The sequence below is a fragment of the Leeia speluncae genome (genome assembly GCF_020564625.1).
Lineage (GTDB): Bacteria > Pseudomonadota > Gammaproteobacteria > Burkholderiales > Leeiaceae > Leeia > Leeia speluncae.
Genome location: NZ_JAJBZT010000001.1, coordinates 402,505 through 458,294 on the forward strand (window position 1 = coordinate 402,505; position 55,790 = coordinate 458,294).

Annotated in this window: 65 protein-coding genes, 1 other RNA gene and 2 pseudogenes (2 of these 68 only partly in view); 18 read left to right on the plus strand and 50 right to left on the minus strand. The window is 47.4% G+C overall.

Annotation, left to right across the window (positions count from 1 at the left end; genetic code table 11):
• From LIN78_RS01900 to LIN78_RS02020, 25 genes are all read right to left on the minus strand, one after another.
• Positions 1–1,091: the 5' portion of a phage baseplate assembly protein gene (locus LIN78_RS01900; RefSeq protein ID WP_227177911.1), read on the minus strand. The gene continues 55 nt to the left of window position 1, outside the view; 1,091 of the gene's 1,146 nt are visible here — the first part of the coding sequence; its start codon is at positions 1,089–1,091; its stop codon lies off the left edge, out of view.
• The gene (locus LIN78_RS01905; RefSeq protein ID WP_227177912.1) at positions 1,075–2,259 is read right to left on the minus strand and encodes a DNA circularization protein; all 1,185 of its coding nucleotides are present in this window, start codon (positions 2,257–2,259) and stop codon (positions 1,075–1,077) included. The genes LIN78_RS01900 and LIN78_RS01905 overlap by 17 nt, the downstream gene beginning before the upstream one ends.
• Before the next feature lies 1 nt (position 2,260).
• On the minus strand, positions 2,261–4,219 hold the full coding sequence (locus tag LIN78_RS01910; RefSeq protein WP_227177913.1) for a phage tail tape measure protein: 1,959 nt from the start codon (positions 4,217–4,219) through the stop codon (positions 2,261–2,263).
• A 163-nt stretch (positions 4,220–4,382) separates the two neighbouring features.
• On the minus strand, positions 4,383–4,709 hold the full coding sequence (locus LIN78_RS01915; RefSeq protein ID WP_227177914.1) for a hypothetical protein: 327 nt from the start codon (positions 4,707–4,709) through the stop codon (positions 4,383–4,385).
• Positions 4,706–5,080, minus strand: a complete 375-nt coding sequence (locus tag LIN78_RS01920; protein WP_227177915.1) for a phage tail protein — start codon at positions 5,078–5,080, stop codon at positions 4,706–4,708. The genes LIN78_RS01915 and LIN78_RS01920 overlap by 4 nt, the downstream gene beginning before the upstream one ends.
• Positions 5,081–5,132: 52 nt before the next feature.
• On the minus strand, positions 5,133–6,554 hold the full coding sequence (locus LIN78_RS01925) for a phage tail sheath C-terminal domain-containing protein (RefSeq protein ID WP_227177916.1): 1,422 nt from the start codon (positions 6,552–6,554) through the stop codon (positions 5,133–5,135).
• Positions 6,554–6,733, minus strand: a complete 180-nt coding sequence (locus LIN78_RS01930) for a DUF2635 domain-containing protein (RefSeq protein WP_227177917.1) — start codon at positions 6,731–6,733, stop codon at positions 6,554–6,556. Before LIN78_RS01930 ends, LIN78_RS01925 begins: the two co-directional genes overlap by 1 nt.
• 13 nt (positions 6,734–6,746) lie before the next feature.
• Positions 6,747–7,334: a phage protein Gp37 gene (locus LIN78_RS01935; protein WP_227177919.1), complete on the minus strand. Its 588-nt coding sequence runs from the start codon at positions 7,332–7,334 to the stop codon at positions 6,747–6,749.
• Complete coding sequence (locus LIN78_RS01940; protein ID WP_227177921.1) at positions 7,334–7,756, minus strand: gp436 family protein; 423 nt, start codon at positions 7,754–7,756, stop codon at positions 7,334–7,336. The genes LIN78_RS01935 and LIN78_RS01940 overlap by 1 nt, the downstream gene beginning before the upstream one ends.
• Complete coding sequence (locus tag LIN78_RS01945) at positions 7,756–8,130, minus strand: hypothetical protein (protein WP_227177923.1); 375 nt, start codon at positions 8,128–8,130, stop codon at positions 7,756–7,758. Before LIN78_RS01945 ends, LIN78_RS01940 begins: the two co-directional genes overlap by 1 nt.
• 37 nt (positions 8,131–8,167) lie before the next feature.
• Entirely contained in the window at positions 8,168–9,094 is a 927-nt protein-coding gene (locus LIN78_RS01950; protein ID WP_227177925.1) for a major capsid protein, read from the minus strand.
• 28 nt (positions 9,095–9,122) lie between these two features.
• Entirely contained in the window at positions 9,123–9,539 is a 417-nt protein-coding gene (locus tag LIN78_RS01955) for a hypothetical protein (RefSeq protein WP_227177927.1), read from the minus strand.
• Positions 9,536–10,633: a phage protease gene (locus LIN78_RS01960; RefSeq protein ID WP_227177929.1), complete on the minus strand. Its 1,098-nt coding sequence runs from the start codon at positions 10,631–10,633 to the stop codon at positions 9,536–9,538. The genes LIN78_RS01955 and LIN78_RS01960 overlap by 4 nt, the downstream gene beginning before the upstream one ends.
• Before the next feature lie 46 nt (positions 10,634–10,679).
• Positions 10,680–11,972, minus strand: a complete 1,293-nt coding sequence (locus tag LIN78_RS01965; protein ID WP_227177931.1) for a hypothetical protein — start codon at positions 11,970–11,972, stop codon at positions 10,680–10,682.
• A 162-nt stretch (positions 11,973–12,134) separates the two neighbouring features.
• The gene (locus tag LIN78_RS01970) at positions 12,135–12,635 is read right to left on the minus strand and encodes a phage virion morphogenesis protein (protein ID WP_227177932.1); all 501 of its coding nucleotides are present in this window, start codon (positions 12,633–12,635) and stop codon (positions 12,135–12,137) included.
• Positions 12,636–12,740: 105 nt separating this feature from the next.
• Positions 12,741–14,084 (minus strand): PBECR2 nuclease fold domain-containing protein, encoded by a 1,344-nt coding sequence (locus LIN78_RS01975; protein WP_227177934.1) that lies wholly within the window; start codon positions 14,082–14,084, stop codon positions 12,741–12,743.
• Complete coding sequence (locus tag LIN78_RS01980) at positions 14,077–15,483, minus strand: DUF935 domain-containing protein (RefSeq protein WP_227177936.1); 1,407 nt, start codon at positions 15,481–15,483, stop codon at positions 14,077–14,079. The genes LIN78_RS01975 and LIN78_RS01980 overlap by 8 nt, the downstream gene beginning before the upstream one ends.
• 83 nt (positions 15,484–15,566) lie before the next feature.
• Complete coding sequence (gene terL / locus LIN78_RS01985) at positions 15,567–17,228, minus strand: phage terminase large subunit (protein WP_227177938.1); 1,662 nt, start codon at positions 17,226–17,228, stop codon at positions 15,567–15,569.
• 141 nt (positions 17,229–17,369) lie between these two features.
• Positions 17,370–17,870 (minus strand): DUF1804 family protein, encoded by a 501-nt coding sequence (locus LIN78_RS01990; protein WP_227177940.1) that lies wholly within the window; start codon positions 17,868–17,870, stop codon positions 17,370–17,372.
• 2 nt (positions 17,871–17,872) lie between these two features.
• Positions 17,873–18,082, minus strand: coding sequence for a hypothetical protein (locus LIN78_RS01995; RefSeq protein WP_227177942.1), 210 nt, complete (start codon positions 18,080–18,082; stop codon positions 17,873–17,875).
• Positions 18,079–18,381 (minus strand): hypothetical protein, encoded by a 303-nt coding sequence (locus LIN78_RS02000; RefSeq protein ID WP_227177944.1) that lies wholly within the window; start codon positions 18,379–18,381, stop codon positions 18,079–18,081. The genes LIN78_RS01995 and LIN78_RS02000 overlap by 4 nt, the downstream gene beginning before the upstream one ends.
• On the minus strand, positions 18,374–18,589 hold the full coding sequence (locus LIN78_RS02005; protein ID WP_227177946.1) for a TraR/DksA family transcriptional regulator: 216 nt from the start codon (positions 18,587–18,589) through the stop codon (positions 18,374–18,376). The genes LIN78_RS02000 and LIN78_RS02005 overlap by 8 nt, the downstream gene beginning before the upstream one ends.
• The gene (locus LIN78_RS02010) at positions 18,582–19,214 is read right to left on the minus strand and encodes a hypothetical protein (RefSeq protein WP_227177947.1); all 633 of its coding nucleotides are present in this window, start codon (positions 19,212–19,214) and stop codon (positions 18,582–18,584) included. The genes LIN78_RS02005 and LIN78_RS02010 overlap by 8 nt, the downstream gene beginning before the upstream one ends.
• Positions 19,207–19,830 carry a transglycosylase SLT domain-containing protein gene (locus LIN78_RS02015; RefSeq protein ID WP_227177949.1) on the minus strand — a complete coding sequence of 208 codons (624 nt, stop codon included), beginning with the start codon at positions 19,828–19,830 and terminating at the stop codon, positions 19,207–19,209. The genes LIN78_RS02010 and LIN78_RS02015 overlap by 8 nt, the downstream gene beginning before the upstream one ends.
• Positions 19,830–20,192, minus strand: a complete 363-nt coding sequence (locus tag LIN78_RS02020; RefSeq protein WP_227177951.1) for a putative holin — start codon at positions 20,190–20,192, stop codon at positions 19,830–19,832. The genes LIN78_RS02015 and LIN78_RS02020 overlap by 1 nt, the downstream gene beginning before the upstream one ends.
• Positions 20,193–20,516: 324 nt before the next feature.
• On the opposite strand from LIN78_RS02020, the gene LIN78_RS02025 reads away from it, so the two are divergent.
• Positions 20,517–20,978 (plus strand): hypothetical protein, encoded by a 462-nt coding sequence (locus LIN78_RS02025; RefSeq protein WP_227177953.1) that lies wholly within the window; start codon positions 20,517–20,519, stop codon positions 20,976–20,978.
• Positions 20,979–21,005: 27 nt separating this feature from the next.
• Here the strand turns inward: LIN78_RS02025 and LIN78_RS02030 are convergent, their stop codons facing one another.
• From LIN78_RS02030 to LIN78_RS02115, 18 genes are all read right to left on the minus strand, one after another.
• Complete coding sequence (locus LIN78_RS02030) at positions 21,006–21,461, minus strand: Mor transcription activator family protein (RefSeq protein ID WP_227177955.1); 456 nt, start codon at positions 21,459–21,461, stop codon at positions 21,006–21,008.
• Positions 21,458–21,856 carry a gp16 family protein gene (locus LIN78_RS02035; RefSeq protein WP_227177957.1) on the minus strand — a complete coding sequence of 133 codons (399 nt, stop codon included), beginning with the start codon at positions 21,854–21,856 and terminating at the stop codon, positions 21,458–21,460. The genes LIN78_RS02030 and LIN78_RS02035 overlap by 4 nt, the downstream gene beginning before the upstream one ends.
• A gap of 68 nt (positions 21,857–21,924) precedes the next feature.
• Positions 21,925–22,233, minus strand: coding sequence for a hypothetical protein (locus LIN78_RS02040; protein WP_227177958.1), 309 nt, complete (start codon positions 22,231–22,233; stop codon positions 21,925–21,927).
• A complete protein-coding gene (locus LIN78_RS02045) occupies positions 22,233–22,841 on the minus strand; it encodes a hypothetical protein (protein ID WP_227177960.1) in 609 nt (202 codons plus the stop codon). Before LIN78_RS02045 ends, LIN78_RS02040 begins: the two co-directional genes overlap by 1 nt.
• 33 nt (positions 22,842–22,874) lie before the next feature.
• Positions 22,875–23,315, minus strand: coding sequence for a hypothetical protein (locus LIN78_RS02050; protein ID WP_227177962.1), 441 nt, complete (start codon positions 23,313–23,315; stop codon positions 22,875–22,877).
• 6 nt (positions 23,316–23,321) lie between these two features.
• Positions 23,322–23,384, minus strand: an RNA gene (locus LIN78_RS02055) — hammerhead ribozyme type II.
• Between the two features lie 3 nt (positions 23,385–23,387).
• Positions 23,388–23,774, minus strand: a complete 387-nt coding sequence (locus LIN78_RS02060) for an HU family DNA-binding protein (RefSeq protein WP_227177964.1) — start codon at positions 23,772–23,774, stop codon at positions 23,388–23,390.
• The gene (locus tag LIN78_RS02065; RefSeq protein ID WP_227177966.1) at positions 23,746–23,985 is read right to left on the minus strand and encodes a hypothetical protein; all 240 of its coding nucleotides are present in this window, start codon (positions 23,983–23,985) and stop codon (positions 23,746–23,748) included. The genes LIN78_RS02060 and LIN78_RS02065 overlap by 29 nt, the downstream gene beginning before the upstream one ends.
• Position 23,986: 1 nt before the next feature.
• On the minus strand, positions 23,987–24,613 hold the full coding sequence (locus tag LIN78_RS02070) for a DUF3164 family protein (protein WP_227177968.1): 627 nt from the start codon (positions 24,611–24,613) through the stop codon (positions 23,987–23,989).
• Positions 24,591–24,905 carry a hypothetical protein gene (locus LIN78_RS02075; protein ID WP_227177970.1) on the minus strand — a complete coding sequence of 105 codons (315 nt, stop codon included), beginning with the start codon at positions 24,903–24,905 and terminating at the stop codon, positions 24,591–24,593. The genes LIN78_RS02070 and LIN78_RS02075 overlap by 23 nt, the downstream gene beginning before the upstream one ends.
• Complete coding sequence (locus LIN78_RS02080; RefSeq protein ID WP_227177971.1) at positions 24,895–25,158, minus strand: hypothetical protein; 264 nt, start codon at positions 25,156–25,158, stop codon at positions 24,895–24,897. Before LIN78_RS02080 ends, LIN78_RS02075 begins: the two co-directional genes overlap by 11 nt.
• Entirely contained in the window at positions 25,155–25,571 is a 417-nt protein-coding gene (locus LIN78_RS02085; protein WP_227177973.1) for a hypothetical protein, read from the minus strand. The genes LIN78_RS02080 and LIN78_RS02085 overlap by 4 nt, the downstream gene beginning before the upstream one ends.
• Before the next feature lie 2 nt (positions 25,572–25,573).
• Positions 25,574–25,876, minus strand: coding sequence for a helix-turn-helix domain-containing protein (locus LIN78_RS02090; protein ID WP_227177976.1), 303 nt, complete (start codon positions 25,874–25,876; stop codon positions 25,574–25,576).
• Entirely contained in the window at positions 25,869–26,501 is a 633-nt protein-coding gene (locus LIN78_RS02095; RefSeq protein WP_227177978.1) for a hypothetical protein, read from the minus strand. Before LIN78_RS02095 ends, LIN78_RS02090 begins: the two co-directional genes overlap by 8 nt.
• Positions 26,501–27,325: an AAA family ATPase gene (locus tag LIN78_RS02100; protein ID WP_227177980.1), complete on the minus strand. Its 825-nt coding sequence runs from the start codon at positions 27,323–27,325 to the stop codon at positions 26,501–26,503. Before LIN78_RS02100 ends, LIN78_RS02095 begins: the two co-directional genes overlap by 1 nt.
• The gene (locus LIN78_RS02105) at positions 27,268–29,490 is read right to left on the minus strand and encodes a Mu transposase C-terminal domain-containing protein (RefSeq protein WP_227177982.1); all 2,223 of its coding nucleotides are present in this window, start codon (positions 29,488–29,490) and stop codon (positions 27,268–27,270) included. Before LIN78_RS02105 ends, LIN78_RS02100 begins: the two co-directional genes overlap by 58 nt.
• Positions 29,487–29,954 (minus strand): hypothetical protein, encoded by a 468-nt coding sequence (locus LIN78_RS02110; RefSeq protein ID WP_227177984.1) that lies wholly within the window; start codon positions 29,952–29,954, stop codon positions 29,487–29,489. The genes LIN78_RS02105 and LIN78_RS02110 overlap by 4 nt, the downstream gene beginning before the upstream one ends.
• Before the next feature lie 114 nt (positions 29,955–30,068).
• Complete coding sequence (locus LIN78_RS02115) at positions 30,069–30,326, minus strand: helix-turn-helix domain-containing protein (RefSeq protein WP_227177986.1); 258 nt, start codon at positions 30,324–30,326, stop codon at positions 30,069–30,071.
• Positions 30,327–30,483: 157 nt separating this feature from the next.
• Between LIN78_RS02115 and LIN78_RS02120 the strand changes: the two genes are divergently transcribed.
• Complete coding sequence (locus LIN78_RS02120) at positions 30,484–31,242, plus strand: XRE family transcriptional regulator (RefSeq protein WP_227177988.1); 759 nt, start codon at positions 30,484–30,486, stop codon at positions 31,240–31,242.
• Between the two features lie 364 nt (positions 31,243–31,606).
• Here LIN78_RS02120 and LIN78_RS02125 read toward each other — a convergent pair.
• A pseudogene (locus LIN78_RS02125) lies at positions 31,607–31,799 on the minus strand (IS5/IS1182 family transposase); the annotation flags it as partial.
• Positions 31,800–32,343: 544 nt separating this feature from the next.
• On the opposite strand from LIN78_RS02125, the gene LIN78_RS18370 reads away from it, so the two are divergent.
• Positions 32,344–32,538 carry a helix-turn-helix transcriptional regulator gene (locus LIN78_RS18370; RefSeq protein ID WP_227177990.1) on the plus strand — a complete coding sequence of 65 codons (195 nt, stop codon included), beginning with the start codon at positions 32,344–32,346 and terminating at the stop codon, positions 32,536–32,538.
• A gap of 206 nt (positions 32,539–32,744) precedes the next feature.
• Here LIN78_RS18370 and LIN78_RS02135 read toward each other — a convergent pair whose 3' ends face one another.
• Entirely contained in the window at positions 32,745–34,172 is a 1,428-nt protein-coding gene (locus LIN78_RS02135; protein ID WP_227177992.1) for a type II toxin-antitoxin system HipA family toxin, read from the minus strand.
• Positions 34,165–34,572: a DUF6896 domain-containing protein gene (locus LIN78_RS02140; protein ID WP_227177994.1), complete on the minus strand. Its 408-nt coding sequence runs from the start codon at positions 34,570–34,572 to the stop codon at positions 34,165–34,167. The genes LIN78_RS02135 and LIN78_RS02140 overlap by 8 nt, the downstream gene beginning before the upstream one ends.
• A gap of 86 nt (positions 34,573–34,658) precedes the next feature.
• Here LIN78_RS02140 and LIN78_RS02145 point away from each other — a divergent pair, with 86 nt between their 5' ends.
• Positions 34,659–34,976: a helix-turn-helix domain-containing protein gene (locus tag LIN78_RS02145; protein WP_227177996.1), complete on the plus strand. Its 318-nt coding sequence runs from the start codon at positions 34,659–34,661 to the stop codon at positions 34,974–34,976.
• Positions 34,977–35,374: 398 nt separating this feature from the next.
• Here LIN78_RS02145 and LIN78_RS02150 read toward each other — a convergent pair whose 3' ends face one another.
• Positions 35,375–36,025 (minus strand): NAD(P)-dependent oxidoreductase, encoded by a 651-nt coding sequence (locus LIN78_RS02150; protein WP_227177998.1) that lies wholly within the window; start codon positions 36,023–36,025, stop codon positions 35,375–35,377.
• A 76-nt stretch (positions 36,026–36,101) separates the two neighbouring features.
• A complete protein-coding gene (locus tag LIN78_RS02155) occupies positions 36,102–37,211 on the minus strand; it encodes an alkene reductase (RefSeq protein WP_227178000.1) in 1,110 nt (369 codons plus the stop codon).
• Between the two features lie 302 nt (positions 37,212–37,513).
• On the opposite strand from LIN78_RS02155, the gene LIN78_RS02160 reads away from it, so the two are divergent.
• From LIN78_RS02160 to LIN78_RS02190, 7 genes are all read left to right on the plus strand, one after another.
• On the plus strand, positions 37,514–38,131 hold the full coding sequence (locus LIN78_RS02160; protein ID WP_227178002.1) for a TetR/AcrR family transcriptional regulator: 618 nt from the start codon (positions 37,514–37,516) through the stop codon (positions 38,129–38,131).
• 208 nt (positions 38,132–38,339) lie between these two features.
• Positions 38,340–38,909, plus strand: coding sequence for a helix-turn-helix domain-containing protein (locus LIN78_RS18300; RefSeq protein ID WP_227178004.1), 570 nt, complete (start codon positions 38,340–38,342; stop codon positions 38,907–38,909).
• 148 nt (positions 38,910–39,057) lie between these two features.
• Complete coding sequence (purU, locus tag LIN78_RS02170; RefSeq protein ID WP_227178006.1) at positions 39,058–39,933, plus strand: formyltetrahydrofolate deformylase; 876 nt, start codon at positions 39,058–39,060, stop codon at positions 39,931–39,933.
• A gap of 11 nt (positions 39,934–39,944) precedes the next feature.
• Positions 39,945–40,808 (plus strand): tetrahydrofolate dehydrogenase/cyclohydrolase catalytic domain-containing protein, encoded by an 864-nt coding sequence (locus LIN78_RS02175; RefSeq protein WP_227178008.1) that lies wholly within the window; start codon positions 39,945–39,947, stop codon positions 40,806–40,808.
• A gap of 56 nt (positions 40,809–40,864) precedes the next feature.
• Positions 40,865–41,995, plus strand: coding sequence for a branched-chain amino acid ABC transporter substrate-binding protein (locus LIN78_RS02180; RefSeq protein WP_227178010.1), 1,131 nt, complete (start codon positions 40,865–40,867; stop codon positions 41,993–41,995).
• Between the two features lie 101 nt (positions 41,996–42,096).
• Complete coding sequence (locus tag LIN78_RS02185) at positions 42,097–43,131, plus strand: GlxA family transcriptional regulator (RefSeq protein WP_227178012.1); 1,035 nt, start codon at positions 42,097–42,099, stop codon at positions 43,129–43,131.
• Positions 43,128–44,129: a GlxA family transcriptional regulator gene (locus LIN78_RS02190; protein ID WP_227178014.1), complete on the plus strand. Its 1,002-nt coding sequence runs from the start codon at positions 43,128–43,130 to the stop codon at positions 44,127–44,129. The genes LIN78_RS02185 and LIN78_RS02190 overlap by 4 nt, the downstream gene beginning before the upstream one ends.
• 14 nt (positions 44,130–44,143) lie before the next feature.
• Here the strand turns inward: LIN78_RS02190 and LIN78_RS02195 are convergent, their stop codons facing one another.
• Positions 44,144–45,076 carry a LysR family transcriptional regulator gene (locus tag LIN78_RS02195; protein ID WP_227178015.1) on the minus strand — a complete coding sequence of 311 codons (933 nt, stop codon included), beginning with the start codon at positions 45,074–45,076 and terminating at the stop codon, positions 44,144–44,146.
• A 106-nt stretch (positions 45,077–45,182) separates the two neighbouring features.
• On the opposite strand from LIN78_RS02195, the gene LIN78_RS02200 reads away from it, so the two are divergent.
• The 4 genes from LIN78_RS02200 (at position 45,183) to LIN78_RS02215 (ending at position 50,148) form a co-directional block, all read left to right on the plus strand.
• On the plus strand, positions 45,183–45,704 hold the full coding sequence (locus LIN78_RS02200) for an SRPBCC family protein (protein WP_227178017.1): 522 nt from the start codon (positions 45,183–45,185) through the stop codon (positions 45,702–45,704).
• Between the two features lie 71 nt (positions 45,705–45,775).
• On the plus strand, positions 45,776–46,909 hold the full coding sequence (locus tag LIN78_RS02205; protein ID WP_227178019.1) for an NADH:flavin oxidoreductase/NADH oxidase: 1,134 nt from the start codon (positions 45,776–45,778) through the stop codon (positions 46,907–46,909).
• Between the two features lie 60 nt (positions 46,910–46,969).
• Positions 46,970–47,836 carry an NAD(P)-dependent oxidoreductase gene (locus LIN78_RS02210; protein WP_227178021.1) on the plus strand — a complete coding sequence of 289 codons (867 nt, stop codon included), beginning with the start codon at positions 46,970–46,972 and terminating at the stop codon, positions 47,834–47,836.
• 1,493 nt (positions 47,837–49,329) lie between these two features.
• Entirely contained in the window at positions 49,330–50,148 is an 819-nt protein-coding gene (locus LIN78_RS02215) for a hypothetical protein (protein ID WP_227178023.1), read from the plus strand.
• Positions 50,149–50,280: 132 nt separating this feature from the next.
• On the opposite strand, the gene LIN78_RS02220 is transcribed toward LIN78_RS02215, so the two are convergent.
• A complete protein-coding gene (locus LIN78_RS02220) occupies positions 50,281–51,699 on the minus strand; it encodes a tyrosine-type recombinase/integrase (RefSeq protein ID WP_227178025.1) in 1,419 nt (472 codons plus the stop codon).
• Positions 51,700–52,332: 633 nt separating this feature from the next.
• Between LIN78_RS02220 and LIN78_RS02225 the strand changes: the two are divergent.
• The 3 genes and pseudogenes from LIN78_RS02225 to LIN78_RS02235 form a co-directional block, all read left to right on the plus strand.
• Positions 52,333–52,538, plus strand: a pseudogene (locus LIN78_RS02225) (integrase core domain-containing protein); the annotation flags it as partial.
• Between the two features lie 217 nt (positions 52,539–52,755).
• A complete protein-coding gene (gene sbcD, locus LIN78_RS02230; protein ID WP_227178027.1) occupies positions 52,756–53,973 on the plus strand; it encodes an exonuclease subunit SbcD in 1,218 nt (405 codons plus the stop codon).
• Positions 53,970–55,790: the 5' portion of an AAA family ATPase gene (locus LIN78_RS02235; protein WP_227178029.1), read on the plus strand. The gene runs 1,596 nt beyond the window's last position; the window shows 1,821 of its 3,417 coding nt (coding positions 1–1,821); the start codon lies at positions 53,970–53,972; its stop codon lies beyond the right edge, outside the window. Before sbcD ends, LIN78_RS02235 begins: the two co-directional genes overlap by 4 nt.

Below are 55,790 nucleotides of genomic sequence, written 5' to 3' on the forward strand. Positions count from 1 at the left end.
TTGCCTTTTCTGTGTTTGCGCTTATGCGGAAGTGCATCCAGTGTCCACACCGCATCCTCTTTCAAAGTAAGTAGCGTCTTTGGCCCATCATTCCGATTGAGTACAAATCGTCTACCCATCAAAAAGAATACGCCATCGATGCCGTGCGGTTCTGAAATAACCCGGATGCGCTGACCAGGCTTCCATAGCGTACCTGCTTGTGTTCGGTGGCCATATAATTCGGCCTCCAAGGTGTAGCCAGTCAAGCGACTATCCATCAGCAGCTTTCTCGCTCTGGATTGAGCAACCGCCGAGTTGTCTACCTCATGGTCAGTCACGATCTTTGGGCGGTACCAGTTGACCTGGCTATCCTTGGCAACACCGCGTAAGCTATTTTTTCCGGTTTCAGTTTCCGTACCATGTGTCTGGCCAAGTACAGTTACCTCCGAAAATCGACCAGATATAGAGCGATTCTCTGACAATCGGATCAGCGTATTTGACCTGCCATTCCAACGTAGCGCCAGCGTATCAACAGGGGGTGTTGAGTAGTCCGGCCCGCCAATCACCAAGGTGCCATCTGGTTCAAACCATGGCCATAAACCTGCCGCCTCGGCAGCATGTACCAAGGTATCCCACGCAGAATCACCCGGATCGACATTCACCTTTTCAAACTTGGTCGTCTTTTCTGCATGAATAACGACCTTTGTGATACCCAATGGCCGCACAATTTTGGCGACGATTTCTTGCATGGTAGATTGGCGCTGAACAAACACTGGTGCAGAACAATCCAACAGGGCGGCTGCATCGTCCCTACCATTGATAGTAAAGCGGTGCGACCCTTTGACGACTTCATGCTGGCAAGCATCCAGTCGGCCAGATAGCACCGTCTCGCCACCAATCTGGACCTTGATCTTTTCGCCTTCCTTTAAAACGGTTTTAAACGACAGTGCCTGACCATCTTTACTGGTGGGTAAGGCAATCGACATTTGCCAGGCATCTGCAGGCGTGAGCAGATCCGAGTCAATGTCGTATTCCATCCATTGCTGCTGAACATGGCCAGCAATGAGTAAAGAAACAATATGGTCTTTACGCTGATCACTGAGCATAAGCATTAAGCAGGTCTCCCTGCTGGATGAAGTTTGGGTTACGTAAGGAAGGGTTCAGACGAATCAACTCTTCTGCCCTGGTATAGTCGCCATACCAGCGATAAGCAATCTGGTGCAAATTCCCATCAGACTCGACTTGCTTGATCACCAGTGGTGGCTTACTAATAATGATGCTCTTTGCCGTCTGCTGCAGTTTGGCCGCCGTGTCTCGAAGTCCCTCAATGACTGGCCTTGCCGCCACCACATCATAAGTTGTTCGGTAAACCGCAATCGCGGACTGGATAGATTCCCTTGCCGTAATCAGGACAGATTCTAACTGGCTGGGTGTTAAAGACGGACTCTCGATCTCGGCGGCAAACAGAGTGGCTGCTACGGTGGCCACACTCGTTGCCTGCGTCAGACTAAAGGCGGCATCCGTATGAATATTCGAAGGAGCCGTCATGCTAGACAAAGGTGTCGTGATGATCGACACGGCCCTTGTAAACTCATCAAGGGAGACTTCTCCCGAGTCCAGTCTGGGAGTAGCAATGCTATTAAATACGCTTTTGAGATCCGCAATAAAGGATTGCGGGAAGTTCAACACATCCAGTCCGGTATAAATCACCCCATTTACTCGACTGGCCAGCTGCTGGAGTGTGCCAATTACCCGGTCACGCAACTGATTCAGCTTGGTGAATGGCTGCTCCAGTTTCTTCAGTTGATCAATGGCATCGGAGAACACCCCTGCGCCAATATCGCTTACTGAGTCAGCAGCCATACTCGCTGCTTCAGCCTGTTGAGAAGCCAACTCTCGACTGAACAGCTGCTGGCCAACGGTGGACTCCATAAAAGAGAGGGAAACTCGGGCGCTATCCGGACTCTCGGCATCATGGTCGATATTCACCGACAGCAATTGAACGGTCATGCTGCCATAAATCGGATGGATTAATTCACCCGGACCCGGCACCCGCAATACGTCCAGAAAGTCTTTTAATCGCTGATCGTAATCATCACCATAAAAGATGGCTTGCATACTGATATGCCATGGCTTTTCACCCATGTCTTCAGTATCTGCACCATCTTGGTAAGGGTATTCATAGACAGCGACAGCACGCTCCAAATCATCAGAGGTGCTTACACAATCAAAAGCTACCCCACGGAATGACGCATCTAATAAATTATCTGACCAGGACATATCAGTGCCTTGCTGCTTGGGTAGCCATCGCTTTATTCACCTGAGCCACCAAGTTGCCATTGATGACTTCAACCTTTACTTTGATCTCGTTGTCCTTCATGCCTAGCTTGATCAATTCAGCGGTATAACGCTGGATTTCAGCAGCCACTTTTGCCTGATCACCTTTACCTGCTGGCTCAACAGTGGGCATGCCAAGCCAGTTAGTGCCATGAATAGCTCCTCGCTTTGACTCTGCCAACTTTTGAAGGAGATCTGCTTTCTTGCGTTCGGTTTCGGAGAGACTGGCGCGTGCCTCAGCTTTCGCGGCCCAATCTTTCACCCCCTGATTTGTCGATGAACTTCTTTGTAGTGCTCCGGAAGCTAAAACTAGTGCAGCTGGTGATTTAACTGTATTACCTAGCATTGCCCAAAGAGCACCTCCCCAACCAGAGCTAGGCGTACCAGGTACAGAAGATCCACCGGGAACACGAGACATTCCTGGCACTCCTGACTTGCCTCCAAGCAAGTTGCTAAGGATACCTGACGTACCAATCGCTGTAGCCAAAGCTGTTAATACAGTAGTGGCTCCGGCCACCGCTGCAGTTAATGCAGGATATTTCTCTGCATATTCAGCGAGCTTTAACTTTGCATCCCCAAGGACGTCAGCAAATCCTCTCATGGCCTCTGTTTGTGCTTTATCAAGGGCATTATTTCCCTGTTGGTCTTTGAATCCTGCCTGTTCACTGATGAATGCAAAGTTACTGTCGGTAACCCCCCCTGACTTTTTCATAGAGTCGCGGACAGATTTCATGTAATCGCCATTGTTCATATAGGCGATCAATGCCATCAGTGCCTGGCGATCCTGAACCAGCTTTCCAACAGATGATCCCTTGGCAATATCTGCCATCGACTCCAGTGTGGTTTGCTGATCTGCACCTTTGGCCGTTTTAAGCTTGGCTTGTAGTGCCTGGTAACGCTTATCCTTGCTAACCACCTGCTCAACAATGCCAGTAAAGGCATCCAGTGAGTTAATGCCTTTACTCCGAGCCGCCATCAAGGTGCCGGTCAAATTAATGCCGAGCTTTTTGGCATCGTTGGCAGTATCCTGGCTATTGATCTTGGCTAGTAAGTTGACCAGGTTATTACCTGCTTCATCTTTGCTACCCGCAGTAATGGCCGATGCCTGGTTAGCTGCCAAGAGGGTTTGTAAGCCAGACATTCCAGACAGGCCAGCTTGTTTTCCTGCGGCCATTTGCTGCGGTAGCCACTTGGCCATGTCTTTCAGTTCAAACCCACCGGCCTGACCCGCTGCAATCGCCATATTCAGGGCAGAGGGCAATTGTTCGGCTTTAATGCCGAAGTTCTGCATACTCCGGATCGCAATATCCGACAGTTCAGAGGATGATGCCCCACTAGCGGTTGAAGCCTTTTGCAGCACAGGTAGCAATTGCATTGCAGTACTCTGCGGCATGGCTCCTGACGCTAGGAGTTTATCTAATGTCTCTGCAACATCTTCCTTCGTGCCACCATACTTTGTAGCAGCGTAGATAGACTCTTCTAACTTCGCCTTTCCTAAACGTCTCGCTGCCAATGGCTGACCCGCATAGGCTGTATTTGACATCTGAGCCAGCCGCATATCCCAAGCCATCGGCTTTTGAGCTGCCCGATTCAGCATGTAACCAGCCGCCATGACCCCGCCGCCAATAGCCCCTACCTTTTGAATGCCTGCTATTGTTTTTTGCATTAGCGACAGCTTTTGCACTGCATTGGTAGTTTCACGATTCAGGCGGGCCATATCGTTGATCAATGTCGTTGGTCCGCGAACCTTGGACATCTTTTCCATATCACGAGCAGCCTCAGCCGCCGTTTTACCGACGGTTTGAGTTTGCTTCTGCATCGTCTCCAGCACACGTGATGACTCACGTGACAGGCGATCTTTCAGACGCAACAGGACGGCTACTTCGAGATTGCGATCACTCATGGTGTTTGCTTTTTCTTGCGTCGGCTATTGATGATCTTGGTAGTGGGCTTGCCACTGGATTTACCGCTCAGTACTTCAACCAGGGCGGACAAGTGAGACATGAGCGCTTGCTCGGAAAGATCGAGGACGTATCCTTCCGAGAAGCCGTTTTTAACCAGCATGGTCAAAGCGAAGCGTTGCTCTCTGAGTCGCTCTTCAGCGGCTGACGCTTTTTTGCCAGACGGCCTTTTGCCGCCTCCAGTTCTAGCCAGTCTTCTTCATCCAGATCCAGAATCAGATCACTGGTGATCTTGTCTTTCGGGATCTCGCCAAGTGACAGAATCTGACGGGCCAGCACCGCTGCTGAAAGGCGGTTCAAGCTAGCATCACCGCCCAACTCTTCGACGGCTTCCACGTTGTCGCGCATTTTGGCGGGTCGAATGGTAAAAGCAGTATGCGTTTTACCCTCGAACTCGATGCCAATCGGCAGCTTGCCTTCTTCTTTGATCATTCTTCGACTTTCCGTAGTGACATGAGCGTGACATCACGAACTGCCTCATTGTCGACGGTATACTTTTCGCCAACATCTACCGAGAAGCAGTCCATATAACTGATGCGTTTTGCGCCTGCTGCCAGTGGTTCAATAGTCAGCTTGGCACCTTCTACTTCTTCCCAGTTGATCTCACTATCCAGATCAACTGGGACGGTTACCTTCAGCGTGTACTCAGGAATGCCTCTGGCAAACCCTTTTGCACGTCGGGAGCGGTTCATTGTCTTGACCAGCTTTCGGCCCGTGTTGACTTGAGGGTCAACCGACACCACCTCTACCTCTTTGCCATCAACTTCCAGCACAACTGCGCCAGCATATTCTTTTAAAGCCATTATTCACCTCGGCATGTTTAAAAGTCGGGGTGTGTTAAACACCCCAACCGGGTTACAGCAGCAGATCAATCCGGCCAGCAAATACATGCAAGCCATTGACCACATCAGTCGGGATTTTGGCATTTAGCCGATTCGGGTCTTGCGAGTCCCGCTCGCAGATCACGCCATCCTTATTGGCTTCTACCGCCTCGACAATTTCCAGCTCTTCCAGCTTGTACAGCACATCCAGAATCTGCGACCTCACTTTAGGCGGGGTCTTCTCGGACAGCTTTTCGCGAGGGAAGCGCAGGGCGATTCGTTCCCGGATAGACTTACGTACATAATCCAGCGTGCGGATAGTCGTGATATCCAGTAGTGAAATATCCGGGATGCCTTGTGGATCAAGCGTATAGGTCGAGATCGCTCGAACGATCTGGACAATATCTCCCGGACCGACTTCCAGTGGGGTCACACCGTTGTAAAGTGCATTCTCTTGTTCGGTACGAGACAAGCGATTGGCAAATGGGATGACAGCAATCCCAGTCAAGGCCAGTGTGTTCAATGGTCTGGCAGGGTCTTCCTCTGAAGCGATCACAGCTGCATAAGCGGCAGCAACTTCCCACGGCAGGCTTTGCGTACTTGGAGCCAAGCAGCCAGTGATACGACCACTGTTGATTGCGCTGGCCAAGGTTGTAGCGGCAGCTAGTGTTGAAGTTAGTGCATACACACCCACTGCACCACGTTGTTCAATGGAGCCACCTACGGCATCAAGATGAGTCCGCAACTTGGTCAGGTTGGCCGAATCAGTCAACGAACTACAAATGATGGTATGACCAGCGGTATACACTGCTGTTAGGGCGGACTGGATATCTGGATCAGTCGTCCCGCCGCTCATGGCCGCCACCGTGGAGGTGATACCGGCAGCCAACTGTAATACCGTCGACAGCTTGATGCTGTTACCAAGGGTACCTTTGTTTTTAGCGGTCAGTGTGACCACAGCACCCGCTACCCCTGCACTGACAGGCAAATCTGGCTGTTTGGCAAGTTGAGCGTTCAAGGCTGCCGCAACGACAGCGGCGGTATCCCCAGAACTGATCGGAATATCGACTCGGTCATTGCCTACCCAGAGGGTTAATGCACCAGCAGCGGTTGCTGTACCGGCAATGGTGATGGTGCCAGTAGCCGCATTACCTGCTGCGTCATCCAGCGCGATAGCGGAGACCTGTGCATATGGATAAGCCGTAATAGCAGCCTGCGCCATCAAATGCAGGATGGAGCCACGGCCAAAGTAGGTCGCTGCTTCTACATCAGAAAACACATTGGTCAATACACCTGCTGCCAGAGAGCCACTGGTGAGGCGTTGTCCAATCAGCAGAAGCTTTTGTGCATTGGCTGCGAGGGTGCGTACAGCTAGCTTGGTGTTGAATTCAAAATACTTGCCCGGCTTTCGAATGCTCGATGGCAGGGTATCAAAGCTAATATTCGGGCTAGCCATTATTTAGCTCCCTTTACTTTGGCTGGTTCAACAATCAGCAGATCGCCATCAAGTAGACGACGCTGGTAATACACCGAGTCAATGACAGTCACTACCTCGGTGTCGGTGATGTACTCACGTGGCTTATCCTCTTTGGGCACAGACAAGCCAGGTGCTGCTTTTACATTCAGGGTGTCCACGTGACATCCTCCATTAAGGGTTTAGGGTCACCAGATCAGAGGCATCTACCTTGCCGTCATCTGGTTGCAGGAAATAATTGAGCCCAGTACGCAACCAGTCCGGATCAGAAGCATTGGCAGCCGCTTCCGGCATGATTTCAACGTACTTGGTATGGCACTGCAGTGAATACACCGAGATGCCACCATCTTGTTTGCCAACTGAAAGCGCCTTGGTTTTGCCTGGTCTCATCTGGTCAATGGGTAAGCCGAAGTCCTGATTGATCAGGCTGCGGCGGACATCCGACTGCAGCTGGTAACTGCCGAGTTCATTCCTGGTACCGGCCACCAAACCCGTGCGGGCTTCACGTTCGCCCCGCAGGTTTTGAGTGGCGATCAGGATTGACCAGGTCAAAGGGATGAGCCATTTCTGGCGAGAGGTGCCAACGGGTTTTGGCTCACCACCGCCCTCAAAGTAAAGCCAGACTGCAGGTAAGCGGCGAACACCTCGGTCGTCTTCTAGCTGGCCTGCATAACTGTCTACGTCTACCTTATAGCCAGTAGCTTGCAGGGTCGTCCGCAAGCGATTAATCATGGCGTCTTCAATTTGAGCAATCACTGACATCAGTAATCCCTCAGTGTGTCCGCCGTGAAAACCCGTGCAGAACCTACCGCCCGGATACGCTCCGAGGTGGCAGGCTCTTGCTCAATCGGCAGACCAAGGTTGGCGGTGCCATTAGAAATACGTTCCAGCAGGCGAACGGCATCCTTGTAACGGTCACGGATAGCCTCTGTTTCATTGACGGAGGTACCAACCAAACGGTACCGGGCAATGTCACAGCAAATGCCTGTCAAAATGCCTGGTACGCTCGACAGGGGGAGCGGATAGCGGCGAGAAAGATAGGTGTCGATCTCTTGGCTGGCCGTGGTGATGGCCGCAGCCAAAACACCTGCATCAATCAACCCCAGCCGAGCCCGATCCGTGAGCACTACGATTTCATCGCTCCCGAACCGGTTTACCATATCCCCCTGTGTCGCGTAGTCCATCAGGAATTGCTCGCTTTAGGCTTTGCCTTGGTCGTGCCCTTGGCTGTTGATGGTTGCTCTACTACTGCACCTGGTACTGTTGCAGCCTGTTCCTGCGTAACAGCATTTGCAGAAACTTCTGCACTGGCGCTATCGGCAGAAGGCGTTTCCGCAGGTTTATCTGCACCTGGTACAGTTGCAGCCTGTTCCTGCGTAACAGCATTTGCAGAAACTTCTGCACTGATGATCGCTGGACTGACAATGGTTTCTTCTTCCACTAGTCCCAACACCTCGACAGCACCACACTCAACCAGTTCTTTGGCCTGCTTGGCTTCCAACGTGACTACTTCGTGTTCGCCGACCAACTCCCCGCTGTTCAGCAGGGGAGTCAGCACACGGCAAGATACTTTAGCCATATACCAACTCCTTCCCTTACGCCGGGTTCTGGATCAGGTAGCCAGAGGCGATACCAGACAGAACAGGTACACGCTCAAAGCCAACACCGTAGATCCAAGCCTTGTGACTATTTTCGTAGTAGGGCTCTTCCACCAGCGGGTGTCCATTCATGGTGTAGGTGTACCCATAGGATGGTTCTTCAATGGACTGAGAAGCTTGAGGAACATAGGCCAAGACCGCGTTATTACCCCAGATATCTGAAAGCACACCAGCGTCATCTGCTTTTACGCCAGCCCCGACGACGACTTTGTCCAGATCCCACAACTTGGCCAGCATGTCGGTGGTCAAACTGTCACGTCCGGTATACTTCAGACGGTCTTTAATGGTTGGATGTTGCTTCAGCGTCTTCCATGCTTGGGCTGACAGCAGCAACACGTTTGGATACACACCGCAGGATTGACGGACTGCATCCTTGTAGCCTTCCAACTGGCCACCGGGATCGGATGTGGTGTCAGACCATTTAGACGTACCAGTCAAGGCCACTTTGTTACTTGCACCATAAGAGGATGCATTCAGTGCCACAGTAGCCTGATCCATCTCTAGTTGCATCAACAGGTTCTTCATCACCACATTGACCGCACGGCTACCCAAATCAATACCTGGTACAACACTTGCGTCACGTAAATACTCACGTGGAACTGGAGCTTCCAGAGATTGGTTGTTCAGGACAAACGGCTTCCCGAGGTAACCAAACTGGATACGTGCTGTGCGACCACCAGGGGCACGAGCTGCATTGACCTGCAGAAAGTGAGTCTTGTCGAATTCCAGAATCTGACCAGCAGAAACCTCTACTGGAATACGGGGAAACAGTTCGCTCCCGACCAGTCCTTGCTGGCGATAACCTTGCACTACTGTAGATAGAATCGGGTTAATTACCCGCACTTGAGAGCCGGACATTGGCATGATTTATTCTCCTATTGAATGCCGGTGGTTAGCGGGACAGCAGTACTTCGACAAATTGCCCTGCAGCTGTCGATGCTTGGAGTGAATCACCAACAACAAATTGTGGTGGCACACCGCCAGTAAGAATGGCTCCGTTGGCTGCGGTAGAAGTCACCGCAGTTGCTCCTGAAGCAACACTCAATGTAGCGGCAGCAACGACTCGCCCAGTGGCATCCATTACCAACGGAACACCGGCTGCAAAAACACCGCCTGTTTCACAAACAGCGGTACCGTATGCGGCTGCTTCATATGCTTCGCCAGCGGCAGCTGGTCGCTTAGAAATACCCGCTACACGGGCACCGGCAGCAGCGATCTGTGCACCAGCAAAATCCACACCGCGATACTGAGCAACTGCCGAGGGGGCAATAAACGAAAGGCAAAGCAAGTCTCTTGCTTGTTGGCTCATGGTTGTTTCTCCACAATTTTGACGGCAGTCAGATACTCAGTACCCGGATGCTTTTCTTGATATTCAAGGGCACGCTGATGCAGGTTCATTGCATCAGGGTTGACCGTGAAACCACGAGGGGCAGCAAAGTCAGCAGAGCCAGCGCCGAGTTGTTCATTGGCACCATCATGTTCGCCGTAAGACACCTGTTTGGGCACACGAGCCAAGAAGCTCTTGAACCACTCGGTCGCGTCTTTGGCTTCACCAAAGTCGGCGGTTTGCTGGGCATCACCAGCGGCAAAACACAGCAGACCGGTAGCACCTTCTTTATCTGCTGGTAGTAAACGACCTTCTTTGACCAGGCCATCAACGAATTCGCCGAATGAAGCACGGCGGGCAGCACGGTCTACCAGTGCCAACTGGTCTTTCAGGCGCTGGTTTTCGGCTTCCAGCGCGGCTTTCTCTTCTGGGGTCACATGATTCTCCTCACTAGGTTGTGGGTTCGGTTCAGAAAACATCGGATTAACCGGGGCATCTTCATCATCTTGGCGAGCCGACTCTTCAATGCTGCGGATCTGCCAGTCAGGCACGACCTGGTCAGCTTCCTCTCGGCCAAACTTGACTAGTAGCCACTCGCGTAATTTGTTCCATAGTCTTGCATTGACCTCCATTCCCCAGTCAGAAAACTCAATGACCCCCTCAGTGCAGGAGGCAAAGCTGGCGTTTTTGAGACCTTTAATGGCGGGAGCCTGAGCACCAAGGAAGCCCACATGGCGCAGGTAATAAACACCAGGTACGGGGTTGGCAGGACTATCAGGGAGATAGAAGGAGGCAGAGATTTTCTTGTAATAACCTTTGTTGACGATCTCGGCAAATGCCGGATCAACCTGATCGGGCTCAGCAAACATGCCGTCATCAGATACTTGCAGGCTTTTTATCCAGCCATAAGCCGGATCATCGGTGCTGGGATGCCCAACCACGATGGGAGCCTGATGCAATGCAGGGTCATACGCAGCTGCACTGGCCGCCAGATCGGATTCAGAGAATGCCAGCGTGACCCCGCTCATCGCGGTGTGCTTGCCAGCCTTGAAGATGTGTAGAGTTTTGGTATCCATGCCGCTATTGTGCGGCGGCATGGATTATGAGATTAGTTGACGAATGTCAGTTGGTATCTTTGGCGTCGTCTACTGACGAGGAAAATTCTTTTTGTTTTGCATTGTTTGAGTTTGCTTTTGCTTTTGGAAATTTTTCGTTCCATTGCTCAACAAAGCCAGGGATTAACGCAGCAGCCTTTTTAAAGACGGGTAAATCCATGAAGGCATGTATAGGGCTGCCGTAGCTCTGTTTTTCAATCAGACGTAGAGGCTCTTGATCGAAGCGAGTTAGCAGTGAGCCGAACAACTGTCTGGTTAGCTCCTCATCTACATTTTTAGCTTCAGACCGAAATCCTTCATAAGCCATTGCAACAGAGGCTTTAAATGCATAATCTTCTGCCAACCGAAAACGATGGTTGATTTGCAATGTTGCAAGCCAGCTAATCCAAATTGGCCCTCCGATTAGGGCTGCTAGAACAATCAACTGCATTAATAATTGTTGAAGTGTGATACCTGGTGCTGTAATTTTTGTGAGCACATCAATCAAAGTGGAATGGCCATAGTATGCGCTGCCACCAAGCAAAACGATTAAACCACCGGCAATCCACCGAGTGGTTTTTGTTAGTTCCTCCGCGCGATTATTGAATGACGCGGCTAGACCTGAAGTCACTGATGTTCTCAAGGCTTCATTAGCTTTTTCCAAAGCCTCTTTTGCCTCTTTTTGAAGTAGTTTTGTACGATTCTGCATTGACTGAGCATCTTCAAGCAACAAGGCTGCTGTCTTGGCTTGGGTACGTGTTTCAGATAAGAGAGAATTTAAGTCTGCCGACGCTGTATGAAAATCCTCAAGGTCTTGAGGGAGTGACTGGGCCTGATCATGTGCCTTGTTGATTGTATTTAACTTACTCTCTATCTCAGAGTAATTAGATTCAATCTGGTCTATTTTTTTATTTACATTTATAAGTCGAGCTCTCGCTTTTGGTGGCAGAAAATTGGGCTTCAGGTAGACATCGCCTAGCAATGGTGCCAGTTCTTTTTTCCAGCTTGCGATAGTTAGAAGGATTGAGGTACTGGCTTGCTGCGAGTTTCCATTGGTAAAGTATCCTGCATTCTTAAAGTTAAGAAGTGTATTAATTTGGGAGGTAATACTATCAAGTGCTTCTGTACTTACCGTTTGTTCTGTAGGTGCAATGTCCTCTAGTTGATCTGCAATCTCAATTATTAAATTATTTAGCTGACGAATGGATATCGGTGAAGATAATCCATTGGACGAACTGAGCAGCGTTCCATCTCCAATGCTTGCGTAAACAGTTACTAAATTTCGAAGCTCTTTTGTAAGTTGCTCAATCCGAGGATGCATAGTAGATAATCTTCATTCAATTTGAATATTTCAATTCTAAATGGATTAAAGCACTTTGCAACCCAAAATAACCCGTTCAAAGCCCGTTTAAAAACGCAAAACACTACCAACCATATACCAACACCCCAACCACACCGAAAAACACGCCACAGCGCCTGATTTTCATAATCCGATTTTTTGATTCAGAAACGCTTCGATGACATCCAGCACATCGATCTGCGCATCAGGCTGTAGGACACCATTTGCATTGATCGGCAAAAAAGGGCGGGCAGGAATGTTGCTCCCTGGATGATTGACCTGCTTGACGACTCGACCACCAAACGCGAGTGCTTTTTTGTTCTTGGCCCGGATGACATGCGGCTTGGTCTTGCCGCCAAACTGGTGAATGGCTGCATAGACCTTATTACTGCCAATCCATGCCTCGGTCGAGGATGAACCTGCTTGTACGGATGCCGCCAATTGGCCAGTATCCTGCAAGGTAGCTGCTGTGCCATCAATCTTGGCTTTCCAAGTAGGAATACCGCCTGCGGCAAAGTTAGCTTCTGTATGACTTGCTAGCACAGCGGCGATAGATGCCATCACCGGCGAAGAGTCACTCCCCAATCTCGATAGGTGCTCCAGAGCATCTAACAGCGGTTCCTCTTGAATCTCTACTTCAAACATAACCAACCTCTGCTATACTTTAATCACTACACGGTCATGAAATTGCATCCAGAGATATGCGCCCAAAGGAACCGTGGGTAGAAGGCTCGTACTGGCGAGCCTTTTTTATTTTCTGCGGTACATCAACGTTCCATCCCGTTGCTTCTCGATATAGGCCACTCTCGCCTCTGCCGTGGTTGCATCGGTATGGAACACAGTAGACCCTGACCAGCCATCTTCTCCAAACTCGAACACGCCAATCCCGAAGATATCCTGATCGGTCAGCCATGCTTTCAGATAACGGCGTTTCAATAGCCATTTACCAGGCTGCGATCTGGACTCTTCCCAGCGCATCCAAATCTCATCTGGTGATTTGATCGTCTTGGCCAGCGCTGCCAGATAACGCTCTCGACCATTCTTGGTGACTTTCCATTGCCCTTTGCCATCCCTGAACAGATCCGCCGATATCAACAGCCGTTCCTCGGCCACGTCCTTAAATACAGACGGCTGCTCAAGAGAGGCATTGAACTCGCTCAGGAAGGCTTTGATGTAATCCTCATGCGGCAAACCCGTTGGCAGAATCGCTTTTTCTGGCAATGGAGTTGGCGGCACCATTTTGGGCAAGTGCTGACCAGGTAAAAAGGTAGGAGGCAGGTTGTCATCTGGTGGAGGCATGAAGGGCTTAAAGGCAGCCTTGCCGGGGTTATAGTCGAACCCGACATCCGGGCTAAATACAAAGTCCTTACCCTCTATGCCTTTCAAACGAATACCACGCACGTCTATCTGGTGTAGTTCTCCGGTACGCTTATCCAGTCCGGCTTGCTTGGAAACTTTCACCATGTGACCGTCAGATTTGGATACTTTACGGCCTTCACGCTGCACCATCTTGTCGCTTAATGCTCTTACCCGACAACGACAGTTAAACCCGTTTGGCGGATACATCGCATCCCAGACCGGATCATCTGCCGCAAACACCTGACCATTCATGGCACGGTGACTTGGACGGGTACGGCTATCCAGTACTGCCACATACATCCAATAAGGCAATGCGGCCTTGGTAGCTTCCATCTGCTGGTATCGGCCCGCCATGTAGGCCGACTGAAGGTTTGTTTGATAAATCGTCTTTAAACGGCGGGCACTACCTAACTGGATCTGCTCGGCATTCCCTTGGCTGTCTACCACGACTTGTTTGCCCCACCAGCCTTTAGCCTGTAGCAACGGGGTTAGCTCATCTTTGAATTGCTCAACTGTTTTGCCCGTTTTCAGGGCATCTGCCAGCCCTGAGCGGATATCCTGCAAGACATCCAGTCGAACCGCCTTGGCTACGGTAAAGGCACGGGCATGCGCCTCGTTTAACTGATCCTGCCAGTTCCAAGTGATTCGATAGCCCTTTTGCGACAGATATTGCACAGCGGTTGCTGGCTCCATCCCAAAGACGGCTTTTAAATGAACAGGATCAATATTAGGCATCTGTCGCCTCAGACTGAGCAGACAGGCGACCGACCAGATTGGCGATAAACAGAATTCTCCCCAGCTCGGCCTCCAATGCATCGCCATTCATTTTTGGATAGACCTCTGCCAGGAGCCCTAGTAGCTCTGTTTCATCCTTTCCCGCCTTGATGGCAGTAAATACTGGCTTCATCACCTCGGCCATATACTTGCCAAGCTCAGCTGGGTCGGGCGTAGCTAGCAGGTCAATTAGCTGCTGATCGGCAAACTCGGTGGCATCATGCTCTGCAAAGTCGTTGGCCACTGGGGCCGCCAAGCCTTGTGTTTTTCCTGCAGGGGCTGGTTTAGGGATTTCCTCGTAGCCTTCGCCATAGACCTGTTGCACGCTGGCCAGCGTCGGGCGATAGCCGACTTTACCCAGCTTTTCATCGCGATCTGCTCGTTGTTGCAGATCCTCCGGGACCGAACAATCTCGATATACCCTCGGCAGATTTGCACCAGGCACATTAAACGCGACGATCCAGCTCACCAGCTGCTCGGTTAATGTATCAGTCAGCAGGTCAGCATCCGCTTGCACCAGTTCTAGTCGCACTTCATTGTGTGTGCGAGCAGCTGCATAGCTACCCCCTTGTACGCTGGTCGATAACGTTTCCCCCAAGACGGCCTTGCTCATCTCCTCGTCCATGTATCGACAAAGCGATTCATAGGTATTGATTGAGCCACTACGTGCTGCCTCTAGTAGCGTCAACTCCATGCCTTCCGGGATGGCTACCCCTGCGTCATGACTGATGCGCTCCAAGGCATCTAACAATTCTTGCTGCTGATCTTCGGGGGTTCCTTGCGGATATTTTCCTAAAGCAGTAGGTGATCCAAACTTGTCTGCAAACGTAAGCCAGAACTGAATACCTTGACGCTTAAAGAAAACTGGCCAGAACAACCGTGACCCCATACCTAAGCCATAGGGGTTGCCATCCTTTGCCCCATAGCGATGCACGATGAACTTGCCTGGCGGCACTTCTTCTCCCGGCCACATATTGCTCCTGGTGAGCAGTCGAACCTCCTCATTGTCACCAAAGGCAAAACGGCGAGCATCTTTGGCTTTGAACTTGGATACCCATACCTCTGAGCCACGCAACTCCCAGATGATTTCAGCAGCTGCATAACCTTTTAGTACTGCGTCCATCAGATGTTGGCATAGGCGATCAAAGCCAATACTGTTTAATTGCGCCTCAACCAGATCACGGGCTTTCTTATCTAGCCGACTAGGGCTGGCAGCTTCCACGATTATGGGTCTGGCAATCAAAGCCAGCTTTCGCTTCTGTAGTACCGAGAATGCATGACAATCCCGCTCAATCTCATCATAGATTTTTAGACCCTTGCCCCCACCACGAGTCGCCAAGGTGTCGTCCTGTGGACGCATCAGCCCATTAAAGTAAAAGTTGAACGGGTCTTTTGCGGCGGTCGCAATTTCCTGTCTATGTGCAGGCGTCAGTTTCGCGTCCATCAATTTGGCGCTCCATAGTAATCATTCATTTTTTGACCAGCCCTTGCACGGCCCGTCGTTTTGATGCCAGAAGAAGAGAAACCACTGTTGGCAGCTGCCCACAACATCTGCAGGGCATCCGGGCCATCGTCATGGTCGGCTTTAGGGAAGTGTCTTAACTGATCAATCAATGTGGATTGGTCAGGCCCCAGACGAATCAATCCATTGGCCATATGTGGTTGCAGGGTTTCAATACGTAGGATTTTGTCTGCGTTTGGTTGCACTGCTCTGGCCGGTACAGGAATACCTGCTTTGGCTGCACGTTTCACCAGCTCCGTGCGCAGGAACTCCTGAAACTGAATAGTCTCAATCACCCACAAAATGCAGCGGTACTGCTTCTGTAATTCAATGATGTCGCTGATGATGCGGTCTGGCAGGCGTTTGCGGATACCTGCTTCCACTACATCCAGAATGCCGGTCTCTCGGTTAAAACCGCCAACCAGCAGCGCAGACGGGTCACGTGAGTTACCCGCCTTACCCAAGGAGGGGTCACAAGCACCAAAGAAGATCCACTCTCTAAGACGGTTGACCCAGAACTGGATACATTCAGCAAACGGTGCATCATCGCCAGATAACGGATCGTTCTGCTGTTCTGAATCAAAGGCCGCTTTACCATCTCGTGCCCGTTTGATCATTAGCTTGTAGAAGGTGGTACCGCCGGGCCAACAAATCTTGACCCCAGCATCCATCTCCAGCTTGTGGGTTTCGTAGAAAGCTTTGGCGACTTCCTCACCGAGATTGAGTAGCGCCTCTTGCCATTTGTCCCACAGATCCATTCTTTCTGGCCATTGCTCAACCGCTTTAAACTTCTTACCGCTCCACAGCGGGTTTTTTAAGAGCCTTGCCAGTACTGAGTCGTAGTGCAGGATGGTGCCGATAATAAACACGTCTAGGCTGTCATCTGCATAGCCAAGAGATAGCAATGACTTAGTGATCCAAGACATCAACTTGTCGCGTTGCTCCGGGCTACGCACGTTTTCATCGTTCTCTAAGTCATCACCGATTACTAGATCGGGGCGGTAAGCCCCATGGCGTCGACCACGGATTTTTTTACCAGAACCAAACACCTCAACCTTTGCCCCATTAGCCGTTACGATCGTGCCAACCTGCCAGACATTGGTTCGCCCCATCGCCTCCGGATAGTCCAGTTTTAGGCGGGGGTTAAATTCTAACTCTGCCTTGATGGCTTCTAGCATCGGCAATGCCTGGTCAAGCGCATCCATCACAATTAATGGGTATACCTTCCTGCCTGTGACGATGCACCAGATCGTGCCAATCTGCGTAATGATGGTGGACTTGGCATGGCCACGAGGGGCCGCCACCGCATCATGATCACCGATATCGTTGTCGACCACTTCCTGAAAGCGATCAAACAGATACTCATGCACGGTCGCTGGATCATGCTTCACGTAGTGGGGGAAGTAAGTTTGTGCAAATAGCCGGAAGCTGCCATGCGTTGCCTCTCGACGGGCAAGGCTTGCCTTGGGATCTGGATCAAACCCATCACACGAAGTCTCAATCTGCAATTGATACTGTGCAGAAAGTTCCGCCATTTGCTGGAGGAACTCTTTCTTGGTGAGGCGGGTGTTAGTGCGTGTTCTGGTGCTGGCTGACTTGGTCATTTTAGATTTTCCGGGGCGCATCCATACACTTGGTCACCAACATAGAATGCACCAAGCTTGGTGCACTCGGTGCCGACCGCTTGATGGGCAAATATCCATCCCAAGACAAAGCCAATGATCACAAGCCAGACGGGATGCACCTTATCCATAGCTACGCGCCAATTCATCAGCAAACGGTTCCAGAATCTCGGCAAAGGCTTGCACATGCTTGGGATACTTAGTTCGCACGAACTCAGCCAGCTGCTGTACCACTTCCATGGCGGTCGCCAGTTCTGAGGTTTCCGGCATGATCTTCTTACTGGCCGAGATAGTCTTGTTATAGGCATCTGCCAGACTGGACAGCATCTGCACCTTGGTTGCCGAGGGGATAGATGTGTCCAGATTCAGGGTTTCAATGGTGGATTGATACTGCAGCACCATGCCGTTCAGCATCTGACGGGCAATATCCTCAATTGCTCCGCCAGCCATCATCTGTGCGGAACGAAGCTTGTCCCAATCATCGCCAGATTCTTCGGAGTCTGACTTCCAGCGGCGGGCGGTACCATAGGCTACGCCTGCACGTGCTGCAGCTACTTCCAGACTCAATCGATCCCGGATGTAATAGGCACGTACTGCCTCACGTACTTCTTTGCCATGGGCCATACTTACAACCCCAACTTAATTCTGGCCACTAGGATGCCGCAGGCGGCAATAGCCCCTGCGCTAGCTCCAGCGGCTGCACCATAGACCACCGCTTTCTTGACCGCACGGCGTTCAATCTCGGCCATGTCCTGTTGAATCGTGTCCAACTTGCCGTCGATGCGTTTGAGCAGCGCCAGCTCTTGTGATTCTTGGTTGTTTTTATCGCTCATCATGGCCTCTTAGCCAGTTGGTTAGAAATTTCGGTGACCTTGCCATCAATCACCTTCATTTGTTCCAGGATACGGTCTTCACCCACGCGGTAATCATCCTTGCGGACATAGTTACCCATCACCTCAATCTGAAAGTGATGCAACTCCTGTCGTACTGCATGAGCGGATTCCGAAGCGGATTTTGCGGCAGCTTTTGCACCGTCAGAATCTTGTGAAACTCGCCTGATCCAGATCCCGCCAAAGAGTGCGATCAAGGCCAGCGCAATCGGCCATAGCACGACATAGACGCTTGAATTACCCATGACGGCGACGCTCCCAAAGTGATTGGCAATGCACACAGCGTTGGCAGCCTGGTGCGGCTAAACGTCGTTTCATCGGGATAACATCCCCACAGTCATTGCAGTACTCGGCTGATTCGCCATCTGAATGGGTACATTCCCGTACTGCTGCAATGGCGGCATCCCTTTGGGCTTGCTCCAGATCGCTGGCCCGATCAAATACATCAGTCATGCGTAGTCTCCAGTTGGATCAACTGGATCAGTTGCGCCCGCTCTTGCTGGCACTGTGTTCCGGTGTCGATTGCCCAAGAGAGGAGGTCAGCTTGACTGATCCCGCTATCGAGGAGGTCGTCCCCGCATAACCCGGTTTCAGCACTGGTCGTTGCTTCGGTTGCTGGATCATTGCTGCTGGTAGTGGTGCTTGATACACAGGCGGTGCGATCTGCACCGAAGGCGGTGTTGAGCAGCCGGACATAGCCACGAGTAAACACGGCACGAGGGATAGGTACAGCAGTCGCCGCAGGCGAGGTTTTATAAACAGTCGTGACATAAGGCACCTTCTTTTGCAGGAGATTTTGCACATCAGCTAATTGCTGCTGAGTGGTTGCCAGCTCACTGGCCAGTGCATTTCCTCGTTTGATTTCAGCGATTAGCTTGGTTGCAGCAGCATTCACGGCCTTGGCATAGGTTTTGTCGTACTCGCCACGCAGCTGGGCAATCGCGGCATCTCCTTTGGCTTTTGCTTCCCCGTAGCCAGAAGAATGGCCATAGAAATACCCACCCAGCAGGGCCATGAGTGAGATGGCAATAATCACCAAGTTCTCTTTGATCCAGTCCAAAGGGGAGAAACTAAACATGGCATACCCCCTGACCAAACCCAGCCTGGATATACAGTGGCTCAAACTTACCGATAATGACCTGCGGATACCCTCGGTTTTCTTGGAAGGCTGCTGCCGTTCTGCCTGCATTGGATGGGGTAACTTCCGCCGCAATCAGGCGGTTTGCGCCTGCTTTAGTCGCCTTGGCCTGATCGCGATACACCCAGCCAAGTCCGCCGTTATAAGCCCACAGTGCCATCCACATCCGATTGCAACGGTCTTTTGCCTTGATGTGGTCATATAGATGCTTGTCGTAGATCACCAAGGCACGCATTGACCAGGCTGGATTGGTTGCTGTTGCGCCATCACCCCGCAGACTTGGATAGGCATCACGAATCCAACTAGCGGTTGCAGGCATAAACTGAGCGATACCAATTGCCCCGACAGGTGAGGTAGCGTTTTCACGCCAGCGAGACTCCTGGTGGATCTGGGCCGCAAAGGTGGCGACCGGTGCATCCAGCCCCCAAAAGGCATGGGCTTCCCGAGTCAGTTGGGCGCGGTGCCTAAGCGCATTGGCTGGCACCTCGGCAAATGCCTGGTGAACAGCCAGCAGGCCGAACACCAGATAGAGTAGTAGGTAACGAACCGGCATCATTACAGCCCCAAACCTACACCCAGCACGATGGCTGCAATGATGATGGCGCGACGAAGCATGGCGAGGGAGTAGACCAACTCATAACCCTCGGCAATTTGGATATCAGCCCCCTGTGCATTCTTACCAAAGAATTGCAGGTGGTATTTCCAGTCAGGGGTCTCGAGATAACTATCCGGGCGGGCATACGGGAACACTGCACGGTCAATCCAATAGCCAATTACTGCTGCTGCTGTGACCAGGGATAACTTGTAGACAAAGGTGATGGTCTGCTCTGGATGGATCAGATAAACCAGCCCGATCAACAGCAGTGCAAAAAGAATCGTGAAAGTAAGGCGGGGTAAACGATAGGCTGAATCATTCATGCAGCGGGCTCCTTGGGAGAGGTTGATGTGAATTTACTAGGGGTAAAAGCACATGCCGCACTGCGTGAACGGGCAATCCATTCTGGATCAAACCGACATTGACCGTATCCAGCCAGATCGGCTAGTCGCGTCTTGGGTTTTTTGAAGTGGTTACAGCGACCACAAACAGAAAGGGCACATGATTTTTGCATGTGCCCATCATAAAATGATGCTAACTATCGACCCACGGGAAGGGTGTCAGTGGGTATCCTTACTGCATATTATCTTTGGATGAATGTGAATCATGCAGTAAGATTAATTATCTAACTGACATTTAGAAATGCAATGAACATTAAACAACGCCTTCCGATCATTGGTGGCATCACTGTTGGGGTGCTGGTATTTTTTTATATGAACAGCATGCTCAGTATTTCGCGAGAACCTGAAACTGTAGAGCAAGCGCAAGAGGCTATTTCGGGAACATGGACTTACACTGATCCAATAAACATCAATGATTCGAATCAGTTTCCTGAGCAGTGGGTTAAGTATGTGATTGATCCTAATGGTTCAATGCAAGTATTCTATGCATCGCCATCTGATAGCTCTTGGGGACATCCACAAACATGCCCTTACAAAGTCACGACTGGAAAATATTCAGATACAGGAGAGCGATGGTTTGGTATTCGTAGTGTCTGTGACTCTGTGATTTCTGTTTTGTATAAAAAGGGAAACTTAGTTCTCCATCACCTCTCGTATGAAATGGTTGGAAAAATGGAAAAGGGCGACAAGTTTCCATTCTCGAAATAAAAATAAGCCCCTTTAGCAGGGGCTTTCTTAAAACAAACTGATCTGTTGTGCGTTAACAGATACTTTATCGACTTCTTTCAGTATTCGCCAAATCATCCGGTCGCTCAGACCAAAAGAAGTGGCCAAGTTGGCCACGGTTGCATTGACGCCGATTTCGTTCGAGTGTTTATCGAACTCAGTTCGTATCATCCGGTTCCTAGTTTCACGAATGGCATCTTTACAGTTAGGGATGTATAGCGCTTCACCCCCAAAGTGCTTGGTGAGGATGTCAGCCGCAAGGATACCCACTTCTTCGGCAATGGCCTGATAGCGGATATTGCCTGCAAAGGTCTTGTTTTTTGAGATTGGGAAAGTCTGCCCGCCATAGCGTTCAACCAATAGCAGCGTCTTTTGCACACCGATCAGTCGAACCAATAGTTGTGCGTTCTCTGGTAGCACATGCGCTACGCTAGCAAGATCCGCAATGTTTACTCGTTGATTCATGAATGCCTCCGTTGATCGTATGTTAAAGCAGCCACGATTTTGCGCAAATTCTCCTGCCCACACCATTCAACCCGATCTACCCCAAACATCCGTTTAGCCATTGCATCGGCGTAGGCCATTGGGCGGCCAGCATCGGCCAAGAGCGCATTGATCTTACTCATCAGGGCTTTATTGCCAGAGGCCACGCTATTCACAGTCCGCCCCGCCTTACTGGATGGCTTAAAGCCAAGACGCTTTAGCTCTGTAAATACCCCCGCTAGCCTAGTCGCCGGAATATCCTTGGCAGAACGAACACCCGCCACGCGTTGCAGCATGTCACGGTAGACGTCATCACTCATGCCAAGCTGTGATTTGGCGATGTGGATTTTAGCGAGATCGGTTTTACTCACACTCATGATTTATCATCTTTCAGAAAGCACATTGTCGAGAGGGCTCAAAGAACCGTCTCGACAGTGGGTTTTCATCAGATCATCTGGCCTATTGTTCGTCGGTGGATCGGGTCAGAGCGCATCCCAATGGTGCCGCCTTCGTTGTGCCTGGTATCAGTCAGCCGGATGATTCTTCCTTGGGTTTTAGAGGAATATTTTGTCTGCCAACCATCATCTAGTGGCCGTACTTTCTCTTCTGCAACCAAGTGTTGCACTGCCGTTCTGACTGATTCGGGATGAAGCAAAAGGCTTGTGCTGATATCAGTTATCGTTGCATCACGCTCTTGTAGCAGGTTAAAGATTGCTTCTTTCTTTTCTGTAAAAGTTAGGATTTTCAAAGCCATCACACACCAGCTTTCTTAGCGGTAAGCATTGCCCGGTCAATCATTGAGTCAAACTCCGCTTCCGTTGGATACGCTTCCTCCCCTTGCTCAGACACAATCATCGTCATCATGTTATGCATTTCGTTTTCGATGGCATAACAAAGAGGGGTATCTTCTGGAGCAATAAAACTTTTGCGCAGGGCTTGATAGCGTGCAGCATCCTGCTCTATACCATCCGGCACGGCGGGCTTCTGTGCTGCACCAACTAGATCGTTGATTGCTATTTCTAGTCGTTGCGCCAGTTCATCGCCGCTATTCAGAGAGGTGAACAGGTCTGCCCATTCGCGGTTTTCCAGTAGACAAACCATCTTTTCTACGTGCTGGCGCAATGTGTCCGGCATGGATGGCTGCTGATGCGTACTCTCCCTTTTGACCCTGCCGAAAAGTAGAGCAAAGGATTCTTTTAATAGCCCCGCAGAATACTTTGGAAATAACCGTGCATTGCCTCCATCAGGGCAGCAGCTTATGTAATTGTCAGCAACATCTCCCACGTGACCGCATGCTGGGCAGAATAGGATCATCTCTTCAGTTGGCTTTGCTACGCCATTAGTCTCTTGGTGATTACTCATTTCATCGGTCTCCAAAAATCAAATTCATCGGTGTCAGGCTGTTTCTGTTGCTGGTTCAATTTCACACCCTCCTAAATCATCGGTTGCTAAAATAGTCACCTCAGTGGCTACCCTGTTAATGTGTTGCAAGGCTGCTTTGCCACTAGCGAAACTCAGATCATAAGAAAAGTATTCCTTCTGCATCTTGGCGGCTTCACGTTTGCCTAGCAGTTTTTCCCATTTCTTCATTGCAGTTGGGGAATATAGATAATTCTTGCGCTTGTTTAACCACTTTTGTTCGGGATGTGAGTTCTTCCCGGAGACCCATGCCCCCTTCCATTCTCCGTTGATATAAACCACTATTCGGTACCGCAGAGACTTCGCACGTTCGACGCGGAGGGTGATCTCATCCCCATCCGCTTTTAACTTCACATACCCCCAAGCCATCGTTAACCGCTGGCTCAGGTATTCAATTTGCGCTTTTGTCAGTTTCACTTGTTTCTCCGGCTGCTCATCAGTACCCAGCAACCACGCTGGGCAGACCGCCTTCCGGCGGTTTCGCTTGGGTTACTTATCAGACAGTAGCTGCTTGAATGAGGTGGTCGGGCTGAACTTCGGTACTCGTTTGGCGGCCACCTCAACGGTTTCCCCTGTACGAGGATTGCGGGAGGTACGAGCGGCGCGGGCTGTAGAAGAGAACTTACCTAGATCAGGCAGGGCAATCTCCCCCCCGGCCCGCACGGTGTCGCGGATAGCAGTAGTCAGTGCATTGATGACATCTTCTGCTTGGCCCTGTGTCACATTGGCGTGGGAGGCTACGTGTTTGATCAGTTCTGCTTTTTTCATGGTCTTACCTTTCAAGTGTTTAAAAATTGCTAGTTTTAAATGCTGACCCGTGCGCAAGTTACGGATCAGCAGCTTAAGATTACGAACCGTTGGCGGGCTGCTCATCATCCAGCTCTGCTTCTAGTTCTTCGAATTTTTTCAAGTAACGCTCGGTGTGTTCTCCTTCAACTAGCATGAAAGCACCGAAGGTCTTACTTTCTGTTCCATACCCCACCACCAGTTTGCTAATACCGGACTCTCGCATTTTGGTGATGGCATCTGTTAGTGATAGTTTATGCCAGCTTTCTGGCTCAACGCTCGTAAAGAGGTTTTCATTCATCTCACACCCCCGCCATATCTAGGGCGATTGGCAGGTATTCACCACTTTCACCGATACGCTCATAAACACGGATGTAAGACTTGCTGCCCACTACTTGCACCGCTTCGCTGATCGCATTCATGGCACGAATCCAGCGCTCGTCTGTAATTTCATAGCGACGCAGAGCCAGTACTCGACCAGTATTGATTTCGCCTTCCTTGTTTGTGGCGAAGGCAGCACCAATCAGCGCCTGTAGTTCAGGGCTAGCGCCTTCAGTCCAATCATGTAGGCACTCATCAATCAGTGCCTTGGCCGCTTGAAGTCGCTCATCAAAGTTGATTCGCTCCTGTACAGCGCGGTTCACCTTGAGTCGACCATCAAAACTCATCAGGGACAAATTACCTTTTTGCCCACCCAGCTTGACGCCGTACTCTTCGGCAGACATTTCGACAAAAGCTTCAATGTCACCAAAGATGCTGGCTTTGAACTTCGCCATGATTTCATTCATTTCTCGTGCCTTTTGCACGATCTCTTGCACCAGTACATCTCGGGCCAGATCCACTGGCTTGATCAGCTGCTCTGGCACCAACGCACCACGGGCATCCTTGCGGTAGCCTGCGGGCACCTCAACTACTTGTACTTCGCTCATCGTTCTTTCCTTTTAAGATTCGGTAACACCCGGCTAATGCAGACTCAACGGCGGGTGTTGCGTTAAATGTTCGTTTGCTTCCTTGCTGCGCTTTTACTACCTGCTTCACTGGTGGTGCCTGGGCGACGGGCTTCGGTTGTGGCTCCTTTGTCACCGGTTGCTCTAGTGAGGCCAGATAACGTTTCCATACCGACTCCCTGGCTTCTTTCAGGCTGCAACCGTTTTCCTCACGGTAGGCCGCTGCTTGTTGCTGCAGCAGCTGCTTTTGCTCATCGGTTAACTCAACTGGCATTGCAGGCAGGCTCCGACCACAACACATTGACCTCTTTGATCGTGGTGACCATTAGGCAGCTATCATTGGTGCGCTCCCGCGTCTCGCATCCATACTTCGCTTTTAGTTTTTCAAAAGATTTATTTGGGCCAAGTACAATCCTGCTTTCACTTCCAATCACGGAAACACCAACCACTTCATAGCCAAGCTCAACCAGTTTCCAACCCACGCGTTCTGTCGCTGCTACGCGATCAATGACTGGTAATTGTTTCATTGCAAAACCTCCGTTAGAGTGCCTGTGCCACACACCGGACAACCCGCCTCATAACATTTGTAGAGATCAGGAGTGGTAATCAGTGGCAGCTTATTGACTGGATACAGCCGCTTGCAGATGCTGCACATCAGGTGAGTCGGCTTACGACCCTGTAGCGGCATACGATATTCGACGCGTACTCCTTCAATGCGCGTCCAGTACAGATACTCACCATCAACTATCTGTCTGGTTAGGCCGATGCGCTCGGCAATCCAAGGGTTCCGCTTTACTTCCCAACCAGAACCATCCACCGACTTGCCGAGGATATGGCAGTGGTTTTCACGTAAAAGGCGAAGCACTCGATTCATGAGACCAATGGTGGTGAAGAAAGAAGCGGTTAACACTTTGGGTTCTGGCAATATGGCAATCTTCATGTTCAAACTCCTTTCAAATGACACTGTTGGCATGCCTTCCAGTGCTGCATGCGGGCGGGGTTGTTAATCGGGATGCGCATTTCGCAGTAGCTTTTGCACACCTCTTTGCTAATCGTTTCATTCAAGTAAGGGCAGGTCTTCTGTGCCAGTGCTGCTCTTACTTTTTCCAACATCTTGTCTGGATTGGGGTACTTCCCATTCAACAACATGCTTAAGCTAGCTTTGGATACACCAACTCGGGCACTGATTTTGCCGAGGCTGGATGTCTTCAATTCTTGCCGCAGTAGATCCATCACCTCAGTCATCTAGTAACTCCTCCGGGCTGGGTTGCCACATCACTTTGTTCAAGTTTTGGTCGTATACCCAATCCACGCGTTGCACCATCGGCGGTCGCGGACCGGTATATTTAATTAACTTGTATCTTGCAGGTCTTGTGCCTGTACCAAATGCTGCTTTAGTAGGGGAGGTGACTGCTAGATAACCTGCTTTAGAGAGGAACTTCAGGTAAGCTTTTGCCGTCGTGCTCGCTATTGGTGTCTGCTCGGTACTTGCCATCGCTGCTAGTTCATGAAAATCAAATGACTCCAACCTGCGCATCGTTTGCCACATCAATTCATTGCCTCTTCCTTGAGTGACTTCACTTCCATCTTTACGAACTCTTGGTGCAAAAGTACCGTTGTCTTTCACTAATCGATAAGTCCATTCGACCATTACGCCATTCAGTTTTGCTTGGTCTTTATTGCTGATCTCAACCCAACCACCAAGCAAGAGGCTTCGAAGGAATGACTTGGTTGTTGTCGTGTTTACGTTGGTTTGAACGGATAAATCATCCAAAGTAAAGTGCTGACGTTTAGCTCGAATCACTTCCCAAATTCGTTGCCGAGGCGACTTGCCACCCACCAGTTCTGCTTGTACCTTTTGACGCGCCATTAGAACTTCCTTCCTTTTGGTGCTTCTCCGGTATACAAGGGCTGGTCCCCCCATGTTTCTGCATCAATGTCGGTCAGTCCACTTGCTAGTGCTTGGCGCTGGATTTGATCCAAGTTGACGCAGACTCGACGGACTGAACCATTCGCTTTCTTCACCAGTAGCTCCAGCAAGTCATCCGAGATTGTTAGTTGGCGAGCGTAGATACTGGCAAGCTTTCTGGCATCTTCCAGATTGACTGGCTGCGCCTGCACCCAACTCAATACACGGCCATGGAAGCGCTCCCATTTCTTGAGTTTCATCGGTAAACCTTCTTCTCCAATGATCAGGATCGGTGCTCCTGAGCCTTCGTACAGATCTCGAACCAGCTCAACCATGCCGCGCTCTACTACATGGTCAAACTCATCAATCATCAGTGGGCGTCCTGCGAGTGCTAGTTCTTCTGCAACCTGATCTGCCATTTCTGGGATCGTGCCTGCTGGTTTGATCGACATTTCTAACAAAATCGCTTTCAGCATGTGCTTCTTCGACCAACTAGATTTGGCTTGTACGTAATAAGCGCGGGTTGCGTTGGCGACCGAATTGGCTGCCATTGACTTACCAAATCCAGATGGCCCAAACAGGCATACCAGACCAGGCAAATTGCGTTCGCGATTGACCGCGTGTTCGAGTGCGATCTGGCAAATCTTCAGGTTGCCGATGTTGGCCACTCCGGCCATGTTGACGTTTGTATTGTTCATAACTGATAATTGCCCTTGTTTTATTGCCCTTAGTCGACCAGCCGCACCACCGGTTGGTCTTCGTTTTTCAGGTACTGCGACTTCCACTCAGGAAGTTCGCGATACTTGAAATACCAGTCACGGTCATGCGCTTCTACATGCCCACCGTTTCTGATAACCCCGTCAAATCGAATCCACTCAGCCATCCGTTCTGGCGGTGTCATCTTCATTAATGCTTGTTTTCGTTGAATCAGCGCTCTGCGCTCGTCTAGCACCTCCTCTGGTGTCACTGTTGCCTGTACGGTCAGGTCTTCTTGTGGCTGAATCGCTGGCATTGCATCAATTTCAGCCCGTGTCATGTTCAGACCAGGAATCACAAAGCTGTCTTGTGCCTCAATCAAAGGCCGTAATTCCGCATCTGCGCGATCAATCACCTCTTGGGCTCGTGCTTTCATGCCCGATACACGTTTCTCATGCAGCTGCTCGACAAATGTCTTCGCAAAGCCTTCGCGCTTGTTACCGTTAAACTCCGCCACACACACAAAGCGGCCATCCAGATCACGAATCACCACCGACTGCGCGCTATGAACGTCGTAGCCCACTTGCACTTCCTGACCATCTACCAACATCAAGTCTCGGCTGAAGTAGCTGTTGTTCCACAGCTGTACTAGCCCACGTTTGGCTGTCCGGATAACGTATGGTCGGAACAAATCCTGCAGTTCTGTCTGACCAACTCGGTGGATGCGATCCGCCTTGATTCGAGTTTGGTAAAACTCTGCTGGTGTCATGTACATGCCATTTCGTTTTGGCAGCTCGCTATGAGGGTGTTCTTCGTTATATTCACGAATTGCAACCTCTAGCTTCTCGATAAAGGACTCCCAGCTAGGCAACATCTCTACCGAATGACGTTCACCGCGACTAACGGCTTTGATCTGGCTTTCAATCGTGTTTGCTCGTTTACGCAGGGTGTCTCTGTCCATGTCTGGACCTTGATAGGTCTCAAACTGACGGGCCAACTTGAGTAGGATCGTGCCGTGAGCCCGCTCAATCAGACCGCGACCTTGTGGGCTACCAGGAATACCGGTCTCATGCTGAATACCAAGGCGACCCAACATGCCGGTCACTGGCGCATCAAACATCTTGTTTTTCTGGCCGCCACCGTTATCGCTGTAATAGATCAGTGGTAACCCATGGCTCATCACCCCATGGCGCAAGGCGTCACAAACAGCCAGTACGTTCTCTGATAGGGATACTGACCAACCCACTATGACCCTGGTGTGTGCATCCATAATCAGAGTGACCTCTGGTTTGAATGGATTGCCATGGTCTGGGTGAGCTACCTTCATCTTCATGCCGTGACCGTCGCCAATCCAAACATCGTTCACATCCAATAAGGACCAATCACGCTGTACATACGGCATTACTGCTTTTAGCGAGGCGCCTGACATCCGACCGTGATACAAGGTTTCGGCTGGCAGCTTCTTCAAGAACCGGCGTACCTGGTGAATGGATGGCAATTCACATGCTGTCCATGTATAGCCCGCGTTCGCATGTAGCGAGGCTTTCCAAAGCTTAATAAACGTCTCGTAACTTTCTGCCAGTGTTGGCCTTTCTGGACGGCGATAGATTTTCAGAAACTCAGCCGCCCATACAGGGATGGTCATGTCCGGTGTCCGCTCGGCAGGGGCCAACAGACGCAGGCGATCAAGGAAATTCTTTGCAGAGAGGTATTTCTTAATCCACTCACAAAGTGTGCGGCGGCTAAAGATCCGCTCATCATTCCCACGAGCATTTGCTCTCATGGCCAATTGTTGGGTGACGGGAGGCAATTCCTTTGTACTTGCCATGTGAATCAGCATAGACATTGCTTTTTCACGGCTTACCGCCTGCTCAAGCATGAGTACTTCCGCTACCATGGCGCACCTTGCCTCTGCGATTGCACGTTGGTTTGCGTTCAATTCGTCTGCGGTTGACAGGGTCAGCATTAGCTGTTCTTTTTTCTTACTCTTGGCCAACGCCTTTGGCAGATCACGTGCAGAAACCTTTAGGGCAGGGACTGCTGGTGACTTATCTTGCAGGCCGACACTGCGCTTAATAATTTCATTGCGTGTAGCTTCTGGCAGTGATTCAAATGAAAACTCTTTGCCACCACCTTTGCCTGTTTTTGTTCGAGATTCCCAGCTATCTTTTCTGGCGCGATGATTGATTGCTTGAGAGGTGTTTGGCATGGTGTCCAAACTCAACAACTCATTTACTGAAAACCATTTTTTCATTGGAAGTCACCAAATAGGTCTAGCTCTGGACTTACTGACTTCAATACGTTCTCACGCTGAAATGCTACTTGCTGCAATGTTTCTGTTAGTACTGAAAGTGTTTCTTCCATACCATCCCGGGTTTCCCAAAATTGGGATAGCAGCATGATGGCTTTGCCAAACATTGCTTGCATGTTTGCAATATCTTCAGGTTTAGCCTTCTTTCCTACAGGTATCTCAATAACGACCCGACCAGCTGCTGTACTTAGGTAATCGCTTACAAAATGTGCGCCACAAAAGGTTTCAAACTGACGTAGACGGTTTAAGGGCATGCTGCTTTCTGAAAGCCATCGGTAGTAGGTTTTCAACTCAACCCCCATTAAATCTGCCATTACTTTGGCTGGGCGGCGGCTTCTATCTGCCTGCTGCGTGGCTTTCTCAATTGCATCATCAAGACTTGTGGGAATCTGTCTGCGAATTCTCATAGTCATCCAATCACTAGTGCGAAAATAGGTAGTGGTAACAACCTGTTTTCCGGCTCAAACTGTAGATAAGTCATTACTTACTTACATGGAATAAACAAAAGTGGTTACAATCGTTCAAATCAGTGCAAAAACTGGCGCAAAATTTCGCTTTGCATACCGTTCGGGCCATATAGACTCAGGCTCACAACCAATTGCCTTTGCGATGATCAACTCACCTTTTGGCCAGGGGCGATCTAGTGCACTTTTTAGTGTTCCTTCGCTTAAGCCAGCTGCGACTGATAGTTTTCTGAGTGACCAACCTTTCTTGCGAAGAGCAGCGACAACATCTGCTCTATGCCAGTCTTTATGGGTGTCACTTTTTTTTGTGCTCATACATTCACCTATTAGGTAACCTATAAATAACCTGCTATGAGTGAATATTAACCTGAGAATAGGCTTAATTCAACTGTTTTCAGGTTGTATTTTCATCTATCAGTGTGTGTAAATAGGCTTTTGTTTGTGGAATCAGGTACTTACAGGTAACTTGAAAATGAAAAATAAGTTAAACGAGTCATTTTCTACTAAGGTCATTGAACCTGAAAACGAGCGATTGCTGCTTGGCGGTAGGTTGCGAGACGCACGGGAGCGACTTTCCCTATCAAGATCTGAGTGTGCTGACCAGATCGGTGTATCAATATCGACGCTTCAAGCCTGGGAAATTGGCGAAAGAGAGCCTGACGCCACGAAAATTGCAAGGTTGGCTCGCCTATATAAAGTGAGTACCGATGAACTCTTGCTTGGTGAAGTGCTAGCAAGCAAGCAGATTCAGCATCGCCATGACCAAAGCTATTGCGTGCTAGATACAACTGGAAATAAAGTAGATTTGTCAGAGTTTGTATTTATTCCACGCTTTGATTTACAGGCCTCTGCGGGACATGGAGCGCTTACTTCTGACAATGAAAAGCCTGTGTTTACAATGGCCTTCCGTAAGTACTGGATTGATAATTACTTGAGAGCAGATCCAAAGAATCTATCGGTAATCTCTGTGCACGGAGACTCGATGGAAGGTGTCTTGAATGATAGAGATGTCATTCTGCTTAACCATGCGGATACCAATGCCGTCGGCGGCTTGTATGTGCTACGAGTAGATGGGAATTTGATCGTCAAACGAGTGCAGCGCATACCAGGTGGAAAACTCAGGGTCGTCAGTGCGAATGAAGCTTACGAGCCGTTTGAAGTGGATATAAACAATCCACCAGATGACTTTGCGGTGATTGGTAAGGTGGTTTGGTTCGGGCGGATGCTGTAACTATTATCTGTTTACTTACTGTTCATTCCCGTGCAGAAAGTATCGTCAAAAAACATCATAAACTGCTCATTTTCTAACAATTTCGATCAAACGCGATATTCTGCACTGAACTGGCGCAAACCCGCATGTACACTAAGATTCAAGGCCACGCGGGTGTCTCCTAACCAGTGCAGAAGCTGACCCTACCCCACATCAGATTGAAACACGAGACTGAGTCTAGTAAGTGCAAGCATTTCACGTTTCAAATGAACTAGGTCCGTTCACAATAGATAAACCTCCGAAATGTGCCAGCAGATAGTTACTACCGCTTGGCTTTGTTGCACAAATCAATCAATAATCACGCAACCTCAATCCCTAGACTTACTTACCCTGCACATACCGTCTTGAGCGTGCACAATGCGCTAAAGTGATTTAATATCGCTGCACAGATTTTAAGCTCAGCAATCTGCAAGTCAAAGTCTCGCGACTTGACTCGATTAGCCAACAATTTAAGCAGTGAATTTGCGTTTCCACTAAGCTTCGCCGATGGTAGCAGCTCCAAGTTTCCAAAGTGTTCTCGCCAGATGTCACCCCCGATTGCTAGTAACAGTTGGCTAACCATTCTGTGCCTTTGTCGAACCAGAGTAATATCTGTCTGCGTTGTTTTGTGACTGCTTGCATGCATGCCAGTTGGTGGTCCGGTACTTTGTAGAATGATGTTTGGTTATGTCATCATTCTAGCAAAATGGCGTAGGCGCTGATGTGCGCAGCATAGCCTTACTGCTTATCACTTGCAAAATGATGTATGCCTAGACTCTTGGTGAGGCAACCGCTCTTTGGGTAGGCATCGATTCCGTTTCGCCATCATTTAAGATAAAGCCCTAATTTTTCAGGCTACTTTAACCAGCACAAAAATCTGATTATCCTTTTTCACTTTGAAAACGCTAATAATCTTCTCTTCCATCGTGAAATTTTCTTACGATATTGCCAATTAACTGCAAATATCTATCGGAGGTGAGCCTATACCCTATTAGACACCGTTTGTGGATGTACTAGGAGTGAAATGAAGGGTACCCCACTTCACATTAACTTCTGATATTGATATGGGGGCAAGGGTTTAAAATGAACGAAATCAATTGTTTTTTAAGGTTGCCAGATGTACTAAGGATTATTCCGGTTTGCAGGGCTACTTGGTACAACGGGATAAAGCAAGGAAGGTTTCCCGCTCCTGTAAAATGCGGAGCTCGTCTTTCTATGTGGCGTATGAGTGATATCCAAAAACTTGTGGCCGATATCAGTAACTCTAATATCCAATGAGTCTGGTTTAACTGCATGATGGCGATGAGATATTACAACCCGACTGCAAGTGACTTGGTCGCGGCAGTGCGGAAGAAAGTGGAGCCTAATAGAGTCTGATAGTATTTGCAGTTCGTGTTTCTATTTAGCATGCTGTGAAAGGGGCATCAAACTGATGCCCCTATCTACATAAATATTTTCTAATGCTTGTTTGGGTTACCTGACGTTTATTTCTTGCGTTCAATACGGCTCACTAAATCCTTGTTGGCCATTACTTCTAATGGGCGAAATGCAGTACTTACATCATTAATTGTACTTTCTGATGCGCCGTAAGATGAAAAGCAAGATTTCCATAATCTTACTTTTGACCATAACTGGCGGATGCAATCAATCGCGATTTCTTCATCTTTGACAAAATCCCCGTAACAAGAAAGAGCGTTTTCTAAACTAGCAACTTTCCCCTCCGTCCCAATATTTAAATGCAGCCGTCTTTCGTAAGAAAAACTTGGGCGTGGCACGACATCATAAACAGGGGATAGCCTCCAGCCACTAATTCGAAAATCGTAAAGAAAACCATGATTTCGCAGATGGTCATCGTCATTATTGATGAGGATGTTATAAACCATTCTGCTGAATAGTTCTTTGCAGTCGGCCTCTACAAAATCTGGATGCACATTTTGTCGAATTGCATTCGCAAGATGGCTATAGCTCATGTAGGGGGAATCAAACTCACTACACCCAAGTAAGGTTAAGGCACTAATGAAGGGAATCCGATATTCATGTGCGCCAGGCTTCTGTAATGCGTCATAGAGATTGGCGGTGTGAATTGACTCATCAAGGTGATGCCAGAATCTGTCAAATCGTCTTACAAGTAAGATAGGTTGATTACCTATGAATTCTCTTCTCACTTCCGCTACGTTTAAACCACACGCCTTGGCAAGCTTCATTGCACAGTATTCCGCAGTAACCAAGTCATGACTGTCATTTGCTGAAGGAAATTTAGCTAGCCACAGACACATATCTTCATCTCTAATGATTGCTTTTGGGCGTGCGCCTCCCGCACCGCACATGCTTGGCAGTAAGTGGAGAAATGTTGATGGAAGTAGTGCTTCGCTTTCGATAATGCTTTTGATTTCTAATAAAGTGGAAATCTTGTCGATAGGGCAGGCTGATGGTGTATAGGGGGAGTTGATTGAAGCTCGTATATCTAGCGCACCAATCCTATCTCCACCCGCAGCAAGCAAATAAGTAGATTCCGGTAATCCATTAAGCGACGCGTTAAAACGCGTCTCGATAACCCGGCGGCCCCATGCATCAGGCGCTGCATCACAGATACCACCAAATGAAAGTAAGCCATGTGCTGGAAAGTAAACTTCTGATGAGGGAGGCTGCTTAACCCCGAGGCTAGTGGGGTCTATAGGGAATGCATATTTTGAATGGCTATATGGCAATTCGTACGAAAATGTGTGCCTTTCAATGAGATGATTAGCACTGTTTGGTAAGGTGATATGGAGTTTACCGACTAATTGCCACTTGCCACCATCTTGTGGCAAGTGAGAGAAAATATTGAGCATGTTCAAAGCGAAAAAGCTAATCAATTGAGAGCCTGATGGTTCTTGAAAATTATCATGACAAAGTGGATTGCTCTTAAGCATCTTTGTCTGAACTTAAATACCATGACCCTTCCTCACGGATGATTTCTCCTGATGCAATCCCCTCTGCAACGCAGTCCCTTATTTCATTCTCAGTACGGAGTTCATATTTGCCAGGATTATTTCTCACATAATCCACGAGTTTCCAAGCATCAAAGCGATTAATTTCGCCATTTAGGCCAAAGTCAAAATCGACATTTATTTCCCCCATTTGACATTCCAAACCGATTCCATGCTTACGTAACGAGAAGGATTTTGCTAGTCCATTTAGACGAGGACGGGGTGAAAAAGCCCATTGGATATTGGTTTGTGGTCGTCTAAAGCCGCACGTCTCCAATATCCTTATCGCAGTAGCTACATCAGCTAGGTAATCTTTAATAAGTACTGCTAGTCGTTGGTCCATCACGTTTCCCCTGTGAAATTTCAAAAAAAAGTTAAATCTACGATTTACGTAGAGATTTGCTGTGACAATTCTACGACTATCGTAGAATGAGCGCAAATTCCAAATCGAATGTAATAGGGCGACGCCTCCGTGAGGCTCGCAAAATGGCTGGCTTACCCCAAGACCGTCTAGGTGTCTTGGTTGGTCTAGATGAACATACGGCCAGTGCAAGGATTTCCAGATATGAAACAGGCGTACACGAGCCAAACTTTGAAATGGCAGAAAAACTAGCTGGCATTCTGGGGGTGCCAGTCATCTACTTTTATTGTGAAGATGACGAACTGGCAAGCTTGGTAAAAGCGTGGGAGAAGTTGACCGATAGTGATAGAGCTAAATTTCTAACGGAACTACAACGAAGTACATGAATGTTTTTTGTCGGTTTGAGATGTAACTAATAAAACAATTCAGGTGAAAGACCTACTTTTCGGCCAAAGTGGTTACTCAGATGACTAATATATAATGTTGGTATTTCATCAATTCACAGACTGTTGCAGTACTTTATTATTTACTAATAATACAGACTCGCACTTATGAGACGAAATGCCATATTCACCGTCGACCAGCTAGAGCGACAAAGTATACTCGCATTTGAAAGACCGTTTGCAATCTGTTTGGAAGAGTGTTCTGGAGCTCAATTTATTGTGGTCAGATGGTGTTCACTCTTCTAAACATGAAAAAGACCTAGAACTAAATAGAGAGAAGCTTGCCATTCAGTTCTAGCTAGTCTTAATACAAGCAACATGTATTTGGTGTTAGATAGGTACTAATAGCCAATCGTGAAGCGCGCTCGTTCATGTGCAGGTTTCTCTAGTTCATTCACTAGCGCAACTGCATAATCTTCAAACGAAACCTTGCTCTTTTGTTTGTCATCAAAAATCACATCATCAGTGCCAAGTCTGAAAATGCCTGTTCGTACTCCTGGTTCAATTAGCATTGGAGGGCTAAAGTAAGTCCAATTGATGTTTGATGAACGCAAGGCCGCAAACGCTTTCATATGCGACGTTGCTATTGGAACGAGAGGTTCTGGCCAATGGCCAGAGTTGAGCACAGTCACACCTTTAGAGAACCAAAGTGAGCCTGCTCCCCCTACCATAATAAGTCGAGGGACACCTGATTGACGGATGGCTTCAATCTCTCGTTCCGTTACGCTTGCCAATTGATCTGTGTAATTAATATCAGAGAAGAATCTCGGATCACTTTTGTCTGGGCCGTATGCACTAACGACCGCATCAGCGCCGGAAATGATGTCTGCAATTCGTTCTACGCTGCTTAGGTCATCTTGTACTGAACGGATACTTTTTGGCAATTTGTCCGTATTCCTTGCAACAGCTGTTACTTCGTGCCCACGGTAAATCAGCTCACTGAGTACCGTTCTACCTGCTTGCCCTGTTGCTGCTAAAACAACTACTTTCATGCTTAGTCTCCTGATAAAGAACTTTTTAAGTGAACTGAGAATCAATTGATACTCAGTAGTAAGTGATTTTGTTGGCCTAATTAATAAGATCCGACTCCTCAAAAGCTGGATAATCGGTGTAACCAATAGCATTGCCACCATAAAAGGTTGAACGGTTATAAGGGTTTAATTGGGCATTGGTTTTGAGCCGCCAAGGTAAATCTGGATTCGCAATGAACCATCGTCCAAATCCAATCGCATCTGCGCGACCAGCACTGATTGCGTCTTCTGCTGTTTCTTTTGTGAATCCGCCCGATAAAATTAATGTTCTTGGCCAAAAGGCACGAAGTTCGTCAACAGAGCTTGGCGTGCCAATCTGCATTCCACCACCGCCACGAGCCTCAATCAGACTTACATAGGCGATACCTGTTTTTTCTAGATTTTGAAGCACATAGCTGTAGAGTTTTATAGGGTCGGAATCGCCCACATCGTTATAAGTTGAAAATGGTGACAGGCGAACGCCTACACGATCTGCTCCCCATATCTCGGTGACTGCTTGAGTCACTTCAAGTAGCAAGCGCGCACGATTTTCAATAGACCCACCGTAGCGGTCTTGACGATGATTCGAGCTGTTATGTAGGAATTGTTCGAGTAAATAGCCATTCGCACCATGTACTTCAACACCGTCAAAGCCTGCAGACATCGCATTACGTGCGCCATCTCGATAGGCCTCAATGATGCTTGGTATTTCATCTAAGTTGAGCGCTCGAGGTGTTTCGTAAGGAACCTGTTTCCAATCTGGGGTCAGTGATACTTCGGTTGAGATTGCAATCGGAGAAGGCGCAACTGGTAGAACGCCATCTGGTTGAAAACTTGAGTGCGACGAGCGACCAACGTGCCACAACTGTAAAAAGATAAGCCCTCCCTTGGCATGTACGGCATTCGTTACTTTTTTCCACCCTTCTACCTGTGCGGTAGTATGAATTCCAGGCGTTGACGGATAGCCTTGTCCATAAGGGGTTATCTGAGTTGCTTCGGCAACAATAAATCCACCTGCAGTGGCTCGCTGGCTGTAATACGCTGGTGCAAGTGAATTTGGTACGTTCCCCTTTTCGGCTCGCATGCGGGTTAGTGGAGGCATGACGACACGATGGCTAAGCTGATAGCGACCAAGTTTTAATGGGGAAAATAGCGAGGGGGCGTTCATTTTACAAATCCTCTTTAATAACAATTCAAGTCCGATGAAAAAAGCAAAGATGCTGGTATTTGTTAACGTAAACTAATCTTCTTTTTTATAATATGACCGGTCGTCTTGAATTAGTCAAGTAGGATATCTAACTTGGTACGCAATGTTTCTACGGTGAAAATTGATCGTAAGATAATGAAGGGGGAGAAGAGCTGCTGGTTATATCTAACTTAATGGGGATTAACTAATGATGTTCTTGACACTGAAGCACAAGCGTAACAAAATTAAAAGACGACCGGTCATAATTAAGTAAGGAACTTTTAATGGAATACCAATCCTCTCCTGCACGTCGAGGGCCTAAACCTAAGCCACATACGCGTGATAATCTTATTCAAGCAGGGATGAGGATGTTTCATGAGGCTGGTTTTTCTGCGACAGGGATTAAAGAAATTGTTGATGCGGTAGACGTGCCAAAAGGATCTTTTTATAACCATTTTGAAAGCAAGGAAGCTTTCGGAAAAGAGGTGGTTGATTTTTACTTTAATCGTGGCCTTGCTGATATTCAGGCCCATTTTGAGCGGACTGATATTCCGCCACTAGATAAATTGAAAATGTATTTTGAGCAGCGCATTAATGGCTTTCGGGCTGCCGGCTATGTTCGTGGCTGCTTATTGGGTAACCTAAGCTTGGAAATTGCAGACCATAGCCTGTTGATTCGTGAAAGCCTCTCTCTACACTTTAGTACATGGAGTTCTCTTTTCGAGCATTGCATTGCTGCGGCACAAAAAAATGGAGAAATTAACAATCCATTGTCTGCGTCCCTTATCGCGCAATTCCTTCTTAATAGCTGGGAAGGGGCATTATTAAGAATGCGGGCTGACAACAGTGATGCACCACTAATTACATTCATGGAAGTCGTTTTTCATTCGATACTTGTATGAAATGTCTAAAGTAGCCCTTCTCGAGTCCTTTCTTGCGAAAAACGACCGAATAAATCATCTAATTTGATGCTTCCTAGTTCGGTCAAATTTCAAGTTCCAAAGCCTGAAATTGTCCTTTCATCGTCTTGCCAACTTCCCCTGTTGTATTTAATAGTCGTACAATAGATACATCAATCAACTAAACTGATGATGAATTCAAGGATTTTTTGTGAGTCAAACCGACATCAATACAGCGCCTACCCTTGGGGAAGAGGTTAGGAAACTACGTAAAGCAAAAGGGAAATCTCTTGCATATGTAGCTAGCTCCATCAATCGCTCTGTTAGCTTTATCAGCCAAGTTGAGCGGGGACAAACAGATCCATCTATTCCTGATTTAAAAGCCATTGCAAAAACGCTTGGTGTTCCACTGGGGTGGTTCTTTTCATCGGACACTATGCCAAATTCAGAAAAGGGCAAGATTGTAAGGGCAGATACACGGCGAAAAATTGGCACAGTGACGGATGGCTTAGTTGAGGAATTACTCTCTCCAAGTATCGGTGGCAGTTTTGAAATGATTCTTAGTCGAATTGAGCCTGGTGCTGCGCAAGACCCAGTTCAGCGTGTAACAGAAGAAGAAGTCTATGTAATTTCTGGGAAACTCGATTTGTGGATTAATGAGCAAGCATTTCAAGTTTCTGCTGGTGATAGCTTTAGAATTGAGAATGCGCCTTTTCGCTGGAAAAATAATTCGGAAGAGCCTGTGATTCTTGTGTGGGTAATCTCCCCTCCAATGTACTAAAAAAATTTAGTGATAAACGTCTAAAGGACACTCCATCAGTTAAATGATCGAGTGTTTTTTTGTAACTTGCAAAATAAAAAGTTACACGAAAAAATAAATTTAGTGTTATATTTATTATTCTATGTAACTTTTTATTTTGGAGTGCGTGATGAACGACAAGCAATCAGTACAAGAAAGCTTTATTTTAATGGTCAGCTGTAAGGGGTTATGCGGCATTGTTGCTGCAATTGGTAACTTTCTTGCTGACAGAGGTTGCTACATCACGTCTATGTCTCAGTTTGATGATGTTGAGTCAGATAGATATTTCTCCAGAGTAACTTTTACAACTAGCGCTCATCATCCCGCTTCTCTTGATGAGCTTAAAGACGCTTTCAAAGCGACAGCTGCTAGTTTTGAAATGGACTGGGATATCTATGACGCGGCTGAAAGACCAAAAGTGTTGCTGATGGTGTCTAAGTTTGACCATTGCTTACAAGATCTTTTCTATCGTCAAAAAACGGGCGAATTAAAAATCGACATAACAGCTGTTGTTTCAAATCATGAAGATTTGCGTGAGTTTGTCGAATCAAATGATGTGCCTTTCCATTATTTACCTGTTAATCCAGAGAATAAGGCGGCGCAAGAAAATAAGTTATTAGAGATTGTGGATTCAACTAAGAGTGAATTAGTTGTGTTAGCTCGATATATGCAGATCTTATCAAATGATCTCTGTAGAAAACTCTCTGGGCGTGCAATCAATATTCATCACTCTTTCCTACCTGGTTTTAAAGGGGCAAAACCTTATCACCAAGCATTTGACCGCGGTGTAAAACTGATTGGCGCGACTGCTCACTATGTCACGGCAGATCTTGATGAAGGTCCAATTATCGAACAAGTAGTCGAGCGAGTCGACCATGCTTTTATGCCTGATGACCTAGTGGCAGCAGGTAGAGATTCTGAACGTTTAGCGCTGGCAAAAGCCGTTCGTTTTCACATAGAGCGCCGTGTATTTATGAATGGACATCGAACGGTTGTCTTTAAGTAAAGGGGATTGCAATGAAGGCTACAGTTTTGGATGGAAAGTCTCTTTCCTTGGATATCGAGTCTAGCTTAAAAATCAAAGTTAGCAACCTTATCGAAAAAACGGGTATTACTCCAGTACTTGCAACCATTCTTGTGGGTGATGATCCATCCTCTGCGATTTATGTGCAGATGAAAGTAAATGCCTGTCACCGGGTAGGTTTGGGCTCTCGTAAGATCGTACTGCCTCAAGAAACTAGTACTGCTGAATTACTAGCTGTCATTGACTCACTTAATCAAGATGAGAGTGTTAGAGGAATTTTGCTTCAACATCCTGTTCCTCCTCAAATTGATGAGCAGGCGTGTTTTGACAGAATCGACTTAGATAAAGACGTCGATGGTGTTACCTGCCATGGGTTCGGACGAATGAGTTTTGGCCAATTTTCTTATGGTGCAGCAACACCATCTGGCGTAATGAAATTATTGGCATTTCATGAAGTCAATTTATCGGGGCTAAATGCAGTCGTTGTTGGTCGAAGCACGATCCTAGGCAAGCCGATGGCTCAAATGTTGTTAAATGAAAATGCGACCGTCACCATTTGTCACTCTAGGACGAAACATTTGCCGGAAATCATTTCTAGAGCCGATTTAATTGTCGGGGCAGTCGGTAAGCCTCACTTCATCAAATCAGCATGGATAAAGGATGGCGCAATTGTTATTGATGCCGGTTATCATCCTGGAGGCATCGGTGATATCGAAGTCAGCACACTACCAGAGAGAAGCCTAGCTTATACCCCTGTTCCAGGAGGCGTAGGCCCTATGACTATTTCTACCTTAATTTCACAAACTGTCGATTCTGCCTATCAACTCTATTTATCCGGAGATGGTAGTAGGCATTAAAGATTTAAATCCCCCCCGTTGGTTGTATATCGTTGCAAACTTTTGGAGAGAGTAAGATGAAACATACAGCATCAACCGTGATCACTTCGGCTTTTGTATTAGGTACTTTAAGCCTAGTGTCACAGGCCGAGACCATTGTTAAATTAGGCTTTGGCTCGCCATTAACAGGCCCTCAAGCTCACTATGGCAAAGACAACTTGAATGGTGTTCAACTCGCTGTTGAAGAGTTAAATGTAAAGGGTCTGACCATTGCTGGTCAGAAAGTAAAATTTCAAATTGTGTCAGAAGATGACCAAGCCGATCCTCGTGCGGGCACTCAAGTCGCCCAGAAATTGGTAGATCAGAAAGTGAATGCAGTGCTTGGCCATTTCAACTCTGGAGTGACAATTCCGGCTTCGAAATTGTACTCAGAAGCAGGCATTCCTGAGTTAGCGGTTGCAACTAATCCTCAATATCTTAAGCAAGGTTTTAAATCTGCATTCCGCTTAGTCGGCAATGATGCGCTACTAGGTAAGGTTCTTGGTGAATATGCAGTGAAAACACTAAAAGCCAAAAATATTGTAGTCGTTGATGACCGTACCGCCTATGGCCAAGGCTTAGCAGATGAGTTTGAAAAAGCAGTGAAGACCAATGGAGGGACCGTTTCACGCCGTGAGTTTACAACGGATAAATCTACAGATTTCACTTCTATTCTAACCTCTCTTAAAGCGAATAAACCGGAAGTGCTTTTCTATGGTGGCGCAGATGCGCAAGGTGCTCCAATGGTAAAACAAATGCAATCACTCGGTATTTCGGCCAAGATCATGGGTGGGGATATGCTCAATACAGACCAGTTTATTGAGTTAGCTGGTGGAAAAGCTGCTGAGGGACACTTTTCGGCTGTATCAGGCGCACCAATTGATCGCCAGCCCGGTGGACCGGCGTTTGAGAAGAAATATAAGCAGCGTTACAAACAAGATGTGGTTCTGTTTGCACCTCAGTTCTACGATGCTGCCTACCTAGTTGCTGAAGCAATGAAAAAAGCAAACAGTGTCGAGCCTGCAAAGTATTTGCCTGCGCTGCAAAAAATTAACTATGCAGGTGTAACTGGCCAATTCCAATTTGACAATAACGGTGAGCCTAAAAATGCACCAGTTACTATTTATCAAGTGAAAAACGGCAAATGGACAGTTGTGGCTGTTAAATAGTTGGGGGACAGATGAAAGTCTGTTAGCTCTTTGCCAGACCAAGCCTTGGTCTGGCATTTTTTTAATTGTGTTTAACAACGCTCGCATTCAAGGCTTTTAGAATGGCTGTTTACTCTTCTGGCGGGCAGGACAGCAATGCTTCGCCAATTCGTATCATTCGCTTTGGCTTTATCTTGTCTCCACAGTTTACACTCGGAGCATTTTCGAATTTTTTGGATGTGATTGAGCTTGCAAGAAAGCAAAGCTTAGCAAGCTCCTCAACAATTCGTATTGAATGGGATGTGATTAGTCACGATGTGCAACCAATAAAATCCAGTGCACAGTTATGTTTAGTACCGACTACGCTGATAAGGCAACGCATACATTATGATTATCTTGTGATCGTTGGTGGATTATTAAATGAGTCTAATAAACTACCGACAGTGACTAATCAATTTATTCAATCTGCCGCAGCTAACCAAACAACGCTAATAGGGATTTGTACGGGTACATTTATATTAGCTAGATTAGGTCTATTTACGTCTGCAAGAGTCTGCATCAGTTGGTTTCATCATCAACAATTTGTTAGTGAGTTCCCCCAATTACGCTGTAGTTCTGATCGGCTATATCACGTGGAGCCTGGCAGAATTACTTGTGCAGGCGGTGTTGGTGCACTTCATCTTGCAGCGTATTTAATTGAACAACACTTTGGAAAATTTTCTGCATTGCAAGCACTTCGTGAGTTGCAATCTGATTTTCCATTACCGCCCAATACCTTGCAACCGCCACCATCTCTTGTTACTCAAGTTCAAAATGCCAAACTCAAAAAAGCGATATTACATTTTGAACAAAGAATACGGCATCCGTTTTCAATGGATGAAGTGGCAAATGAATTAAGCCTGAGTACTCGTCATTTGGAAAGACTATTTATGAGAGAGTTAAAGCTTAGTCCAACCCAGTTTTTTATAAAACTTAGACTAAACCATGCCTATCAGCTCATCAAGTATAGTAACCACTCAATTTCGTATATTGCTTTTGAGGCAGGTTTTTCTGACTTACCGTACTTTTGTCGCCGTTTTAAAGAAGAATTTGGTTTCTCTGCGTCTGAATTAAGGAAGAACCATCATACTTTAGTAGCTGAAACGACGTTGCAATGAAACCGCTTAAACAAATCTCAATTGGGTTTATCTTAGATCATGGCTTTACATTAAGTACACTTGCCAATTTTCTTGATGCAATACGTTTAGCTTCAGATGATCAGGATCAAAGTCGCCAGTTTCGGTTTACCTGGGATATTGTTTCTTCCTCAGGCCAGTACATTCGTACAAGTAGTAAACTGGAACTCATCCCAACCAAAAAGCTTGAGGATCACTTGCTATATGATTATTTAGTTATCATTGGCGGGACGCCCAGTGAGCTCTCGTTACTAGATGATTCAATGCTGAAGTTGATTGAGAACCACTGGAAAAGAAATAAACGTATTGTTGGTCTTGGCGGTGGAGTATTTCTACTTGCTCAAAGCACTAAATTAAGAGGATATCAATTTTGCGTAAGTCGCTCTCAATTTCATGAATTCACTTCTAGTTACCCTGAAATTCATGCAAGTAGTGAGGCGTTATTTTTACAAGATAGGAATCTATATACATGTGCAGGCGGGATTGGCACTGCCCAATTGGCCGCGCAGTTGATTACCAGTCATTATGGAAAGATGATTGCAGAAAAATCATTGAGAATCATGATTGAAAACATAAATCATGATGAAGTGCAAACCCAGCCATCTGCACTGGTTCAACAACGTATCAATAATCGTAACGTACGGATTGCAACTGAAATTATTGAGAAAAACTTAAAAACGCCCCTGACTATTCCAGACATTGCTAATCAGATAAATATTAGTACGCGCCAATTAGAACGTTTGTTTATTAGTGAAATGGGTTTAACGCCTGCAGAATACATTAAGAAGACAAGAATGCACTTGGCGCTAAAATATCTACTCAATACAGACTTTGCGATTGAACATATTGCTAAGGACACTGGGTTTCTTTCTAATTCACACTTCTCTAAAGCATTTCGACAAGCCTTTCAATGTACTCCCAGAGAGATGAGAAAACGATCCATTCAGAATGGCGCAACCAATTTTCAACGTTTCGATTAATGTGAAGAAACTCACTACTGGAGTGATGGACTAGACGGGTAGCAAAGTTGTGTTTTTAAGAAGTCAACAAAAGCGCGAACACGTGCTGATAAATGTCGGTTTTGTGGATATGTCACTGAAAATTGTCGAGATCTTCCTCCATAGGACTTCAGCACTTCTACTAACTCTCCACGGGCTAATGCAGGTTCAGCGATAAAATGATATGTCTGGAATAATCCGCCACCTGCTAGTCCCCAACTGATACAGCCGAAAGCATCCTCATGGATGCGAAAACGGCTATTAAATTGATAATCCATTGGCTCACCATTAGGCATATTTAATATCCAAGGCATGATTCGGCCTGTTGATGGAAGAACAAATTGTAAACAATCGTGGTTTGATAAATCATTCAGGTGTTCTGGCATACCATGCTCCTGAAGATATTCTGGTGTAGCAAAGATCCCGACCGTTGCATCTTCCAATTTGTGTGCAATTAAGCGGGTGTCTTGTGGTGTACCAATCCGTATGGCAAGGTCGTATCCTTCTTCCACAATGTCTGCAACTCGGTTCGATAAACTAATTTCGAGTTCAATCTGTGGATAAGCGGAAGTAAATTTCTTCAAAATTGGCAGTAGGCGATAGTTTGCATATAAGGTTCCAACACTTATCCGCAATAATCCACTTGGGACTTTCTGCTGGCCGGTAATAATCCGTTCCGCCTCTGCAATCTGTTCGAGTGCTTGTTTGCATTCATTCCAATATAACTCACCTTCACGAGTCAATCTCACTAGCCGTGTGGTTCGCGAGAATAGACGAACACCCAAGCGTTCTTCTAGTCGCTTGATTGACCTGCTAACAGACGCAGGTGTTAGTCCAAGTGTTTCGGCTGCTGTAGAGAAGCTCTGAAATTCTGCTGCTTTGCAAAATAACTCGATAGTACCTACTTGTGTTGAATCAAATGCTCTCATTTTGTTCTTCTATGTAATAAATTAATTGATTTTACTGCTATTTATTTGAGTGTATGTAATTAGTACAGTATCGCTCATCAATTAATTAGATTCAAAGGAAAACTTTATGAGCGACATCATTTGGCCAGCAGGTTATGTACCAGGGTTTACTGACAATTATTGCTCTAACGAAGTCATTGTCACCGGCGTATCAATCGAGAGCGTTTGGACATTACTCAATACACCGCATCTATGGCCTACTTATTACGCTAATTCAGCAAATACCCGCTTTTATGATGACAAAGGTCCGGAACTTGCTAATGGCGATCGTTTTTACTTCGAAACATTTGGCTTCCCTGTTGAAGCGCAGGTTGTCGAGCATGTGCCGCCTGTACTAGGTCAAGCTGCAAGAATCGCTTGGCATGGCTGGGCAGGCAATACGGAAGAGGATCGTCTAGATGTCCATCATGCATGGTTAATTGAAGAACTGTCTGGTGGCCGTCTTCGTATTCTTACTCAAGAAACACAATTAGGAAAACCTGCGCTAGCACTTGCTAAAGCTAAACCTAATCCAATGATTAATGGGCATCAAGATTGGTTGGATGGGCTTGTGGCGGAAGCATTGAATACAAGCAAATCCAATAATTAATCATAACGAATTTATCAGCCAACAATACTCAGGTGATGTTGGCTTTTTTTATATTGGGATGAGTAACCGGAATGTCAGTTTTATTTTCCCCTTTTGAGCTAAATGGTATCAAGCTTCGCAATCGAATCGCTGTACCGCCTATGTGCCAATATAGTGCGGTTAATGGTTATACAAATGATTGGCATCAGACGCATTATGCGAGCATTGCTCGAGGAGGAGCCGGCCTGGTAATCGTAGAGGCAACCGCCGTTTCTCCTGAAGGACGAATTACCCCTAGTTGCCTTGGACTATGGGAGGATGGTCAAAAAGAAGGGTTATCCATTATTGCTTCTTCTATCAAGAAAGCTGGTGCTGTACCAGGAATACAAATTGCGCATGCAGGAAGAAAAGCTTGTGCAAATCGTCCGTGGGAGGGGGATGATCATATCCCTTCCGATGCGCCAGAAGCATGGGAGACGATTGCGCCTTCTGCCATACCATTTGGTGGTGGATTAAATCGCACACCACGAAAGATGACACTCGAAGATATTGAACGCGTAAAGGCTGACTTTGTTGCTGCCGCACGCCGTGCGAAAGAATCGGGCTTCGAATGGTTAGAGCTTCATTTTGCACATGGCTATTTGGCACAATCCTTTTTTTCAGATCACTCCAATCAACGTGTGGATCACTATGGTGGTAGCTTTGAGAATCGCGCTAGATTTATTTTGGAAACACTAGAGGCTGTTCGAGACATTTGGCCTGCAAAATTTGCCCTAACAGCACGATTGGGTGTTATTGAATATGATGGTCGGGACACAGAGACACTTGAAGAATCAATAGAGCTTGCTCGAAGAATGCGCGTTCTAGGAATTGATCTGTTGAATGTGAGTGTTAATTTTGTGATTCCAGATACTCATATTCCTTGGGGCGAAACTGCATTCTTGGCTCCAATCGCTGCTAGCGTCAAACGAGAAGCCAATATCCCCGTTGCATCTAGTTGGGGGTTAGATAACCCATTCGTTGCCCAGCAGGTTGTAGAAAGTGGACAAATGGATTTAGTGATGATTGGACGAGCAATGCTTGCGAATCCTCATTATCCTCATCTGCTTGCTCATGCGCTTGAAATTAAACACCCCGACTGGACTCTACCTGCACCCTATGCTCACTGGTTAGAGCGATATCGCGGCGCTGCTCAATATCCAGTGAGGCTTTTAGGTGACGCCTAAAAATACCTGCTCTCTATCTCTGCTTGAATAGTCGATTATTAAAAACTGAAAGGAAATTAGATGAGCCAAATTGCGTTTCTTGGACTGGGTGCGATGGGGTCTCGAATGGCCGCCAATCTTCTTCGTGCTGGATACTCGTTAACTGTTTGGAATCGAAGTAATGAACCTACTTATCCATTACTGCATCAAGGGGCAAAAGTTGCACGATCTCCGAAAGAGGCTGTAGCTGGAGCTGATTTCGCGATTTCTATGCTACGAGATGATGAAGCGTCAAGACATGTATGGCTAGATCGGGAGGGTGGCGCACTTGCAGGAATGAAAACGGGTGCTATCGCGATTGAAAGCTCAACGTTAACACCACGGTGGATCAAGCAATTTGGTGAGACAGCAGCAGAAAAAGGGATCGACTTGTTGGAGGCACCTGTTTCTGGAAGCACACCCCAAGCCGAGATGGCACAACTTATTTATCTAGTTGGAGGAAAAAGTACTACATTAAACCAATGTGATTTTCTTCTTAGAGAAATGGGTTCTTCAATCCAATATGTTGGCGAACTAGGCAATGGTGCTTTAGCAAAGCTCTGTACTAATACAATGTTAGGCATTCAGCTAACCACATTGGCTGAACTAATCGGTATTCTCCAGAAATGCGGGGCAGATGTTTCTCAGGTTTTATCCGCCGTTGCTACAACTCCTGTGTGGAGTGTGGTTGCCGGTCGGCTTGCTACTTCAATGCAAGCGGGTAACTTTAATCCGCAATTCCCAATTTCACTGATTGAAAAAGACTTTAACTATATTTTGAATGTAGTCGAGAGTGACTCATTTACGCCGACAATTCAAGCAGCAAGAGATGTATTTCATGAGGCAGAAGCTAAAGGTTTAGGAAACCAAAACATGACAGCTATTGTGAAGCTATTTGCATCTGTTTAGTTGTTACTATCCATAGATATCACCTTTATGTTGATATCTATGGATAGATCATGATGGCCACTCTAAAATAATTCGTCTAAATTCCCCCAATATTATGATGTATCGGTTGTACTTAGAGTTCACCCTGAGAGATCACCGTTGATGGCTCTGCTATAAAAGTATTCGCATCATGAAAAGAGATCATACTCTCGTTGAGTATTCCTCTTGATGCATTAATTCGTTCACTTTGTGCTTCATGCCTCAGAGATGAGTCAAGGTTAAGCCAAGCAACCCGGGCAACGAGATTGTTGCCCGGGTCTGAGTGGTAATTTTTTCCTTTCAAATTTTTCCTGTCTTGCTACCTAACCGGCCAAGGTCAGGCATTCATTTTACTAGCGGCCAAGCTGGTAAAATGGCACATACAAACAACGGGCTGCCAAGCCCAACCACACACTTCGCAAATCGCTCCCACCTTTCGGGACACGGTACCTCCGTGCCGCTGCAATTGCAGCTCCCCATACGTTTCGGTCGTATCACGCATGAGTCAAACCCTACTCAGTTAGTCTCCCCCTCTCACTATCAGTCTGCACGGTGCCACCCGATGCTGTCAGTGAGAGGTTCCCACGTTAGTGACTAGTTACTGCGCAACATAGCGCCACTGTCTCCGCATTCCCCTAGTCTTTCGACTCCCCGTAGGTTTCCCCGGCGCGATGTTCCAAAGCCGCTCAGGTACTCAGTTCATGCTTCATCGACTACGAACCACGGCTTCATGCCTATGGCTCTACGTTGCTCCGCACAGCACCCTCTTTGGGGGCCGTTACAGGTTTGAGCTATCCATCGACCCCTGATTTCTCAAGGTGCCAGCTGCGCTAGGTTTCCCCTTGCAGCCCTGCCGTGTTGCCACGGCCTCAGAAGCCATCCTGTGCGGTACGGGTTGCGCCCTTCCGGTACGCCCCCCGAGTCGGCCTTGCACCGACTTTCACATGGTCACAGGTCACAAGGCCATTTCCTGCCTAGTGCCGTTTCCGTGTCGCCCAACATACATTGTTAGCTAAAAAATACGACGTATTTTGATTGGGTCGAAGACGGGAGTTACACCCGCCAGCGCCCAGCGTAGCCGCACCAGCCCTATTAGAGGCATGCGGCTTCAGCGATTGCTCGATTCCAGATTGGCGATCTGGAGTCTTCCGGGGTGGCGCCCCGACTGGTCCTTTCGGACGTGTGTGTTTGCAGTTGGCAGCCTGCTTTATAAGTCCTCTCTCATACTTCGAAGACTCATAAAACAGACTGCCGTGCATGCAATCCTCTCGGGCTTCCCCGAGTGCATCTCTAAATTTTGACTGTCCTGAATATGTATAGCGTCAAAATTCCCATGCTGCGCATGGAACATCAATTAGTGTGACTTCGTCACACAAAATCACACTACAACAATCAGGCTTTTAGCCTGATTACTGCATTACATCCTGCTTCATTTGCCTATACATCAATACCTAATACAAATTAAGAGTTACATCATGACCGTTGCTAAGTCACTCTCATTACCTATCGCTCGCTCAAAAACAGCAGCGCTCGCTCGCGTTATCGACCTGGTTGCCAAGGGATACCATTTTTACTTCTCAGGTCAGTGCCCGGCGGAGCGCCTGCTAACACTCGTTCGCAAACTCCATGAAAAATACGGAGTTGCATGCTCTCCTGCGCAGCGGTTGATACGAAAACAGCAGGGAAGGGCGAATGCTGCACTGGTGATATTTCTACCAACAGAGAGGATGCTCCTACAGCAGCCTAATGATGATATATCTGCAGCTACAGAGAACAACTCCCTGGCCAGCATGGATGACAATCCGTCATCCACAAAAGGCACCAACGTAGCAATCTCTGGTGAGGCGTCTTTAGCATCTAAACGCATGCTGGAAAGTGTGCTGGCTCAGGTGGATGGCAAGCGCCGAATCGAGTGGTTATTGCTGGCTACCAATGGCGCTGGATTGGTACATGAAGAGGAGCAACTGCGCGATGTAAAAGGTAAACACCGGCTCATCTTCTGTGGATATGAATTGGTGCGGCACACGACGCGCGGCAAGGCTGCTTGGACGTTCCGGCGAACTCGAGAGGAGATGACTGACTGGTACACCTTATTGGGTGACCAACTGCGTCGGCAAAGGATGGCGGAAGTGGCGAAGGCGTTGCAATGTATCGCCCATCAACCTGGGTTCGCCGGTGTGCGTGAGCAAAGTTCGCGCCTATTCGATTTTGCTATTCAGCGCGGCTATCGGAAAGAGGTTCCTTTTTTGTTCTTCGTTCAGAAGCTCTCACACGGGGATAGGGTGCTTATTTAGGGGCGGCAATTAAGGTAAGCAATAGACTAAGCCGAGCTATCTGTTAGATAGCTCGGCTTAGGTTGTTGGGATTCCCGAATGAAGTAGTCACTCGGCGGCGTTGTTATTTTGATAGCAGAATCACATCGCTCGTCAGATTGTTCTTTCAAATGTATCTTCTGAAAGAATTTCATTGATACGATTACCTAACAAATTCCATGCCTCCGATTTTTCTTTCGAATAGTCATGGTGTAGATAATGTCGACGCACCTTTGAACCAGTAATTATGTGGTTTTGACATCTATCGATGACATCGAGACTTACTCCAAGCGCTTGCATCATAGTCGCTCCTGTCCGACGCAAATCGTGTGGAGTCCATTCACCGTTAGCTCCTCTGGATAAAACAAGAGAATTATCAAAAGCGCGTGCCTTGAGTGGTGAATTGCGATTTTTGAAGCAAATTTGTCTATCACCGACCTGCTTGCTTACCGTCTTTAGGCAAACATGTGTCGTAACGCCGACAGTATTTTTTGCTGGAAAACACCACTCTCCAGAACCTGTTAACTTATGCAACTCGGCAAACTGGTGACGTGCAAAGTTGGAGAGAAATATATAGTGTTCATGTTTCTTGCCCCTTACGCCTTTCACATTTTCTCTAGGTATAAACCAAACACCGGTCTCAAGATTAACGTGCTCCCAGCGGGCCATTAGTAATTCGCCTATGCGACATAGCGTACCTAGACTAATCCAGAGCGCAAAGCGCGTTTTTTTGTCTACGGGGCGAGTTGCCAACCGCTTATTTGGAGCACCTTCATAGGCTGAGTCCATTTTCTTGAAAATCTCAGCAAGCTCCCGAATTTCAGCGCCTGATAAGACTCTATCACGCTCTTCTTCGTACTCTTCGGGTAATAATTTGCGTATCTCAACAAGGTCACATGGGTTTCCGTCGGTCAGTAATGGCCGCCATGGTTTACGTTTTTCTGCCCATGCCATCATTTGACTGATGTCTGTAAATGTGGAAACTGCTAAACGCACCACTCCCCGTCCCATTTGTTTCCTAAGAACAGAAAGAATATCGCTGTGCTGTAATTCACCAAGTACTATCTGACCGATTTGCGGGAGAACATCCTTGGCAAATCGACGACGCAATTCAGCATTACCGTCTTTTCTTGCAACACCGTCCACAATCCATGAGTTAAACAAATCCTCAACAGTTAAAGAGGCAACTCGCTCTTGCTCGGCTTTGGCGATAGTCGCGGCAACAGCTGCCTGAGCTTCAATACTCTGAGCTTTTTTGGCTGCGTTTAAATTAATTCCCTGCTGCGCAATGGGTTTTAACCGGTCCCGCTCAACACGTATATCCGCGAGGCTCTTTTTTGGCCAGGCACCGAGGCGGCAGTCCATCTTTTTACCGCCTTGCGAGTACTCATAGCGGAAAAGAACAGAAATTCCCCGTGTTCCTGCCCGAACTTTGCCAACTAGCCCGCCAACCTCGCGAAGGACTCGACCATCATCTGCATCGGATAGGTTCTCAAGTTGCTTAACTGTAATCTTAGAACTATTTTGCCCCATTTTTGCCCCATAATCATAACGAGCTGTGGCTAGACATTGCTAGACGACTGTGGATTTAATTATGGCATATTTTCCAATATTTCAATAGGTTGTGTTGTTTAAAGGAGTGTGTGAAAGTCTAATAACAACTATATTATAATTAAATGGGGTGCAAGGGGTAGGAGGTTCGAATCCTCTCGCTCCGACCAATAGTTTCAAATAATCAGGCCACTTTTGAAAGTGGCCTTTTTGTTATGTATATTTTCCCCCACGATTGTTTCAGATTGAAATCCAATACTGTGTCGAGTGATTGCAACGCATTTACACATTTCAAATCAAGCTAGACCTCATCTATCTCCGTTCTCAATAGATAAACCCCTGACATCCTGTTCTGACCATAGTAGACGCACTATCTTTTAATAGTTTGCTGCTTATTGCTGGATTCCAGTGCGTAAACTGATGGTCCTAAGTTAGCTAATTGTGATTGTCTGTGCTGTCGGTTATAAAGCTTTCTATGTACTCTTGGATAGGTGCCTCTGTTTCTGCACATGTTTCTTAAGCGTGCTGGCAGGTCAGTTCATTTTTCAAATTTCCCCTAGAAGCTTTTTATTGGCGCATTACCTGTACTTTCAAGATGTTCATCGTCGTTATTGACTCACTCATACAATGACCGATGGTTACGACTGTTATCACAATGCGTTAGCAGAACAAATCTAAAGGAATACTTAAGGGAGAATTCTTACTGTGTCGGGCATTAGATCTATAGCAAGCTTATAAGATGGTTTCCCTGCCGATTCAGATTTATAATGAAGAAAGGCCGCACAGCCTTGAAATCCAAAACGCCCGATGCAGTACATTGAGCGGTTGTGTGGCAATAAATACTGTCAACCTATTTTAGAACTCTACAATTTCGTCAAATACAAGTTTTCTTTGATTATTGATGAAATCATTCTTCTGTTTGTTCACTTTTCTTTTACTCGCTCATCTACTGAGCAACTGAGTGTGAAATAATTCATTCGACTTGGTGTCATATCTTTTCAATTTTTCCCTATTAAATTTTTCATTTGAGTGATCTCCATGCGTATTTTACATACCTCTGATTGGCATTTTGGGCAGTCTTTTATGGGGAAGAACCGTCATGCGGAGCATGAGCAATTGATTGCTTGGTTGTTGCAGCAGGTTGATGTATTAGCGATTGATGCGGTGATTATTGCGGGGGATATTTTTGATACGGGTGCGCCGCCAAGTTATGCACGCGAACTATATAACCGTTTGATTGTTGGATTACATGAAAAGCAGGTGGGTTTGGTTATCTTGGGCGGTAACCATGATTCGGTTGCGATGCTGGCTGAAAGTAAACCTTTACTGACTTATCTGAGTACTTCTGTGATACCCGGTGCTTTAGCTTCTATTGATGAGGAAGTGGTGGTCATCAACAAAAGGGATGGTACGCCAGGTGCGGTTGTTTGTGCGGTGCCTTTTTTGCGCCCGCGTGATGTGCAACAAAGCGAGGATGGGCAATCTGCTGATGATAAACAGGCTGGATTAATGCTTGCGATAGAGAAGCATTACGATGCTGTGTATCAGGTTGCCTTGGCGGTCAATGCAAAATTGGGTGGTCGTTTACCGATGATAGCGACGGGGCATCTGACTACTATTGGGGCGAGTGTTAGTGAGTCTGTTCGCGATATTTATGTTGGGTCTTTATCTGCATTTCCTGCAAGCGGATTTCCTCCGGTTGATTACATCGCGTTAGGGCATATTCATCGTCCGCAGGTGGTAAAACCGCATATTCGCTATTGTGGTTCTCCGATTCCGCTTAGCTTTGATGAGTTAGGTCATGAAAAGCAAATGCTGTTGGTGTCTTTTGAGCAACCTGGTACTGCCCCGGAGATTCAGCCGGTTTTGATTCCTAATTTTCAGCCAATGGCGAGTATAAAAGGGGATTTGGCTACGGTTGAAAAAGCGTTAAAGACTAGCGGAAAACACGGGACTCCTGAGCGCCCTGTATGGGTGGAAGTTGAGGTGGAAACGGATGATTACTTAAGTGATTTGACGTTACGGCTTCAAACTATGGTGGCGGAATTGCCGATTGAAATTTTGCGCATTAAACGGGCGAGAGGCAATGTCAGCCAAAGTTTAGTAGCAGAACGAAAAGAAACGTTAGCGGAGCTATCTGTTGATGAGGTTTTTTTACGGCGGTTGTCGGTTGAAGTGTTGGATGAAGATTTGGCTGCCCAATTAACCTTGTGCCATCAGCAAATTGCTAGTGAATTACAGGAGCCGCAAGTATGAAGATATTGAGCTTGCGGTTAAAGAATTTAAACTCTTTAAAGGATGAGTGGGCCATTGATTTTACGGCTTCTCCATTTAAGGAAAATGGTTTATTTGCGATAACTGGGTCTACGGGGGCAGGAAAGTCTACTTTGCTGGATGCGATTTGTTTGGCGCTTTACCATGAAACGCCTAGGTTAAAGTCGATTACGGCAAGTAGTAATGAAATTATGACTCGCCATACCAACGAGTGTATGGCTGAGGTGACATTTGAAGTAAAAGGCAAAGCTTACCGCGCTTTTTGGAGCCAACGGAAGGCCGCCTCTGGCCGATTACAAGCTGCGCAAGTGGAGTTGGCTGAAATTGATGGGAAAATTTTAGCTAGCCAGGTGAATGAAAAGAAACGCCTAATTGAAGAAATTACCGGTTTGGATTTTGGTCGGTTTACGAAATCTATGCTGCTGGCACAAGGTGGATTCGCCGCCTTTTTGAATGCAGATGCAAGCGAGCGGGCTGGCTTGTTAGAAAAGCTTACCGGTACGGATGTGTATGGTTTGATTTCGCAAAAGGTGTTCGAGCGACATAAGACGGAAGCGGAAAGTTTACGGACGCTTCGACTGAAGGCTGACATGGTTAGCGTGATGTCTGAAACGTTGCGCGTAGAGAAAGAAACTCAACTAGCGGATGTTGATAGTGAACTAGCAAAAAAGAAGCAATTAGCAGGCGAGTTACAGGTTAGCTTGCAATGGTTTGCTGACATCGATGCATTAGCAAATAAGCGGCTAGCTACTGAAACGAGTGTAAATGCACAAAAGCAATTGCTTGTTGCCGCCAAGCCTGAGCTAGACCGATTAGCCATGCATGCGCCAGCGGCCGACATTGCTATTGTGTTTGAACAGCTTCAACACAGTAAGGCGGCTTGTGGGCATTTACAAGAGAAACAGCAAGATTTAGCAAAGCAATCGCAACAGCAAAAAGAGCAGTTAGTTAGTTTGACATGGCAAGGGTGGCAGTCAGCGCGTCATTTACAGGCGAGATATTTGCACAATCAGGCTGACTTGCAGAATCAGTTAACTGAACTTGATGGTTGGCTATCTGCGCACCCTCATTTTTCCCTTTTGCAAACAGAGTTAGGTGCATGGCAAGTTAGCTATCAAGGGATAAATGATTTAGCGGCACAAATAGCGAAACAAACTACCCAGATACAGGCTGTTGAAGATGACATTAATAAAGCGTCTGCTAGTTACCAACTGTTAGTGCAAACGGTGGCTGAACATGCTTCTGCCGTAAACCAAACCCAGGCGATTCTTGCGGAGAAAAGTGAGCAATTGTCTGTGATATTGGCAGGGGAGTCGATTGCGAATGTCCAAACTGCGTATCAGGCTAAGTTATTGGATAAGCAGCGTTGGGAGAGTCTGATTCAACTAGCTAAGCAGCGGCAGCAATTGCTTAGCCAAAAAGAGCAATTGCTTCGTGATGTTGCCTTGAATGAAGCAGATTTCAACCGTGAGCAATCTCTTTTAGATGGGTATTCAAAGCAGGTAATGTCACTGACAGAGCAAGTTGCTGATAAACAGCAGTTGCTAGTGCAAGCGCAGTTGATTCGCAGTCTTGAGTCGCACCGCGCACATTTAAAGGCCGGCGAGGAATGCCCTCTATGTGGGGCTACTTCGCACCCATTCGTCACGGCGTACCAAACTGATCAGGCACCGGAAGTGGAAAGCCGTTTAACCGCTTTGCAAGCCGAGTTAGTTGAGCTAAGTGAACAGAAGAGTGCTTGTCAGGCAAGACTGGCTGCCTTACAGGAGCGTTTGCAGTCTCAGGTGCAACAAAGAGAA

Coding starts and splice junctions, on each gene's coding strand:
- LIN78_RS01905 (WP_227177912.1), bottom strand. CDS start 2,259: ATGTCCTGGTCAGATAATTTATTAGATGCGTCATTCCGTGGGGTAGCT.
- LIN78_RS01910 (WP_227177913.1), bottom strand. CDS start 4,219: ATGAGTGATCGCAATCTCGAAGTAGCCGTCCTGTTGCGTCTGAAAGAT.
- LIN78_RS01915 (WP_227177914.1), bottom strand. CDS start 4,709: ATGATCAAAGAAGAAGGCAAGCTGCCGATTGGCATCGAGTTCGAGGGT.
- LIN78_RS01920 (WP_227177915.1), bottom strand. CDS start 5,080: ATGGCTTTAAAAGAATATGCTGGCGCAGTTGTGCTGGAAGTTGATGGC.
- LIN78_RS01925 (WP_227177916.1), bottom strand. CDS start 6,554: ATGGCTAGCCCGAATATTAGCTTTGATACCCTGCCATCGAGCATTCGA.
- LIN78_RS01935 (WP_227177919.1), bottom strand. CDS start 7,334: ATGTCAGTGATTGCTCAAATTGAAGACGCCATGATTAATCGCTTGCGG.
- LIN78_RS01940 (WP_227177921.1), bottom strand. CDS start 7,756: ATGGACTACGCGACACAGGGGGATATGGTAAACCGGTTCGGGAGCGAT.
- LIN78_RS01950 (WP_227177925.1), bottom strand. CDS start 9,094: ATGCCAATGTCCGGCTCTCAAGTGCGGGTAATTAACCCGATTCTATCT.
- LIN78_RS01955 (WP_227177927.1), bottom strand. CDS start 9,539: ATGAGCCAACAAGCAAGAGACTTGCTTTGCCTTTCGTTTATTGCCCCC.
- LIN78_RS01960 (WP_227177929.1), bottom strand. CDS start 10,633: ATGGATACCAAAACTCTACACATCTTCAAGGCTGGCAAGCACACCGCG.
- LIN78_RS01965 (WP_227177931.1), bottom strand. CDS start 11,972: ATGCATCCTCGGATTGAGCAACTTACAAAAGAGCTTCGAAATTTAGTA.
- LIN78_RS01970 (WP_227177932.1), bottom strand. CDS start 12,635: ATGTTTGAAGTAGAGATTCAAGAGGAACCGCTGTTAGATGCTCTGGAG.
- LIN78_RS01975 (WP_227177934.1), bottom strand. CDS start 14,084: ATGCCTAATATTGATCCTGTTCATTTAAAAGCCGTCTTTGGGATGGAG.
- LIN78_RS01980 (WP_227177936.1), bottom strand. CDS start 15,483: ATGCGTCCACAGGACGACACCTTGGCGACTCGTGGTGGGGGCAAGGGT.
- terL (WP_227177938.1), bottom strand. CDS start 17,228: ATGACCAAGTCAGCCAGCACCAGAACACGCACTAACACCCGCCTCACC.
- LIN78_RS01990 (WP_227177940.1), bottom strand. CDS start 17,870: ATGGCCCATGGCAAAGAAGTACGTGAGGCAGTACGTGCCTATTACATC.
- LIN78_RS01995 (WP_227177942.1), bottom strand. CDS start 18,082: ATGATGAGCGATAAAAACAACCAAGAATCACAAGAGCTGGCGCTGCTC.
- LIN78_RS02000 (WP_227177944.1), bottom strand. CDS start 18,381: ATGGGTAATTCAAGCGTCTATGTCGTGCTATGGCCGATTGCGCTGGCC.
- LIN78_RS02005 (WP_227177946.1), bottom strand. CDS start 18,589: ATGACTGATGTATTTGATCGGGCCAGCGATCTGGAGCAAGCCCAAAGG.
- LIN78_RS02010 (WP_227177947.1), bottom strand. CDS start 19,214: ATGTTTAGTTTCTCCCCTTTGGACTGGATCAAAGAGAACTTGGTGATT.
- LIN78_RS02015 (WP_227177949.1), bottom strand. CDS start 19,830: ATGATGCCGGTTCGTTACCTACTACTCTATCTGGTGTTCGGCCTGCTG.
- LIN78_RS02020 (WP_227177951.1), bottom strand. CDS start 20,192: ATGAATGATTCAGCCTATCGTTTACCCCGCCTTACTTTCACGATTCTT.
- LIN78_RS02025 (WP_227177953.1), top strand. CDS start 20,517: ATGAACATTAAACAACGCCTTCCGATCATTGGTGGCATCACTGTTGGG.
- LIN78_RS02030 (WP_227177955.1), bottom strand. CDS start 21,461: ATGAATCAACGAGTAAACATTGCGGATCTTGCTAGCGTAGCGCATGTG.
- LIN78_RS02035 (WP_227177957.1), bottom strand. CDS start 21,856: ATGAGTGTGAGTAAAACCGATCTCGCTAAAATCCACATCGCCAAATCA.
- LIN78_RS02040 (WP_227177958.1), bottom strand. CDS start 22,233: ATGGCTTTGAAAATCCTAACTTTTACAGAAAAGAAAGAAGCAATCTTT.
- LIN78_RS02045 (WP_227177960.1), bottom strand. CDS start 22,841: ATGAGTAATCACCAAGAGACTAATGGCGTAGCAAAGCCAACTGAAGAG.
- LIN78_RS02060 (WP_227177964.1), bottom strand. CDS start 23,774: ATGATGAGCAGCCCGCCAACGGTTCGTAATCTTAAGCTGCTGATCCGT.
- LIN78_RS02065 (WP_227177966.1), bottom strand. CDS start 23,985: ATGAATGAAAACCTCTTTACGAGCGTTGAGCCAGAAAGCTGGCATAAA.
- LIN78_RS02070 (WP_227177968.1), bottom strand. CDS start 24,613: ATGAGCGAAGTACAAGTAGTTGAGGTGCCCGCAGGCTACCGCAAGGAT.
- LIN78_RS02075 (WP_227177970.1), bottom strand. CDS start 24,905: ATGCCAGTTGAGTTAACCGATGAGCAAAAGCAGCTGCTGCAGCAACAA.
- LIN78_RS02080 (WP_227177971.1), bottom strand. CDS start 25,158: ATGAAACAATTACCAGTCATTGATCGCGTAGCAGCGACAGAACGCGTG.
- LIN78_RS02085 (WP_227177973.1), bottom strand. CDS start 25,571: ATGAAGATTGCCATATTGCCAGAACCCAAAGTGTTAACCGCTTCTTTC.
- LIN78_RS02090 (WP_227177976.1), bottom strand. CDS start 25,876: ATGACTGAGGTGATGGATCTACTGCGGCAAGAATTGAAGACATCCAGC.
- LIN78_RS02095 (WP_227177978.1), bottom strand. CDS start 26,501: ATGGCGCGTCAAAAGGTACAAGCAGAACTGGTGGGTGGCAAGTCGCCT.
- LIN78_RS02105 (WP_227177982.1), bottom strand. CDS start 29,490: ATGAAAAAATGGTTTTCAGTAAATGAGTTGTTGAGTTTGGACACCATG.
- LIN78_RS02110 (WP_227177984.1), bottom strand. CDS start 29,954: ATGAGAATTCGCAGACAGATTCCCACAAGTCTTGATGATGCAATTGAG.
- LIN78_RS02115 (WP_227177986.1), bottom strand. CDS start 30,326: ATGAGCACAAAAAAAAGTGACACCCATAAAGACTGGCATAGAGCAGAT.
- LIN78_RS02120 (WP_227177988.1), top strand. CDS start 30,484: ATGAAAAATAAGTTAAACGAGTCATTTTCTACTAAGGTCATTGAACCT.
- LIN78_RS18370 (WP_227177990.1), top strand. CDS start 32,344: ATGAACGAAATCAATTGTTTTTTAAGGTTGCCAGATGTACTAAGGATT.
- LIN78_RS02135 (WP_227177992.1), bottom strand. CDS start 34,172: ATGCTTAAGAGCAATCCACTTTGTCATGATAATTTTCAAGAACCATCA.
- LIN78_RS02140 (WP_227177994.1), bottom strand. CDS start 34,572: ATGGACCAACGACTAGCAGTACTTATTAAAGATTACCTAGCTGATGTA.
- LIN78_RS02145 (WP_227177996.1), top strand. CDS start 34,659: ATGAGCGCAAATTCCAAATCGAATGTAATAGGGCGACGCCTCCGTGAG.
- LIN78_RS02150 (WP_227177998.1), bottom strand. CDS start 36,025: ATGAAAGTAGTTGTTTTAGCAGCAACAGGGCAAGCAGGTAGAACGGTA.
- LIN78_RS02155 (WP_227178000.1), bottom strand. CDS start 37,211: ATGAACGCCCCCTCGCTATTTTCCCCATTAAAACTTGGTCGCTATCAG.
- LIN78_RS02160 (WP_227178002.1), top strand. CDS start 37,514: ATGGAATACCAATCCTCTCCTGCACGTCGAGGGCCTAAACCTAAGCCA.
- purU (WP_227178006.1), top strand. CDS start 39,058: ATGAACGACAAGCAATCAGTACAAGAAAGCTTTATTTTAATGGTCAGC.
- LIN78_RS02175 (WP_227178008.1), top strand. CDS start 39,945: ATGAAGGCTACAGTTTTGGATGGAAAGTCTCTTTCCTTGGATATCGAG.
- LIN78_RS02180 (WP_227178010.1), top strand. CDS start 40,865: ATGAAACATACAGCATCAACCGTGATCACTTCGGCTTTTGTATTAGGT.
- LIN78_RS02185 (WP_227178012.1), top strand. CDS start 42,097: ATGGCTGTTTACTCTTCTGGCGGGCAGGACAGCAATGCTTCGCCAATT.
- LIN78_RS02190 (WP_227178014.1), top strand. CDS start 43,128: ATGAAACCGCTTAAACAAATCTCAATTGGGTTTATCTTAGATCATGGC.
- LIN78_RS02195 (WP_227178015.1), bottom strand. CDS start 45,076: ATGAGAGCATTTGATTCAACACAAGTAGGTACTATCGAGTTATTTTGC.
- LIN78_RS02200 (WP_227178017.1), top strand. CDS start 45,183: ATGAGCGACATCATTTGGCCAGCAGGTTATGTACCAGGGTTTACTGAC.
- LIN78_RS02205 (WP_227178019.1), top strand. CDS start 45,776: ATGTCAGTTTTATTTTCCCCTTTTGAGCTAAATGGTATCAAGCTTCGC.
- LIN78_RS02210 (WP_227178021.1), top strand. CDS start 46,970: ATGAGCCAAATTGCGTTTCTTGGACTGGGTGCGATGGGGTCTCGAATG.
- LIN78_RS02215 (WP_227178023.1), top strand. CDS start 49,330: ATGACCGTTGCTAAGTCACTCTCATTACCTATCGCTCGCTCAAAAACA.
- LIN78_RS02220 (WP_227178025.1), bottom strand. CDS start 51,699: ATGGGGCAAAATAGTTCTAAGATTACAGTTAAGCAACTTGAGAACCTA.
- sbcD (WP_227178027.1), top strand. CDS start 52,756: ATGCGTATTTTACATACCTCTGATTGGCATTTTGGGCAGTCTTTTATG.